The sequence below is a fragment of the Streptomyces sp. GESEQ-35 genome, assembly GCF_017948485.1.
Lineage (GTDB): Bacteria > Actinomycetota > Actinomycetes > Streptomycetales > Streptomycetaceae > Streptomyces.
The window spans coordinates 115,344-173,014 of the sequence record NZ_JAFFSX010000017.1 but is presented as its reverse complement, the minus strand read 5'-3'; the positions used below and the strand labels follow the sequence as shown (position 1 = coordinate 173,014).

30 protein-coding genes and 1 pseudogene (2 of these 31 cut by a window edge) are annotated in these 57,671 nt (G+C 72.8%); 19 read left to right on the top strand and 12 right to left on the bottom strand.

The genetic code is table 11. The features are described 5' to 3' along the window. From KCH87_RS29315 to ahcY, 12 genes are all read left to right on the top strand, one after another. A protein-coding gene (locus KCH87_RS29315; RefSeq protein WP_210589292.1) for a class I adenylate-forming enzyme family protein crosses the window boundary here: on the top strand, window positions 1-214 show its end. 1,376 nt of this gene lie to the left of the window's left edge; the window shows 214 of its 1,590 coding nt (coding positions 1,377-1,590); the start codon falls outside the window, past its left edge; its stop codon occupies window positions 212-214. Window positions 215-275: 61 nt separating this feature from the next. Further along, window positions 276-563: an antibiotic biosynthesis monooxygenase gene (locus KCH87_RS29310; RefSeq protein WP_210589291.1), complete on the top strand. Its 288-nt coding sequence runs from the start codon at window positions 276-278 to the stop codon at window positions 561-563. Beyond that, window positions 563-2,284: an FAD-dependent oxidoreductase gene (locus tag KCH87_RS29305; protein WP_210589290.1), complete on the top strand. Its 1,722-nt coding sequence runs from the start codon at window positions 563-565 to the stop codon at window positions 2,282-2,284. Before KCH87_RS29310 ends, KCH87_RS29305 begins: the two co-directional genes overlap by 1 nt. Window positions 2,285-2,286: 2 nt before the next feature. Next, complete coding sequence (locus tag KCH87_RS29300) at window positions 2,287-3,243, top strand: aromatase/cyclase (RefSeq protein WP_210589289.1); 957 nt, start codon at window positions 2,287-2,289, stop codon at window positions 3,241-3,243. A gap of 24 nt (window positions 3,244-3,267) precedes the next feature. Further along, on the top strand, window positions 3,268-3,519 hold the full coding sequence (locus KCH87_RS29295) for an acyl carrier protein (protein WP_210589288.1): 252 nt from the start codon (window positions 3,268-3,270) through the stop codon (window positions 3,517-3,519). 312 nt (window positions 3,520-3,831) lie between these two features. Further along, entirely contained in the window at window positions 3,832-5,592 is a 1,761-nt protein-coding gene (locus tag KCH87_RS29290; RefSeq protein ID WP_210589287.1) for an acyl-CoA dehydrogenase, read from the top strand. Window positions 5,593-5,676: 84 nt separating this feature from the next. Further along, window positions 5,677-6,576, top strand: a complete 900-nt coding sequence (locus KCH87_RS29285; RefSeq protein ID WP_210589286.1) for a 4'-phosphopantetheinyl transferase superfamily protein — start codon at window positions 5,677-5,679, stop codon at window positions 6,574-6,576. Window positions 6,577-6,865: 289 nt separating this feature from the next. Then, complete coding sequence (locus KCH87_RS29280) at window positions 6,866-9,445, top strand: condensation domain-containing protein (protein WP_210589285.1); 2,580 nt, start codon at window positions 6,866-6,868, stop codon at window positions 9,443-9,445. A gap of 65 nt (window positions 9,446-9,510) precedes the next feature. Continuing rightward, on the top strand, window positions 9,511-10,719 hold the full coding sequence (gene metK, locus KCH87_RS29275; protein WP_210589284.1) for a methionine adenosyltransferase: 1,209 nt from the start codon (window positions 9,511-9,513) through the stop codon (window positions 10,717-10,719). A 30-nt stretch (window positions 10,720-10,749) separates the two neighbouring features. Next, window positions 10,750-11,736 (top strand): carbohydrate kinase family protein, encoded by a 987-nt coding sequence (locus tag KCH87_RS29270; protein ID WP_210589283.1) that lies wholly within the window; start codon window positions 10,750-10,752, stop codon window positions 11,734-11,736. 55 nt (window positions 11,737-11,791) lie between these two features. Next, a complete protein-coding gene (gene metF / locus KCH87_RS29265; protein ID WP_210589282.1) occupies window positions 11,792-12,649 on the top strand; it encodes a methylenetetrahydrofolate reductase [NAD(P)H] in 858 nt (285 codons plus the stop codon). Continuing rightward, complete coding sequence (gene ahcY, locus KCH87_RS29260; RefSeq protein WP_210589281.1) at window positions 12,639-14,036, top strand: adenosylhomocysteinase; 1,398 nt, start codon at window positions 12,639-12,641, stop codon at window positions 14,034-14,036. The genes metF and ahcY overlap by 11 nt, the downstream gene beginning before the upstream one ends. Window positions 14,037-14,055: 19 nt before the next feature. Here ahcY and KCH87_RS29255 read toward each other — a convergent pair whose 3' ends face one another. Further along, on the bottom strand, window positions 14,056-15,450 hold the full coding sequence (locus KCH87_RS29255; protein ID WP_210589280.1) for an MFS transporter: 1,395 nt from the start codon (window positions 15,448-15,450) through the stop codon (window positions 14,056-14,058). A 261-nt stretch (window positions 15,451-15,711) separates the two neighbouring features. Between KCH87_RS29255 and KCH87_RS29250 the strand changes: the two genes are divergently transcribed. Further along, complete coding sequence (locus KCH87_RS29250) at window positions 15,712-16,596, top strand: hypothetical protein (protein ID WP_210589279.1); 885 nt, start codon at window positions 15,712-15,714, stop codon at window positions 16,594-16,596. 73 nt (window positions 16,597-16,669) lie between these two features. On the opposite strand, the gene KCH87_RS29245 is transcribed toward KCH87_RS29250, so the two are convergent. Continuing rightward, window positions 16,670-17,212 (bottom strand): class I SAM-dependent methyltransferase, encoded by a 543-nt coding sequence (locus tag KCH87_RS29245; protein ID WP_210589278.1) that lies wholly within the window; start codon window positions 17,210-17,212, stop codon window positions 16,670-16,672. A 235-nt stretch (window positions 17,213-17,447) separates the two neighbouring features. Between KCH87_RS29245 and KCH87_RS29240 the strand changes: the two genes are divergently transcribed. Both KCH87_RS29240 and abc-f read left to right on the top strand, forming a co-directional pair. After that, window positions 17,448-18,482, top strand: a complete 1,035-nt coding sequence (locus KCH87_RS29240) for a 3-oxoacyl-ACP synthase III family protein (RefSeq protein WP_210589277.1) — start codon at window positions 17,448-17,450, stop codon at window positions 18,480-18,482. A gap of 115 nt (window positions 18,483-18,597) precedes the next feature. Continuing rightward, a complete protein-coding gene (gene abc-f / locus KCH87_RS29235; RefSeq protein ID WP_210589276.1) occupies window positions 18,598-20,256 on the top strand; it encodes a ribosomal protection-like ABC-F family protein in 1,659 nt (552 codons plus the stop codon). On the opposite strand, the gene KCH87_RS29230 is transcribed toward abc-f, so the two are convergent. From KCH87_RS29230 to KCH87_RS29185, 10 genes are all read right to left on the bottom strand, one after another. Then, window positions 20,246-21,235, bottom strand: a complete 990-nt coding sequence (locus KCH87_RS29230; RefSeq protein WP_210589275.1) for a Gfo/Idh/MocA family protein — start codon at window positions 21,233-21,235, stop codon at window positions 20,246-20,248. The genes abc-f and KCH87_RS29230 overlap by 11 nt on opposite strands. 4 nt (window positions 21,236-21,239) lie before the next feature. Beyond that, window positions 21,240-22,664: an NDP-hexose 2,3-dehydratase family protein gene (locus KCH87_RS29225; RefSeq protein WP_210589274.1), complete on the bottom strand. Its 1,425-nt coding sequence runs from the start codon at window positions 22,662-22,664 to the stop codon at window positions 21,240-21,242. Between the two features lies 1 nt (window position 22,665). Continuing rightward, complete coding sequence (locus KCH87_RS29220) at window positions 22,666-23,442, bottom strand: alpha/beta fold hydrolase (RefSeq protein ID WP_308298941.1); 777 nt, start codon at window positions 23,440-23,442, stop codon at window positions 22,666-22,668. After that, window positions 23,439-24,389, bottom strand: coding sequence for a dTDP-4-dehydrorhamnose 3,5-epimerase family protein (locus KCH87_RS29215; protein WP_210589273.1), 951 nt, complete (start codon window positions 24,387-24,389; stop codon window positions 23,439-23,441). Before KCH87_RS29215 ends, KCH87_RS29220 begins: the two co-directional genes overlap by 4 nt. Continuing rightward, window positions 24,376-25,386: a dTDP-glucose 4,6-dehydratase gene (rfbB, locus tag KCH87_RS29210; RefSeq protein ID WP_210589345.1), complete on the bottom strand. Its 1,011-nt coding sequence runs from the start codon at window positions 25,384-25,386 to the stop codon at window positions 24,376-24,378. The genes KCH87_RS29215 and rfbB overlap by 14 nt, the downstream gene beginning before the upstream one ends. Before the next feature lie 43 nt (window positions 25,387-25,429). After that, window positions 25,430-26,311 (bottom strand): glucose-1-phosphate thymidylyltransferase RfbA, encoded by an 882-nt coding sequence (rfbA, locus tag KCH87_RS29205; protein ID WP_210589344.1) that lies wholly within the window; start codon window positions 26,309-26,311, stop codon window positions 25,430-25,432. A gap of 17 nt (window positions 26,312-26,328) precedes the next feature. After that, window positions 26,329-27,501, bottom strand: a complete 1,173-nt coding sequence (locus KCH87_RS29200) for a DegT/DnrJ/EryC1/StrS family aminotransferase (protein WP_308298940.1) — start codon at window positions 27,499-27,501, stop codon at window positions 26,329-26,331. After that, window positions 27,498-27,944 carry an FdtA/QdtA family cupin domain-containing protein gene (locus KCH87_RS29195; protein WP_210589272.1) on the bottom strand — a complete coding sequence of 149 codons (447 nt, stop codon included), beginning with the start codon at window positions 27,942-27,944 and terminating at the stop codon, window positions 27,498-27,500. The genes KCH87_RS29200 and KCH87_RS29195 overlap by 4 nt, the downstream gene beginning before the upstream one ends. A gap of 47 nt (window positions 27,945-27,991) precedes the next feature. Next, window positions 27,992-29,251, bottom strand: a complete 1,260-nt coding sequence (locus tag KCH87_RS29190; protein ID WP_210589271.1) for a cytochrome P450 — start codon at window positions 29,249-29,251, stop codon at window positions 27,992-27,994. A gap of 173 nt (window positions 29,252-29,424) precedes the next feature. After that, window positions 29,425-30,651, bottom strand: coding sequence for a macrolide family glycosyltransferase (locus KCH87_RS29185; protein ID WP_210589270.1), 1,227 nt, complete (start codon window positions 30,649-30,651; stop codon window positions 29,425-29,427). Between the two features lie 227 nt (window positions 30,652-30,878). On the opposite strand from KCH87_RS29185, the gene KCH87_RS29180 reads away from it, so the two are divergent. The 4 genes and pseudogenes from KCH87_RS29180 to KCH87_RS29145 all read left to right on the top strand — a co-directional run. Then, window positions 30,879-32,090 carry a cytochrome P450 gene (locus KCH87_RS29180; RefSeq protein ID WP_210589269.1) on the top strand — a complete coding sequence of 404 codons (1,212 nt, stop codon included), beginning with the start codon at window positions 30,879-30,881 and terminating at the stop codon, window positions 32,088-32,090. Window positions 32,091-32,145: 55 nt separating this feature from the next. Continuing rightward, entirely contained in the window at window positions 32,146-45,234 is a 13,089-nt protein-coding gene (locus tag KCH87_RS49375) for an SDR family NAD(P)-dependent oxidoreductase (RefSeq protein WP_247196994.1), read from the top strand. A 92-nt stretch (window positions 45,235-45,326) separates the two neighbouring features. Beyond that, window positions 45,327-51,098: pseudogene (locus tag KCH87_RS50500) on the top strand (SDR family NAD(P)-dependent oxidoreductase); the annotation flags it as partial. Window positions 51,099-51,129: 31 nt separating this feature from the next. Next, a protein-coding gene (locus KCH87_RS29145; RefSeq protein WP_308298939.1) for an SDR family NAD(P)-dependent oxidoreductase crosses the window boundary here: on the top strand, window positions 51,130-57,671 show its 5' portion. Its footprint extends 5,101 nt past the window's final position; the window shows 6,542 of its 11,643 coding nt (coding positions 1-6,542); its start codon is at window positions 51,130-51,132; its stop codon lies beyond the right edge, outside the window.

The following is a 57,671-nucleotide window of genomic DNA, read 5'->3' as shown; positions in this document are numbered from 1 at the left end:
GGGCGTCGTCCTGCGCGCGGACCACGACACCTCCGGTCGCCCCCACCGGATCCTCGACGTCCTCGACTCGGTCACGGCACGGGCCAACGAACAGCTCGCCCACTTCGAGCGGATCCGCCTCACCGAAGCCCTGGACGCCGTGGATCGCACCCCCACCGGCAAGCCGGCCCGGCGCCTGATCCGGCAGCGGCTCATACAGAGAGCCGCGTCCTGACCCCGGCGCCCGCACCCGCACACCCGCACATCCGAATCCCCCAGGTTCTCAGGAGAAGACCATGGTGACCTTCGTCAACAAGCTGACCGTCCACGGCGACCTCGACACCTTCCTCGCCGTCAAGGGCAGGCTCACCTCCTACATGGCCGCCCAGCCCGGCTACGTCAGCCACCAGACCCTCCGTCACGCGGGCGCGCCCAACGTCTTCCTCGAGCTGGCCGTGTGGCAGGACGCCGTCGCCCACCAGCAGGCCGTACGCAGCGAGGAGTTCCAGTCGCTGGTCAAGGGCCTGGGCCCGCTGGCCACGCCCGACCCGGGGCTGTACGAGACGGTCGAGGAGAGCGCGTGATGCACGACCTCGACCGGCCGCGGGCCGTCGTCGTCGGCGCGGGTCCCGTCGGTCTGACCGCCGCCCACGAACTCGCCCGCAGGGGAGTGCGGGTGCGGCTGGTCGACGCCGCCCCCGGGCCCGCGCGCACCAGCCGGGCCGTGGCCGTGCACCCCCGCACCCTGGAGACGTTCGCGCAGCTGGGCGTCGTCGACGCGCTGCTCGAACGGGGCCGGCGCAACCGCGCCTTCACCATGTACTCCGGCGGACACCGGCTGGTGCGTCTGGAGGCCGACTACTCGACGATGCCGACCTCGTACCCCTACACGCTCATCGTCTCGCAGACCGACACCGAGGCCGTGCTGCGCGAGGCCGTGGCCCGGCTCGGCGTCGAGATCGAGTGGGGTGTACGGCTGACCGGGTTCGAGCAGGACACGGACGGTGTGCGCATCCGCCTGCGCGACGCCGACGGCGCCGAGGAGAGCGCCCGGACCTCATGGCTGGTCGGCTGCGACGGCGGGCACAGCACCGTGCGCAAGCTGCTCGGTCTGGAACTGACCGGCGAGACCAGCGAGACCTGGATGCTCGCCGACGCGCCCGTCGACACCGACCTGCCGCCCGACACCATCTACTGGACCCACACCGGCGGACACGCCCTGATGATGGTGCCCTACGCCCGCGACGGGCACTGGCGGCTCCTCGACACCGCGCCCGCACCCGACGGCGGCGCCGCCCGGCTGGGGGCCCGGCTGTCCAAGGGGCTCGGCCGTGAGGTCAGGGTCGGCGAGCCCGAGTGGACGTCCGTGTTCACCTTCCAGCAGCGGATGGTGCAACGCATGCACGACGGCCGTGTCTTCGTGGCCGGCGACGCCGCGCACGTGCACAGCCCCGCCTCCGGACAGGGCATGAACACCGGCGTCCAGGAGGCGTACAACCTCGCCTGGAAAATCGCCCAGGTCGACCAGGGCAACGCGGGACCCGCCCTGCTCGACACCTACAGCGAGGAACGCGTACCGATCGGCGAGGCACTCCTCGGCTCCACCCGCACCGCCACCTTCCTCGTCCAGCTGAAGAACCTCCTCGCCTCGGCCGCGCTGCCCGTCGTCTTCGCCGTCGTGCGCACCGTCCCGGCCCTGCGCCGCGCCATCCAGCGCAAGGTCCTCGGCGGCATGTCCGGCCTGCGCATCGAGTACGGCGAATCCTCTCTGAACAGTGTCGAGTCCTACGTGCATGTCGTCGGTGTCGGCCCCGTGGTGCTGTCCGGGACCGTACCGACCCCCACCCCCTGGCCCGGCCGGCGGATCACCGAGGCCCAGGTGCACGATCCCGAGTCCCCCGGCTGCCGTGCCCTGCACGACGAACTGCGCGACCCGCGCTGGACGTTGCTGCTCGCCGAGGGCGGCACCGGCCCCGGGGACACGCCCGTCGGCGTCGCCGTCACCGCCGCCGTCCAGTACGGCGAGTGGCTTTCCGTGCGGACCGTCGGCGGCAAGGACGCCGACGGACCCGCCCCGCTCGCCGACCCCGACGCCCGGCTGCGCACCGCGCTCGGCCTCGCCCCGGGCTGCTGGGTGCTGGTCCGCCCGGACGGCTATGTCGCCGCGCGCGGCAGCCAGTTGACGCGCTCCGTCCTGGACGGGGCGTTCGCCCCGCTGGGACTTTCGGACCCGCTCGCCCGGGAGGCCCGGCGCGAACCGGCGCCCGACCTGCCCACCCCTGTCCCTCGCCCGAAGGAGCACTGATCATGACCGGTGAGCGTGTGCACCGTACCTCGCACTCGGCCGAGGTGGACGCCCCGGCCGGGGTCGTGTACGGGCTGATCACGGACGTGGTGCGGTGGCCGTTGTTCTTCCCGGAGAACGTGCATGTGGAGCGGCTGGAGTTCGACGGCACGAACGAGCGGCTGCGGATGTGGGCGACGGCGGGCCGCCGGGTCAGGTCGTGGATCTCGGAGCGGATCCAGGACCCCAGGACGCGGTGCGTCGAGTTCCACCAGACGCATCCGCAGCTGCCGGTGACGAAGATGCACGGCACGTGGATCGTCGAGGAGCGGCCCGACGGGACCAGTGTGCTGACACTGCTGCACGACTTTTCGGTGCTCGGGGACAGCGCGGGTGAACTGTCCTGGGTGGAGCAGGTCCTGGAGCTCAACTCCCGGGCCGAGCTGGCGAGTCTGAAGTCGCTCGCGGAGCGCTGGCGACGGTTCGACGAGCTGGTGCTGTCCTTCGAGGACACGGTCCGTATCGATGCGCCCGCCGAGCCGGTGTACGAGTTCCTCTACCGGGTCGGTGACTGGCCCGAGCTCATTCCGCATGTGGAGCGGCTGGAGCTGACGGAGGACATTCCCGGGGTGCAGATCATGTCGATGGACACGCTCACCGCGGACGGGGCGACGCACACCACCGAGTCCGTGCGGATCTGTTTTCCGCACGCGGGGCGGATCGTCTACAAGCAGACCGTCACGCCCGCGCTGATGGAGGCGCACACCGGGGAGTGGAACGTCGTCTCCGACGAGCACGGGGTGAGCGCGGTCGCGCAGCACAGTGTGGTGCTGCGGGAGGAGGCGGTGGAGCGGGTGCTGGGGCCGGGGGCGGACCTCGGCCGGGCCCGGCGCCATGTGCGGGAGGCTCTCGGGCGCAATTCCACGGCCACCCTTGAGCTGGCCCGGCGGTATGCGGAGTCCGTGACCCGGGCGGCCTGAGCCGACGACAGGACGGAGGCAGAGATGAGCACGGACAGCAGGACCAGGATCGCGGGCTACCTCTCCCGGTTCTTCCCGGTGCAGGATCTGGGGGACGACGACATCTTCGAACTCGGCTTCGTCAGCTCGGTGTTCGCGATGCAGCTGGTGTCCTTCGTCGAGCACGAGTTCGGCATCACCGTCGAAGAGGACGACCTGGAGCTGGAGTACTTCCGGTCCATCGGCGCCCTCGACGCCCTCGTCACCCGTAAGTTGTCCGCCCCGGTTCCCCACTAGGGCCGTGGCCGGCCGAGCTGAGGCTGCCGCACATCCCGGACGGGATCGCGGCAGCCCTTTTTCATGTCCTTTTCTCGGGAGACGGTCGTGGAACTCCTGTGTTCCGCTTGAGGGTTGCTCGGGTGGCGATCGAGAAAGAAACCGTCCATGCGGTCTGTTCTGCGGTTTCCCGCCACCGGCTCCCGGCCCGACCCCGGATTTGTGGACGGAATGTCGAGCGCTGCTCCAGCGCGCTGCGAGGAGCGGCCGTCAGTGTCGGGCGTAGATGTGCGACAGGTACGTAGAGGTACGAAGGAGCTGACCAACGCCGCCATGACCACCACAGCCGAGACCGTACGTACGGCGGGCGCCGGGCGCGGCCGCTGGGAGGCACTCGCACTTGCGCGCGCCGCGCGGCTCGAGGCCCTGCTCGGCGATCCGTACGACCCCGCCAACCCGCACGGGCTGCGCGCCCTGTTCGCCGCCGACCACCGGCGCACCCCGCCCGCCGCGACCGAGGCACTGCTCGACGGGGCCGGCCTGGCCGCGGAGTTCGTACCCGTCGAGTACGGCGGGCGCCTCACCCGCGCCGATCTGCTCGCGCGCACCCTGCGCCCCGTCTTCCGGCGCGACGTCGCGCTCGGCTTCGGGTACGGCATCACCTCGCTGTTCGCCACCGGCGCCGTCTGGGCGGCCGGCACCCCCGACCAGCGCCGCGACCTCGCCGAACTGCTGCTCGGCGGCGGACGCGCCACGATCCTGCACCACGAACTCGCCCACGCCAACGCCATCCTGAGGGACGAGTTCACCGCCCGTCCGGCCGGGCGGAGCGGGCTGGGGCTCTACGGCCGCAAGGACCTGATCATCAACGCGGCGCGCGCCGACGCACAGATCGTCTACGCCCGTACCGACGCCGCGCGCGGACCGCGCAGCCACTCCGTGTTCCTCCTCGACCCCGCGCGGGCCGAGCCCGGCGCCATGCGGCACCTCCCGCGGATCGAGACCTCGGGGATGCGCGGAACGCTCTTCTCCGGCCTGGAGTTCGACGGCCGCACGCTGCCCGAGGACGCCCTCGTCGGCCGCAGCGGCGAAGGCGTCGCGCTCGCCCTGCGCACCTTCCAGGTCAACCGCAGTGTCATCTGCGGGGTCGTCACCGCGGCCGCCGACACCGTCCTGCACTCCGCGGTCCGGGCCGCGACCACCGGGCGCAGCGGGCCCGTCGCCCGCCGCTGGCACAAGCCGCTCACCGGGGTCTTCGCCGATCTGCTGGCCTGCGACGCCATGGCCACCGTCGCCCTGCGCGCGCTGGGCCTGCTGCCCGACCGGGCCCATGTGCTCGCCGCCGCCGTCAAGTACGTCGTGCCCGACCTGCTGCGGGAGAACCTGGAGGAGCTCTCCACCGTGCTGGGCTCCCGCGGCTACCGGCACGGCAGCCCCGAGTACGGCGCGCTCGACAAGCTCGTACGGGACCTTCCGGTCGCCGGGCTCGGCCACGCCGGCACCGCCGCCTGCCAGGCCGTGATCGTGCCGCAGCTGCGCACCCTCGCCGAGAGTGCCTGGTTCGCCGAGGACGAGCCGCCGCCCGAGCTGTTCCGCAAGGGTGCCGAACTGCCGCCGCTGGACTACCGGTTGCTGGGCATCGCCGGCGGCGGCGACTTCATGGCCGCCTCCCTCGTCGGCTCGGCCGACCGGCTCGCCCCGTCCCGCGGAGTCGGCGGCCAGATCACCGCACTCGCCGAACTCGCCGAGGCGTTCGTCGCCGAGCTGCGCGCGCTGCGCGAGACCTGCCGTCGGCTGCCGCCGAACGGGTCCTCCGCACTGGGCGATCCCGCGGTGTGCGTGCTCAGTGACCGCTACAGCCTGATCGCCGCCGCGGCCGCGGTACTCGGCGTCTGGGAGGGCCAGGACGGCACGGACCCGTTCCTCGCCGACGCCGCGTGGGCCGTGCTCGCGCTGTCCCGGATCGGCGAGCGGCTCGGCATCCCGGTGCCCGAACTGCCCGACGGCTGCGCGGCGTACGTACTGGACGAACTGGTCCGGCGCTACCGGGCCGGACTCAGCTGCGATCTGGACGCGACACCGCTCGCACAGTGACCGTGCGGCGTCCGGCCGACGGCTCGGCGGGCGGCGCGAGAACGCGACACAGGGAAACACAGGGAAGAGGGAAGGGGGACAGGCATGACCGGAGTGACAGTGGCGGACCCGGCCCCGTGGGCCGAACCGGTCGCGGTGCCCGCGTCGGCCTTCGACGCCGCCCGCATCAGCGAACCGGTGCACGTCAGCGGACCCGACGGCCCGTGGCACCAGGTGCGCGAGGACATGCGGCTGCGGGGCAACGCCGTCGTGTACACCACCTGGGGGCAGTGGCTCGCCACCGCCGTCACCGACCCCGCGTTGCGGTCGCTGCTCGGGCGGGACTGGACGCGGTACCGGCGCACCGCCGACCCGGTCGTGCGCTTCCGGTTCGTGGCGTCGCGGCTGGCCACCAAGTTCACCGCCGCGGCCGCGCTGGACACCCGGGCGGCCGACCTCGACCTCGCGTACAAGATCGGCGGGCGGCCCTATCTGCGCGGGCTCGACCAGATCGACGTGAGCCTCACGCACACCGACGACCTCATCGCGGTCGGGGTCAGCCGCAACGGGCGGATCGGCGTCGACGCGGAGCCCGCCGGGCGGACGATGTCGTTCGACCTGATGCAGGAGCATGTGTGCACGCCCGCCGAGCGCGTGGGGCTGGAGCGGCTGCCCGAGGCCGAGCGGTCGGCCGGGCTGCTGCGGCTGTGGACGCTGAAGGAGGCGTACACCAAGGCCCTCGGGCAGGGACTGCGGCTCGGCTTCTCCGAGTTCGGCTTCGGTATCGGAAGCGGCGGGCTGCTTGCGCCGGACGGTACGCCCGCCGCGCGCGGCGAGTGGGCCTTCAGTACGCACAAGGCCCTCGGCCGCTACCTCATCAGCGTCGCCTGCCACGACACGGGCCTCGACACCTCCCGGGACACGGCGCCCCGCACGATGCTCGACGAGGGTTTCATGAGCGCGGTGGCGGACCTGCTCGGCGCCTCGGCGGACGACGGGGTGTGATCGCCGGGGGCACACTCGGGCCGGGGTCGAGGCCGCGTCCAGGACCGGTCGAGGATCCGCATACGGGGCCCCGGGCCCCGAAGGGGCGCGGGGAACTGCGCGACCAGCCACGACGGCGCCGCAGCCGACCGACGGCACATCGCGGCACGTTCCTCGCCGGCACCCCCGGCGGAGCGCCTAGCACGGTGTCAGCGCCGCATCAGGACCGTGTGGGTGGCCCTGCGCATACTCGTTCAGCGCTCGCAGAGAGGGGAGGGAGGGGGTACTTCCGCAGCCGTTCACGGAGGTCGTGCACAGTCGTACGCGTCGAGAGCACGCCGTACGCGCGGCCACCGAACGGGCGTGCCCCGCATATCCGATGACCGCCGATCATGCCTCACCCCAGCCGCCCGAGCAGACGACGACCGTCTTCGTCGACCTGGGCCGGCCCCCCTACGACGCGCCCGCCCTGGAGCTGCGCGGCCCCCTCGACCCGGCCCGGCTCAAGGCTGCCCTCGACCATCTCGCCGTCCACGACCCGGACGCCCGGGCCTGGCGGCACCGCGTCGACGAACTCGGCCCCGGCCACCACGCCCTCCGCCTCGCCACCGACGACACGGGTATCCCGGCCGACGTCTTCCCCTACGGCCGGCTCGCCGACCTGCTCACCCACCCGCTGCCCGGCGCCCAGCCCGCCCGCAGCCTCGCGGCGACCCCGCTCCAGCGTGAACTGCTCGCCGACTCCGACGCCCACCCCGGCCGCCACGTCCAGCAGCTCACCGTGGTCTGGCACGGCCCCCTCGACCCCGAACGCCTGCGCGCCGCCTGGCAGTCCGTCACCGACAGCGAGAGCGTGCTGCGCGCCGCCTTCGACGACGGGCCCGAACCTCTGATCGTCCTGCACGAGCACATCGACGCCACCGTGCTGTGGCTGCCGTACGCCGCCGTCCGCTGGCCCGACCTCGTCGCACACGACCGCGCGCGCGGCATCGACCCGCGCCTGCCCGGTCCGCTGCGCGTCACCGTGTTCGGCGGCGGCGCGGAACGCGAGCAGCCCGTGCCCACGCGGATGCTGCTCACCTACCACCACGCGCTGCTCGACGACTGGAGCGCACGTCTGCTGCTGCGCGAGTTCTACCGCGCCTATCTGGCCGGCGGCCGGCTGCCCGGCGGCGAACGCCGCCCCGACATCCGCGACTACGCCCGCTGGCTCAGCCGCCAGAACACCGCCCCCGCCCGCGACCTCTGGTCCCGCTCCCTACCCTCCCCCACCGACACCACCTGGCCCGTCCCACCCACCACCGAAGCGTCCCGCCCGACTACGGGGGACGGCCCGGCGTCTGGCGTGGACCGCCCCGCGACTGGCGCGGACTGTCCCGCTTCTGGCGTGGATCGCCCGGCTACCGGCGTGGGTGGTCCGGCGTCCGGCGTGGATCGCCCGGCTACCAGCGTGGGTGGTCCGGCGTCCGGCGTGGACCGCCCCACTACCGGCGTGGACCGTCCCGCTTCTGGCGCGGATCGCCCGGCGTCTGGCGTGGGTGGTCCGGTGTCCGGCGTGGATCGCCCCACGACTGGCGTGGATCGCCCCGCGACTGGCGCGGACCGCCCCGTCTCCGGCGCGGATAGCTCGCCCTCCGGCGCGGATAGCTCGGCGTCCGGCGTGGATCGCCCCGCCTCCGTGCCACCGTCCGGTGCCGTCGCGCGTACCCGGCTGCGTCTCACCGTTGCGCAGACTGAGCGGCTCGGTGCCTGGGCTGCGCACTGGGGCAGTACGGAGAGCAGTGTGCTTCAGGCGGTCTGGGCCGTGCTGTTGTATCGGGCCTGTGGGGCCGGGGCCGCGGCTCGGGTCCGGTTCGGGGTCAGTGCCTCCGGGCGTGGTATCTCGTTCGAGGGGGCGGAACGCATGCCGGCCGCGTTGCGTACCGCGCTGCCGCTGTCCGTCGAGGTCGATCCCCGCTCCACCATGGCGTCCCTGCTCGCCGAACTCCGCGACCGGGCCCTGGACATGTCGTCCTACGAATGGATCTCCCCGGGCCAGGTCCGCACCTGGGCCACCCCGGAGACGGAGACGGGGACGGAGCCGGTCCTCGACTCCGAGGAGGACGGCACGCTCCTTGTCTTTGAGAGCCGGCCGCGCGACCCCGACGACCTCGTGGACGCGCTCGCCGCCCAGGGCATCCGCGTCGAGGAGCCCGACACCCTGGGCGCCCGCACCGCCTTCCCGCTCACGCTCGTCGCCCACCACGACGGCGACGGCCGGCTCGCGCTGACCGCCTGGTACGACCGGGCCCGTCTCGTCGACGCCGTCGGCGTGCTGACCCACAGCGCCCTGCTGCTGGGCGAACTGCCGTACGTGGCGGGCGACTCCACGACCGTGGCCGACATCCTGGATCTGCTGTCCGCCGTCGTCGACGCCGCCGAGTCCGTCTCGCCGTCCCGCGACCGGGACACCGCCCCGGCCCGCGAACCCGTGGGCAGCCCGCCGGACGCGGAGTCGGAGCCCCTGCTCGTCCCGCTGCGCGCCGCCGCGGCCGCCGGCGCCGGCACCGTCTGCCTCCTACAGACCCACGGCACCCCGCGCTCCCACTACTACCGCCTCGCCCGGGCCTACCGGGGCCCCGAGTCGATCGTCCTGCTGCGTTCCGTGCCCGGCGGGGCGCACGCCCGCTACACGGCGCTGCGGCCCCTGGCCGACGCGGAGGAACTCCTCGTCCTGGGCGGGTTCTCCGGCGGCGGAAGCGTCGCCTACGAGATCGCCCGGCGCATCGCGGCGAACGGCGGACGCCCTCCGCTCGTGGTGCTCACCTCCGCCGCGGCCGACGCCGACGGCCACGCCCGCATGCTCGAAACCGCCGCCGAACGGGCCGGACACCCCGGACGCACCGGGTGACCGGCCGGACGACGGCGGCGTGATCGACGGCCCGCCGCGGGCCGCCCGACAAGTTACGGAGAGACATGTCCCGTCGTCTGTTCACCTCGGAGTCAGTGACCGAGGGCCATCCCGACAAGATCGCCGACCAGATCAGCGACGCCGTCCTGGACGCGCTGCTGCGCGAGGACCCGAACTCCCGGGTCGCCGTCGAGACGCTGATCACCACCGGCCAGGTCCACATCGCCGGCGAGGTCACCACCACGGCGTACGCACCGATAGCCCAGATCGTCCGCGACACGGTCCTGTCCATCGGCTACGACTCCTCCGCCAAGGGCTTCGACGGCGCGTCCTGCGGAGTGTCGGTGTCCATCGGCGCCCAGTCGCCGGACATCGCGCAGGGCGTCGACACGGCGTACGAGTCGCGGATCGACGGCGCCGACGACGAACTGGACCGCCAGGGCGCCGGCGACCAGGGCCTGATGTTCGGCTACGCCACCGACGAGACGCCGTCCCTGATGCCCCTGCCCATCGACCTCGCCCACCGGCTGTCCCGCCGCCTGACCGAGGTCCGCAAGAACGGCACCGTCCCCTACCTGCGCCCGGACGGCAAGACCCAGGTCACCATCGAGTACCAGGGCAACCGCCCGGTCCGCCTCGACACGGTCGTCGTCTCCTCCCAGCACGCGAGCGGCATCGACCTGGACTCCCTCCTCGCTCCCGACATCCGCCGCCATGTCGTCGGACACGTGCTGGCCGGACTGGACGACGAGGGCATCAAGCTGGACACCGCGGACTTCCGCCTGCTGGTCAACCCGACCGGCCGTTTCGAGATCGGCGGCCCGATGGGCGACGCCGGCCTCACCGGCCGCAAGATCATCATCGACACGTACGGCGGCATGGCCCGCCACGGCGGCGGCGCCTTCTCCGGCAAGGACCCGTCCAAGGTGGACCGTTCGGCCGCGTACGCGATGCGCTGGGTCGCCAAGAACGTCGTCGCCGCCGGGCTCGCCGAGCGCTGCGAGGTCCAGGTCGCCTACGCCATCGGCAAGGCCGAACCGGTCAGCGTGTTCGTGGAGACCTTCGGCACCGGCCGGGTCCCGCAGAACCGCATCGAGGACGCCGTCGCCCAGGTCTTCGACCTGCGCCCGGCCGCCATCATCCGCGACCTCGACCTGCTCCGCCCGATCTACGCCCAGACCGCGGCGTACGGCCACTTCGGCCGCGAGCTGCCCGACTTCACCTGGGAGCGGACCGACCGCGCCCAGCGGCTCAAGGACGCCGCCGGCCACTGAACGGCCCGCGCCTTTCGAGGAGAACCCGACGTGCGCATCGCTGTCACCGGTTCCATCGCCACCGACCACCTGATGGTCTTCCCCGGCCGGTTCGCGGATCAGCTGATCCCCGACCAGCTCGCCCATGTGTCGCTCTCCTTCCTCGTCGACGCCCTTGAGGTGCGCCGGGGCGGAGTCGCGGCCAACATCGCCTACGGCCTCGGCGGTCTCGGCCTCGCGCCGCTGCTCGTCGGCGCCGTGGGCAGCGACTTCGCCGAGTACGAGACCTGGCTGAAGGAGCACGGGGTCGACACCGGGGCGGTCCTGGTCTCCGGCGAGCGGCAGACCGCCCGCTTCCTGTGCATCACCGACCAGGACGCCAACCAGATCGCGGCCTTCTACGCGGGCGCCATGCAGGACGCCCGGGACATCGACCTGTGGCAGCTGGACACTCTTCAGGCCCCCCGCCCCGACCTGGTCCTCGTCTGCCCCAACGACCCGGCGGCGATGCTCCGCCACACCGCCGAGTGCCGTGAACTGGGCCTGGCCTTCGCCGCCGACCCCTCCCAGCAGCTCGCCCGGCTGGAGTCGGACGAGGTGCGGGACCTGGTCGACGGCGCGCGCTGGCTGTTCACCAACGAGTACGAGGCCGCGCTGCTGCGCGAACGCACCGGCTGGGAGCCCACCGAGATCCTCACCCGCGTCGGCGCCTGGGTCACCACGCTCGGCGGCGCCGGTGTACGCATCGACCGCGAGGGCGAGCCGACGCTGACCGTACCGGCCGTCCCCGACGTCCCCGTGGCCGACCCGACCGGCGTCGGCGACGCCTTCCGGGCCGGCTTCCTGGCCGGCCTCGGCCGCGGACTCGCCCTCGAAGCCGCCGCCCGTCTCGGCTGCGTGGTCGCCGCACAGGCGCTCGCGACGGTCGGCTCACAGACGTACCGCATCGACCCGCAGCGCCTGCTGCATACGGCGGAACAGGCGTACGGCGCCGAGACGGCCGGGCAACTCGCCCCCGTGCTCATGGAGTTGGCGTGACCGGCGGACCCGGGCGGACGCCCTGCGGGGACGACGTCCAGCAGGGACGTCCAGCATGACGACCTTCTCCTTCGAGTTCTTCCCCCCGAAGACCGAGAAGGGCGAGCGTGCCCTGTGGGACACGATCCGCCGGGTGGAGTCGCTGCGCCCCGACTTCGTGTCCGTCACCTACGGCGCGGGCGGCTCCTCCCGCGACCGGACCATCGCCGTCACCCGCCGCATCGCCGCCGAGACCACGCTGCGGCCCGTCGCCCATCTCACCGCCGTCGGCCACTCGGCGGCCGAACTGCGCCACATCGTCGGCCAGTACGCGGACGCGGGCATCCGGGACGTCCTGGCCCTGCGGGGCGATCCGCCCGGCGACCCGGGCGGCCCCTGGACACCCCACCCGGACGGCTTCACACACGCCCGCGAGCTGGTCGAACTGGTGCGGTCCCTGGGCGACTTCACCATCGCGGTGGCCGCCTTCCCCGAGCGGCACCCGCGCTCACCGGACTGGGACAGCGACATCCGGCACTTCGTCGCCAAGTGCCGGGCGGGCGCCGACTACGCCATCACCCAGATGTTCTTCCACGTGGAGGACTATCTGCGGCTGCGTGACCGGGTGGCCGCGGCGGGCTGCGACACACCGATCATCCCGGAGATCATGCCCGCCACCGACGTACGCCAGATCCGCCGCTTCGCCGAACTGTCCCGCGCGGCCTTCCCCGAAGACCTCGCCCACCGCCTGGAGATGGCTCGCGACGATCCCGCCGCCGGGCACCGGATCGGTGTCGACCACGCCACCGCCATGGCCGGCCGGCTGCTCGCCGAAGGGGCGCCCGGGCTGCACTACATCACGCTCAACAGATCCACCGCCGCGCTCGACATCCATCGCAACCTCCAGACCTCCAGGAGCCTCCATGTCGCTTGAGTTCACGGACTACAAGGTCGCGGACCTGTCCCTGGCCGGGTTCGGCCGCAAGGAGATCACCCTGGCCGAGCACGAGATGCCCGGCCTGATGGCGATCCGTGCGGAGTACGCCGAGGCGCAGCCGCTGGCCGGGGCCCGGATCACCGGCTCCCTGCACATGACCGTGCAGACGGCCGTTCTCATCGAGACCCTCGTCGCGCTGGGCGCCGAGGTCCGCTGGGTGTCCTGCAACATCTTCTCCACCCAGGACCACGCGGCCGCCGCGATCGCCGCCGCCGGCATCCCCGTCTTCGCGTGGAAGGGCGAGACGCTCAAGGAGTACTGGTGGTGCACCGAGCAGGCCCTGACCTGGCCGGGCCATGCGGGCCCGAACATGATCCTGGACGACGGCGGTGACGCCACCGTCCTCGTCCACCAGGGCGTCGAGTACCTCAAGTCCGGCGAGCTCCCGCCCGCCGGCAACGAGGAACTCGCCGTCGTGCAGGACCTGTTGAGGTCGAGCGGCATCGACTGGACCGCCCTCGCCGACGGGATCCGCGGGGTGACCGAGGAGACCACGACCGGCGTCCACCGGCTGTACGAGATGCAGCGTGCGGGCACACTGCTGTTCCCCGCGGTCAATGTGAACGACGCGGTGACCAAGTCGAAGTTCGACAACAAGTACGGCTGCCGGCACTCCCTGATCGACGGCATCAACCGCGCCACCGATGTCCTGATCGGCGGCAAGACCGCGGTCGTGTTCGGCTACGGCGACGTGGGCAAGGGCTGCGCGGAGTCCCTGCGCGGACAGGGCGCCCGCGTGATCGTCACCGAGATCGACCCGATCTGCGCGCTCCAGGCGGCGATGGACGGCTACCAGGTCACCACGCTGGACGAGGTCGTCGAGACGGCCGACATCTTCGTCACCACGACCGGCAACAAGGACATCATCATGGCCGGCGACATGGCCAGGATGAAGCACCAGGCGATCATCGGGAACATCGGTCACTTCGACAACGAGATCGACATGGCGGGCCTGGCGGCCGTGCCGGGGATCGTGAAGGACGAGGTCAAGCCGCAGGTTCACACCTGGACGTTCCCCGACGGCAAGGTGCTCATCGTCCTCTCCGAGGGCCGTCTGATGAACCTGGGCAACGCCACCGGCCACCCGTCCTTCGTGATGTCCAACTCCTTCGCGGACCAGACCCTGGCCCAGATCGAGCTGTTCACCAAGCCCGACGCGTACCCGGTCGGTGTCCACACCCTGCCCAAGCACCTGGACGAGAAGGTCGCCCGGCTCCACCTGAACGCACTCGGCGTGAAGCTGACGACGCTGCGCCCCGAGCAGGCGTCCTACATCGGCGTCGAGGTCGGGGGGCCGTACAAGCCGGACCACTACCGCTACTGAGGGCGCGCAGGCCCGGCCGTCACTCCGAGCGGTGTCGCAGGAAGAGTGCCGCCAGTAGCGCGCAGCCCGCGAAGGCCGCCCCGGTGGCGAAACCGCCCGTCATTCCGCCGCTGTGCGAGGAGACGGTGACGAGAGCGGCCAGGCCGATCGAACCGCCCACCGACTGAAGGGAGTTGAGCATGCTGGCGGCCGCGCCCGCCTCGTCGCCGCGCAGTCCCGACGTGGCCAGCACGGTCGGCGGCAGCACACAGAAGGCCATGCCCCCGCCGAGCAGCACCAGCGCCGGCAACACCGTGCCCGCATAGCCGTCGCCCGCCGAGAGCGTCGACAGCCACAGATTGCCCGTCACCAGCAGGGCGGCACCGGCGGCCCACAACCGGCGGGCGCCGATGCGCCGTTCGAGCCGCACCGCGGCCACCGCCATGACGGCCATGGTGACCGGCAGCGGCAGCAGGGCCCAGGCCGTGCTGAGCGCCGACCAGCCGTGCTGGTTCTGGAAGTACTGGTTGAGGAAGAAGTACGTGCCGATCAGCGCGCCGGGCACCGCGAGCGTGCCCAGGTAGGCGAGCAGCCGGTCACGGTCGGCGAACAGCCGCGGCACCACGATCGGCTGCTGCGCGCGCCGCTCGACGGCCGCGAACACCGCGAGCAGTACGACCCCGCCGAGCACACAGCCGACGACCACCGGGTCGCTCAACGGGCGCTCGGCGGCCTGCGCCAGCCCGTACACGAGGCAGGCGGCGCCCAGCGCGGACAGCAGCGCGCCGGTCAGGTCGAAGCGGCCGCGGTGGCGGGCGGTCTCGTCGAGGACGAACGGCGCGAGCAGCACGATGGCCAGGCCGAGTGGTACGTCGAGGTACAGGACCCAGCGCCAGGAGCTGAGCGAGGTGAGCGCCCCCGCGAGCAGCAGCCCGCTCGCGGTGCTGACGGCGCCGACCGTGGTGCACAGGGCGATCGCCCGCTTGCGGGAGGCCCCTTCCGCGAACGTGCTCAGCAGCAGGGCGAGCCCGCTGGGTGCCGCGAGCGCCGCGCCGGCGCCCTGCACCGCTCGTACGGCCACCAGGAACTCGCCGGACTGCGCGGCTCCGCGCAGGGCCGCGGCCGCCGTGAACAGGGCGACACCCGTCATGAACACCTTGCGGCGGCCCAGGATGTCCCCGGCCCGGCCGCCGAGCAGCAGCAGGCCGCCGAACGTGAGCAGATAGGCGTTGATCACCCACGACGCGCCCACGGCGGACAGCCCGAGTCCCTCGCGCATGCCGGGCAGCGCGATGTTCACGATCGGGTCGTCGAGCTGGATCATCGCGTTGCACCCGGCGATCACCGCGAGCGCGGCGGCGCCGCGCGCCCGGCTGCGGACACGAGGCCGGGGCGCGGCTCGTACCGGCGACTGCTCCGACACCTGCGCGGTCATGGACGGCCTCCTGACGACGGACGGACGAGGGGCGACTGCCGGTCACCGTCCCAAGCGCCACCGGAGAACCGGTGAAGCATCACTCGAGGAACGCCACAGCGGCGTCGAAGTGCTTCTCCCCGCGGTGGGATCGGCAGCCGCGGTCTCGGCCGGCCCGCCCTGCGTGCCGCTCCCCCCGGAAATCCAGACCGGCCACAGAGCCGCTGGAGTCGCGCCACAGAGACATGACCGGGCCCCGCGCAGGCGGGTTCACTGGCGACCATGCCCCGTCACGTGCTCACCCCGCCGTGCCCGACGGATCCGTTCGAGTCCCGGCTGCGGACCGCGCTGAGGCTCCTGCTGACCGGACATCCGCAGCGGACGGCCGAGCGCTGCGCCCGGCTGCGGACCCGGGCCGCCGCCACCGGGGCCCGCCGCTGGCAGGCCGCGTTCGGCGCGCTGCGTGCGGAGGCACTGCTGTGCCTGGGCGATCTGGCCGCGGCGGAACGGGAGGCCGCGACCGCCGTACAGGCCGCCGACCGCGACACCCCCCTGAGGCTGTGGCCCGTGGCGGCCCTGGTGGAGGCGCTGACGGAGCTGGGCCATCACGACGAGGCGGACCGCCGGCTGCGGCGCGCCGTCCCCGGGCCGCTCCCGCTCACCGAGGACGTCCTGCCGTACCTGAGAGCCCGCAGCCGTCACTTCCTGGCCGTACGGTGCCCGCAGGAGGCCCTCGCCGACGCCCTGCATGTCGGGGAGCTGGCAGCGCTTCAGAAGGGCGGTCTCTTCACGGAGATGCCCTGGCGGACCGACGCGGCCCAGGCACTGCTGCACCTCGGCCGGCCCGACCGGGCCGCGGAACTGATCGACGCACAGCTCACCGAGGCCACCCTCGGCCCCCGCCCCCGCGGCATCGCCCTGCGCCTGCGCGCCGCCGTCGAGGCCCCCGCCGGACGGCCCGCCACACTCGCCCTGGCCGCCGCGGAACTACGCGCCGCCGGGGACCGCCCCGAACACGCCCGGGCCCTGGCCGACATGGCGGACGCACTCCGGGCCCTGGGCGACGACTCCACCTCCGAGGCGGTACTGCACCGGGCGTGGGGCCTGGCGGCAGACTGCGGCGCGGTCCCCCTGTGCGAACGGCTCCTCCCGACAACCGTCGCCTGACCCGAGGGGCAAGCACCCTCACCGCCTCACCCCCACGCGCTTGCGCCTGGTCGGCCGGCCCTCGGCGAGAGGATCAGGGCTTGACGGCGCCGATCCCATGGCTGAACGGCAGGCCCGCCAGCCGGTCGAGCAGCTGCCAGCGGTCCACCTTCAGACCGGCCGCGCCGTACCTGCGGGTCAACTCCTCGCGGGTGTGCCCCCGGTCGCTGTTGCCGGGCACCGCGAAGAACGGACGCAGCCAGCCGGCCGCATAGTGCTCGGCGATACAGAAGCGGCCCCCCGGCCTGAGCACCCGCCCGATCTCGGCGAGGCCCTTGTCGGGGCTGCGCCGGTGGTGGCAGCAGACCGTCGAGACGACCAGGTCGAACGTCTCGTCCTCGAACGGCAGCCGCTCGGCGGGCCCGTGCGGGGAGACGTCCACGCCGGTCAGCCCGGCGTCCGGGAAGCGGAGACCGACGCGCCGCAGCAGCGTCCCGGTGCCACCGCCGACGTCGAGAACGGCCTGCGGCCGAATTCCCTGTGCGCCGACCCAGTCGACCAGCGACTGCTCGACCCGGTCCCGAATACGCTGAACTCCGCTGTCCTCACGGCATTCTCCGACGGACTGCCCGATCACCTTGTCCCCTTTCCCACCCCCGAGTCATAACCGGTTTTCCACGCTATGGAGGGGCCCTTCGGCCACCAACCCCTAAAAGAAATTCTGGGGGCACCGAGAAGCCGGGCAGGGGGGATCCAGGGGCCGTCGGGAGTTGAATTCGGGCGAGGGCCGGTGGCTCAATTCTTATTGTGCCGATCGGGAAATCGGCGGGCCTGCCCGCTGCACGTCCTCCGTCCGATCGAGGAGAGAAGAGATGACTCACCGAGACGACTGCCGGTGCGGATGCGCCCTCGCCTCCTGGGCCGACGGCGGCCCCACGGCCGTCGCGGACGGAATCCTGGGCTGCGGCGCATACGTGCCGGACCGGGTGGTCGACAACACGGAGGCCGCCGCCGCGGCCGGGGTGACCCCGGAGTGGATCGAGTCCAGGACCGGGATCCTCGCCCGGCGGTACGCGCACCCGGACCAGGCCGCCTCCGACCTCGCGGAACGGGCCGCCCGCGCCGCGCTGCGCGACGCCGGCCTGGCCGCCGACCAGCTCTCCCTGATAGTCGTGGCCACCTCCACCCCGGACTTCCCGCAGCCGCCGACGGCCTGTCTGCTTCAGGACCGGATCGGGGCGCGGCACGCGGCGGCCTTCGACCTCAACGCGGTGTGCAGCGGCTTCGTCTACGCGCTGGAGGCCGCCCGCCGCATGGTGCCGCGGGGCGGACACGCCCTGGTGGTGGGCGTGGACATCTACTCCCGGATCATCGACCCGACCGACCGGCGCACCGTCTCCCTGTTCGGCGACGGCGCCGGAGCGGTCGTCGTCGGCCCGGTCACCGGGGACCGGGGCGTGCTCGCCACCCGGCTGGCCAGTCACGGCGAGCACCAGGACCTGATCAAGGTCCCGGCGGGCGGCAGCCGTATGCCCGCCTCCAAGGAGACCCTCCTGGACGGGCTGCACTACTTCACCATGGACGGCCACGGGGTGAAGACCTTCGTCCGGGACCAACTGCCGGGCGCGGTGCAGCGGTTCCTGACCGACGCCGGCGTCGCCTCCACGGAGATCCGCCACTTCGTCCCCCACCAGGCCAACGGCCGTATGATCGACGCCCTGCTGCCGGAGCTGAACCTGCCGCACGCCACCGTCCACCGCACCCTGGACCGCTACGGCAACACCGGCGCCGCCTCCGTCCCCATCACCCTCGCCGCGGCCCGCGACCGCCTCGAAACGGGCGACCTGGTCCTCCTCGCGGGCTTCGGCGGCGGCATGACCACGGGTCTGACGCTGCTGCGCTGGTGACGAGAGGTCAGGTACGTCTCGACCGGTTCTCCAGCGAGTCTTGAGCGGGTCCGGCCTATGGTCGTCAGCAGGACTGTCCGCCGCGGGTCCCGCACGCTCGACCAGAGGGATGTCTATGCGAATTGCCTCACCCACCGCGTCCAGGGCGCACTCCCAGCTCACGCTGGAGGAGGTCACCAAGCGCTACGACGACCATGTCGTCCTGGACCGGGTGTCCCTCACCGTCGGGCCGGGCGAGAAGGCCGGCGTCATCGGGGACAACGGATCGGGCAAGTCCACCCTGCTGCGGATCATCGCCGGCGCCGAGAAGGCCGACAACGGCGATGTGACCGTCACCGCCCCGGGCGGCATCGGCCACCTCCCGCAACGCCTCGAACTGCCCGCCGACGCCACCGTACGGGACGTACTGGACGGGGCGTTCGCCGATCTGCGGGACCTGGAGCGGCGGCTGCACGCCGCCGAGGACGCCCTCGTCGACGACAACCCGCAGCTCCTGGACGCATACGGCGACCTGCTCGCGGAGTTCGAGCATCGCGACGGCTACGAGGCCGACGCCCGCGCCGACGCCGCCCTGCACGGGCTCGGACTGCCCGGACTCGACCGTGAGCGGCCCGTCGACACCCTCTCCGGCGGCGAACGCCGCAGGCTCGCCCTGGCCGCGACCCTCGCCGCCGCCCCCGAGCTGCTGCTGCTCGACGAGCCCACCAACGACCTCGACGACCAGGCCGTCGACTGGCTGGAGAAGCGGCTGCGCGAGCACCGCGGCACCGTGGTGGTCATCACCCACGACCGGGCCTTCCTGGAGGCCGTGACCTCCGCGATCCTCGAAGTCGACCCGGACCGGCGGACCGTCAACCGCTACGGCGACGGCTACCAGGGCTATCTGACCGCCAAGGCGGCCGCCCGGGCCCGCTGGGAGCGGGAGTACCAGGACCATCTCGCCGAGATCGCCCGCCAGGAGACCCTCGCCGCCAACGCCGGCCGCATGCTGGCGATGATCGCCAAGAAGGGACCGTGGGCCTTCAGCGGCTCCGAGCACCACCGGGCCCGCTCCTCCTCGACCGCCACCTCGGGCAAGGCCCGCAACGCCAACGAACGGCTGCGCAGGCTCCAGGAGAACCCGGTGCCCAGGCCCCCCGACCCGCTGCGGTTCACCGTCTCCCTCACCCAGGCGGACGGCGCCGACGGCCAGGAAGAGGCGCTCGCCGAGGTACGGGGCCTGGAGGTGACCGGCCGGCTGCGTCTGGACCGGCTGGCCGTCGCCCCCGGCGAACGGCTGCTGATCACCGGGCCGAACGGCGCGGGCAAGTCCACCCTGCTGCGCGTGCTCGCCGGCGACCTCGAACCCGACGCCGGCACCGTACGGCGGGCCGCCCACACCGGCTGGCTGCGCCAGGACGAGATGCCCAAGCAGCCCCGGCGCTCGGTGCTGGCCGAGTTCGCCGAGGGCCGGCTCGGCCACCCCGACGAGTACACCGACGAGCTGCTGTCCCTCGGCCTGTTCCGCGAGGCGGAGCTGAACCTGCCCGTCGGCTCCCTGTCGGTGGGCCAGCGCCGCCGTATCGACCTGGCCCGGCTGGTGACCCGGCCGGTGGACCTGCTGCTGCTCGACGAGCCCACCAACCACCTCTCCCCGCTGCTGGTCGAGGAACTCGAAGCGGCCCTCGCCGACTACCCGGGCGCGGTCGTCGTGGTCACGCACGACCGCCGTATGCGCCGCGCCTTCCACGGCTCCCATCTCGAACTGAACGAGGGCGCCGCCGTCACCGGCTGACGAGCCGGATCGCGTCCAGCAGCCCAGCCTGCTGTCGTGACTCCTCGTCCAGGAGCCGCAGTCGGGGTTCCACCCGGTCACGGTCGCGCACGGCGGTGGCGAAGAACCGCAGGACGGCCTCGAAGTGGTCCTCGGCGGGGACGGGGATCTCGGTGTGGTCCATGCCGACGGTGAGCCTCAGGACGGGGGAGACGTCGGGCGCCGTCGTGTAGACGTGGTCGACGGCGAGGGTGCCGGCGCTGCCCTGGACCTCGTACCAGGAGCGGTAGTGGTGCTCCATCCCGAACCGCACCTGCGCGGTGGCCCCGTCGGGCCCGGCGAGCAGGACCGCACCGCCGATGTCGACGCCGTACCGCTCGCTGTGCCGCAGGACGGCTCCGGCGACCGTGAGGTTGCCGCCGAGCAGCCGCAGGGCCGCCCGCAGTGGGTAGACGCCGTTGTCGAGGAGCGCACCGCCGCCCAGGGCCGGGTCGTGGCGGGTGTCGCCCTCGGGCCGGGGCGGGATGGTGAACGCGGCCGAGACCGCGCGGAGTTCGCCGAGGGTGCCCGCCGCCAGCAGCTCGCTCACCCTCTGCTGGGTGCCGTGGTGCAGGAACATGAAGTTCTCCAGCAGCACCAGGCCGCGCTCGGCGGCCAGCGCGAACAGTTTCTCCGCGTCCGGGCCGCAGGTCGCCAGCGGTTTCTCCACCAGCACGTGCTTGCCCGCCCGCAGGGCCCGTTCGGCCCACTCGGCGTGCAGCATCGTCGGCAGACACAGATAGACGGCCTCGGTCTCGTCACCGGCCAGCAGTTCCTCGTACGACGACAGCGCCACGCCTCCGAACCGGTCGGCGAACGACGCGGCCCGCCGCGAATCCCGGGCGGCCACCGCGGCCAGTTCGAGGCCGGGAGTGCGGTGCAGCGCCGGCAGCGTGCGGCGGGCGGCGATGTCGCCGCAGCCGAGCAGGCCCAGGCGCAGGGGAGCGGGGGTCACGGACATGGCTTCAGTACAGGGTGTGCGCGCACACCACGAGCGTGCGCAGCTCGACATTGAGGTAGTGGCTGTGCGCCAGCAACTCGGTGAGCTGGGCGAACGTCAGCCACGCGTAGTCCTCGGGCACGTCCTCGTCGAAGCCGTCGGGGGCCTCGACGATCGTGTACCGGTTCACCGCGTGGTAGAAGCGGCCGCCCTCCTCCGACTGTACGGCGTCGTAGTGGATCAAGCCGTCGGGCGTTCCCAGCACATCGGCGAGGAACGGTGGATAGGGCTCGGTGCCCGGGCCCGTGTGGTCGGCGGGACGGCAGTGCACGGTCGGCGCCAGCTCGGCCACGTTGAGGTGGCCCACGTCGACCCGTGCCTGGACCAGGGCGTGCAGGGTGCCGTTGATGCGCTTGACGAGCAGCGCCATCAGCCCCGGCACCTGCGGCTGGATCAGCGGCTGGCTCCAGGCGGCGACCTCACGGTTGCTCGCCGAGATGTCGGCGCCGATGACCTTGAAGCGGCGGCCGCTGTCGTGCCCGATCTCCCGGTCGCCGAACACCCAGCCGTCCTCGGCGACTTCCCCCAGCGGCACCCGGCACTGGACCAGCTCGCGCAGCGCCCGGACCCCGGTCAGCCAGCTGTGGATCTCCGCCATGGTGCCGAGGGCCGGTGCCGCCGGGTCGTGGAAGGAACGCAGCACCGGGTCCCCGGGATCGCCGGCCACGGCGCCCGCCGTCGGCAGACAGGCGAGGATGGAGCGGGCGTCCATGTTGACCACGTTGTCCAGCCGCAGCAGCCGCAGGATCTGACCGAAGGTCAGCCAGCAGAAGTCCGGGCCGGGCCGAAGGTCCTCGTCGATCTCCACGATCATGTTGCGGTTGCGCTTGGCGAGGAACCAGTCGGCCTGCTCGGACTGGAGCACGTCCACCAGCACCCTGGCCCGGCCGCGCTCCATGAACAGGTCGAGGAACGGGATTCCGCGGCCGTTGTGCACACCCGTGAAGTTGCTGCGGGTGGCCTGCACCGTCGGGGAGAGCTGGAGCATGTTGATGTTGCCCGGCTCCATCTTGGCCTGCATCAGGAAGTGGAGGACCCCGTCGATCTCCCGGGCGACGATGCCCAGCAGGCCCACCTCCGGCTGCACGATGATCGGCTGCTTCCAGCCGCGGGCCGGGAGCCCGTCGGCGAGCACGTGCAGGCCCTCCACCGCGAAGAACCGGCCCGAATCGTGCCGCAGATTGCCGTTGCCCTGGTCGAAGTACCAGCCCCGCAGCCCCTCGAAGGGGATGGGGGTGACCTCGAACCGCCCACGGCGGGCGTGTTCGGCCAGCCAGCCCGGCACCCGGTCCACCGGCATGTCCGGACCGTCCGTCACCCGTGCCGAGGCCAGCAGGCGCCGCGCGGTCTGAGCACGGTCCGCGGTCCGCGCCGGGGTGTCAACGAGCATGTCAACGAGCATGATCCAGCGCCTCCGCGATGATGTGGCCGACGGAATCCGTGCGGTCATTGAGGTAGAAATGGCCGCCGGGCAGCACCTGTAGGGCGAACGGGCCGCCGGCCACCTCCGACCAGCGCCGCGCGTGCTCGACGGACACGTTCGGATCGCTGTCGCCGGTCAGCACGGTCACCGGGACCCGCAGCACAGGGACCGGGAGATGGCGATAGGCGCTCGCCATCGCGTAGTCGTTGCGGATCGCGGGCAGCACCATGCGCAGCAGTTCCTCGTCCTGGAACACGACCGGGTCGGTGCCCTGGAGCCGGGTGATCCGTTCGATCAGCGTCCGGTCGTCCAGCAGGGGAGGGGTGTCGTGCCGGGGCACGCCCGGGGCCCGGCGCCCGGAGAGGAACACATGGAGCGGATCGTGCCCCGAGGCGGCCAGCCGGCGGGCGGTCTCGTAGGCGAGCGTGGCGCCCAGGCTGTGGCCGAACAGGGCGAAGGGCTCGCCGGTCCACCGCTCCAGCTCCGGCAGCAGCGCCTCGACCAGCTCCTCGACGGTGTGGATGAACGGCTCGAGCCGCCGGTCCTGGCGGCCCGGATACTGCACGGACAGCACCTCGATCCCGGCGGGAGCGAGCGTGTCGGCGAGCGGGTGGAAGGCGCTGGCCGAGCCGCCGGCGTGCGGAAAGCACACCAGCCGTACGGTCGCGGCCTCGGCGGGCCGGTAGCGGCGCAGCCACACACCGGACGTGGCGGCCGGTGCCTGGGTCGGGGTCGGCGGGGTCACGACGATTCAGCTCCTCGGGACGGCGGGTAGCGGAGCAGCCGGCCGGAGGCCGTGACCTCGGCGAGCGTGGGGGCGGCGGCGTCCTTGGCCGAGTGCATGGGCGGGCCGTCCAGGGTTCGCGGCAGATCCAGCGCCGTGGGCGGTGTGTAGTGGGGGAGTCGGCCGGTGGCCATGGCCTCGGCGAGTGTGGGGGCGGCGGCGTCCTTGGCCGGGCGCATGGGCGGGCCGTTCGGGGGCCGCGGCAGATCCAGCGCCGTGGGCGGTGTGTAGTGGGGGAGTCGGCCGGTGGCCATGGCCTCGGCGAGTGTGGGGGCGGCGGCGTCCTTGGCCGGGCGCACGGGCGGGCCGTCCGGGGGCCGTGGCAGATCCAGCGCGGTGGGCGGTGTGTAGTGGGGGAGTCGGCCGGAGGCCATGGCCTCGGCGAGTGTGGGGGCGGCGGCGTCCTTGGCCGAGCGCACCGGCGGGCCGTCCAGGGCCCACGGCAGATCCAGCGCCGGGTCGAGCGCGTCGAGGTCGACCATCGCCCCGGGCACGTACTCGGTGGAGAGCAGGTAGTTCACGCAGGTGCCCTCCTCCAGGGCGAGGAAGGCGTGGCCGATGCTGCCGGGCATGTACAGGGCGACCCCGTCACCGGCCTGAAGCCGGGTCGCCTCATGGGCGCCGAAGGTCGGCGAGCCCACCCGCAGGTCGACCATCACATCGAGGATCGCGCCGCGTACGCAGGTGACCAGCTTGCTCGCGTCGCCGGGCACGTCGTTGCAGTGCACGCCCCGCAGGACACCGCGCCGCGAGACGGAGTTGTTGACCTGGCGGACCGTGAACGGCAACCCGGTCGCACCGGTCAGCTCGCTGTACTTCGCGGCCTCGTAGAAGTGGCCGCGCTCGTCGGAGATCTTCTCGGGGACGAGCCGGTAGGTGCCGGGTATCCCGGTCTCATCGACGCGCACGGTCACCCGCCGCCTGCCGTGCGGTGCGCTCCTTGAGCGGCTCCCACCAGGGCCGGTTCTGGCGGTACCAGGCCACCGTCTCGGCCAGCCCACGCTCGAAGGGGATCCGCGGCGCGTACCCCAGTTCGGTGGAGATCTTCGTGATGTCCACCGAGTAGCGGCGGTCGTGCGCGGCCCGGTCCGCGACCCGGCGCACCGCCGACCGGTCCCGGCCGCACAAGTCCAGGAGCCGGTCGGTGAGTTCGAGGTTGGTCAGCTCGGTGCCGCCGCCGATGTTGTAGATCTCGCCGGCCCGGCCCTTGGCGGCGACCAGGGCGATGCCCCGGCAGTGGTCGTCCACGTGCAGCCAGTCCCGGCTGTTGAGGCCGTCCCCGTACAGCGGTACGTCGAGCCCGTCCACGAGGTTCGTGGTGAACAGCGGGATCGCCTTCTCCGGGAACTGGTACGGCCCGTAGTTGTTGGAGCACCGGGTCACACACACCTCCAGGCCGTGCGTGCGGTGGAAGGCCAGCGCCATCAGGTCGGACGCCGCCTTGGAGGCGGCGTAGGGGGAGTTGGGCAGCAGGGGGTGGTCCTCGGGCCACGAACCGTGCTCGATCGACCCGTACACCTCGTCCGTCGACACATGCACGAAGCGCCCGGTGCCCGCCAGGGCCGCCGCCTGGAGCAGGGTCTGCGTGCCCAGCACGTTCGTGCGTACGAACGCCGAGGCGTCGGCGATCGAGCGGTCCACGTGCGACTCGGCCGCGAAGTGCACCACCAGGTCGGTGCCGGCCATCACCTGTCCGGTCAGCAGCGGATCGCAGATGTCCCCGTGCACGAACCGAAGCCGCCCGTGGTCGCGGACCGGATCCAGATTGGCGCGGTTCCCGGCGTAGGTGAGGGCGTCCAGCACCACCACCTGGGCCCCGTCGAGGTCCGGATAGGCGCCGGACAGCAGCTCTCTGACGAAGTGCGAGCCGATGAAGCCCGCACCGCCGGTCACGAGGACACGCATCTCCAAGAGGCCTTTCCTGAGGGAGGGACGAGGGGTTACGGGGTCAGGCTGCCGGTACGGCGCGACCGGCGAGCTCGCGCACGTAGTCGCCGTAGCCCGAACTGCCCAGCTCGCTGCCGAGCGCGAGGCACTGCTGGTGCGTGATGAACCCCATCCGCAGGGCGATCTCCTCCAGGCAGGCGATCCGTTCGCCCTGGCGCTGCTCCAGCAGCTGCACGTACTGGCTCGCCTGGAGCAGCGAGTCGTGCGTGCCCATGTCCAGCCAGGCGAACCCGCGGCCCAGCTCGCTCAGCCGGGCCCGGCCCTGCGCCAGATAGGCGAGGTTGACGTCGGTGATCTCCAGCTCGCCGCGCGTGGACGGCGTCAGCCGGCGGGCGATGTCGACCACGTCGTTGTCGTAGAGGTACAGGCCGGTGACGGCCAGGTTGGAGCGCGGCATGGCCGGCTTCTCCACCAGGGAGACCAGCCGGCCGGCGGCGTCCACCTCGCCGACCCCGTACCGCTGGGGGTCCTTGACCGGATAGCCGAACAGCTCGCAGCCGTCCAGACGGGCGACGCAGCTTGCGATCAGGGAGGAGAAGCCCGGACCGTGGAAGACGTTGTCGCCCAGGATCAGTGCCACCGGGCTGTCCCCGATGTGCTCCTCGCCGATGAGGAAGGCCTCCGCGATACCGCGCGGCTCGTCCTGGGCGGCGTAGTCCAGCCGGAGCCCGAACTGCGAGCCGTCGCCGAGCAGCGCCCGGAACATGTCCAGATGGGTCTTCGTCGAGATGATCTGGATGTCCCGGATGCCGGCCAGCATCAGCACCGACAGCGGGTAGTAGATCATCGGCTTGTCGTAGACCGGCAGCAGCTGCTTGGACACGACCCCGGTCAGCGGGCGCAGCCGGGTGCCGCTGCCGCCGGCCAGGATGATGCCCTTCATCGGCCGTGCATCCTCACTCATGACTGATCTCCCGGCTCTTCTCCTGGTTTCCGCTCCTGGCTTGTCCGTACGGCGTCATGGACCGCCGCGACGACCGACTCCACGTCCTGTGCGCTCAGTTGGGGCCCCATGGGCAGACTCAGCACCTCGGCGGCCAGCCGCTCGCTCAGCGGCAGCGCACCGACGGGCTCGTCCGCGTAGGCGGGGGACCGGTGCACGGCGACCGGGTAGTGGACCAGGGTCTCCACCCCGGCCGCGGCGAGCGCGTCACCCAGCCGCTCACGGTGCGCCGTGCGCAGCACGTACTGGTGCCACACCGGCTCGGCCCAGGACCGCACCGGCGGCGCAGTGACCCCCGGCAGCCCCGTCAGGGCCTCGGTGTAGCGGGCCGCGACCTCGTCGCGGCGGGCGTTCCAGGCGTCCAGATACGGCAGCTTCACCCGTAGCGCGGCCGCCTGGAGCTCGTCCAGACGGGAGTTGGTGCCGCGCTCCTCGTGCCGGTACTTCACCCGCGAGCCGTAGTTGCGCAGCAGCCGTATCCGCTCCGCCAGCCGGGCGTCGGAGGTGACGACGGCGCCGCCGTCGCCCAACGCCCCCAGGTTCTTGCCCGGGTAGAAGCTGAACGCCGCCACATACCCGGAACCGATGCGCCGGCCCCGGTAGCGGGCCCCGTGCGCCTGCGCCGCGTCCTCCACCACCGGGATGCCCCGGGCCGCGGCCACGGCCTCGACGGCGTCGAGGTCCACCGGATGCCCGTAGGGGTGCACGGGCATGATCGCCCTGGTCCGCGGGGTGAGGGCGGCCTCGACCCGTGCAGGATCGATCAGGTACGAGTCCGCCTCCGGTTCCACCGGCACCGGACGGGCCCCGGTCGCGGACACCGCGAGCCAGGTCGCCACGAAGGTGTGCCCGGGGACGATCACCTCGTCGCCCGCGCCCACCCCGAGTGCCCGCAGCGTCAGCTCCAGGGCGGCCAGACCGCTGCCCACCCCCACGCAGTGCTCGTTCTCGCAGTACCGGGCGAACTCCGCCTCGAAGGCGGCCAGTTCGGGCCCGAGCAGATAGCGCCCGGAGCGCGCCACCCGCAGCACCGCGGCGTCGATCTGCGCCTGCACACCGTCCAGGGCGTGCAGGTCGCGCAGGTCGTGGAAGGGGACCCGCCGCACGGGCGCGAGGACGGGCGCCGTCACAGCTGCCTCCGCGCGTCCCGCAGGAACTCGTCGTACTCGCGGTAGTAGTCCGCCTCGTCGTAGTGCAGCGACGCCAGGACCAGAGAGACCGCGCCCTCCGAGAAGTCGCTGAGGTTCCGCCACACCATCGGGCCGATGTACAGACCCTGGCCGGCCCCGTCGAGCCGGTACTCGGCCCGGCCGAACCCGTCGTCCACGGTGATCGTGAAACTGCCGTGGACGGCGATCATGAGCTGTTCCAGCGCCCGGTGCGCATGCCCGCCCCGGGACGAGCCGGTGTCCAGGTCGTGCAGGTAGTACACCCGCCGGATCGGGAAACCGGCCGTCCACTCGGACTCGACGACGGACAGGCTGCCCCGCTCGTCGTTGTGCTGCTCCAGGTCGATGAGGGCACAGGGCTTGACCCTGCCCACCTTCGCTTCTGTGATGGTGCCCACTGTCATGCGATCGCGCTCCCTGGTTGCCCGGCCGGTGCCGTGTCAGGCGCCGCTCAGCCGCGCACGACGGAGGCGGGAAGGTGACGGGCGGTCAGCTGGTCCGCCTCGTAGAACTCCGCCCGGTCGTGATGGACCGTGAAGGAGGCGAACTCGTCGAAGGCGAGGTCGAGGAAGACCTTCGCCTCCATTCGGGCCAGGAAGGAGCCGAGGCAGTGGTGGATGCCATGGCCGAACGCCATGTGCCTGTTCGCCGTACGGCGGACGTCGAACGTGTCCGGGTCCGGGAACTGCGCGGCGTCACGGTTGGCCGACTGGCTCCACGCCACCACCATCTGACCGGCCTTCATCGGCACACCGAGGATGTCGGTGTCCTCCTTCAGCAGCCGGAAGATGTTGTTGAACGGGCTGCGGTAGCGCAGCGTCTCCTCGATCGCGCCCGGGATCAGCGAACGGTCCGCGCGCAGCGCGGCCTGCGCCTCGGGGTGCTCGTCCAGCACGATGAACAGATTGCTCAGCAGGGTCGCGCTGGAGATGTGACCCGCCGTCAGCAGCAGCGCCACGATGTTGACGATCTCCTCGTCGGTCAGCCGCCGGCCGTCGACCTCGGACTCGATCAGCCCGCTCATCAGGTCCTCGGACGGCTCCGCCCGCTTCTCGGCGATCTTCGCGTACAGGTACGCGGCCCACTCCTTGATGGCCGGGCCCATCGTCTCGGCGAAGTCGTCCGGCAGGTTCGGGTACTCCATCCCCTCGTTGTTGAGGATGACGTCGACCCACTCGCGGAACTTGTCCTGGTCGCTCGCGGGCACCCCGAGCAGCTCGGCGATCACCGTCACCGGCAGCGGGTACGCCAGTTCCGAGACCACGTCGATCTCGGTCCGCCCGCCCAGGCCGGCCAGCAGCTCACGGGTGACCTCCGCGATCCGCGGCTCCAGCGCGGCCATCCGGCGCGGGGTGAAGGCCTGGCTGACCAGCTTGCGCAGCGGGCCGTGCTTGGGCGGGTCGATCCCGCCGAACGTGCCCGGACCCATCAGCAGCTTCAGCTCCTCGGGCACCGGGAAGACGGGCGAGAAGTCCGAGGAGAAGATCTGCGGGTTGGTGGAGACGGTGTTGTAGTCGTCGTAACGGAAGACCTGCCAGGCGAAACGCGTCGCGTCCCAGAACACCGGCGCCTCGGCGCGGGCCCGGGCGAACCACTCCAGCAGCTGCCGGGCGCCCGCACCCTCGGGCTGCGCCAGCGGGTGCGGAGCCTCGGCCGGCTCAGTCTCGTCCGGGGCCACGGCGTCCGTGACCTCCGCGGTCTGTGTCGTCATATTCGGCTTCCTCGGCTGAAGTTCGGCAGAAGTCTGGAGAGGGATTGAGGGGGGCCGGGGGTGTCCCGCGGATCGGGAGGTCCGGCGAAGTCGGATGCGGTTCGGCAGCGCCCCGAAGGGGCGCGGGGAACTGCGCGACCAGCCACGACGGACCCGCGGTCGACGCACCGGACCTACAGCGGAGCGCTTAGCAGCGCCTCGATCGCGTCGGCCGCGGCCGGGGGACCGCCCGCGGACTCGATCTCCCCGCGCAGCCGGGCCACGGCGGCACGGACGTCCTCGTCGTCCGCGAGCGCCAGCGCGGTGCTGCGGACGAGCTCGGGGGTGACGTCGTCGCGCAGGATCTTGGCGCCCACGCCCAGCTGCTCCACCCGCGTGGCGGTCGCGTGCAGCTCCGCCATCTGCGGCACCGAGATCACCGGCACACCCTCGGAGACGGCCTGGAGCACGGTGCTCGTACCACCGTGGTTGATCATCACGGTCGCGTGCTTGAGCACCGCGCCCTGCGGCGCGAAGTCATGCACCTGGATGTGCGGGGGAACCTCGCCCAGTTCGCCCTCGGCCACCCCGCCCGCATGCGTGATCACGACGTCCCACTCGACGTCCGTGAACGCCTCGACACAGGCGCGGAAGAACGCCGGCTGCTTGCTGTAGAGCGTGCCGAGACTGATCAGGATCAGCGGCCGGCCGGTCCCGGGAGCCTCCCACTCGCCGTGGAAGGAGTTCGCGCTCGTGCACGGACCGACGAAGCTGACCTCCTCGCCGAAGGTCTCGCCCGCGTACTGGAAGGCACGCGGCAGATAGACCAGCGCCGGCCCCGAGTGCACCTCGTCGGCGAACTCACCGATGCCCTTGTCCACGTCGTGCTCGGCCAGCAACCCGGCGACCGCACCGAACAGTTCGGCCGTCTGCGGATCCTCCTGCTGCTCCTCCGCCGTGTCGACCGGCGGGTGCAGCGACCAGTGCTCGTTCGCCACGTACGTGGGCGTACTGCGGATCACCGGGATGCCCCACTTGGCCGCCAGGATGTGCCCGCTCCAGAACGACGACGGATCACACACGAACACATCGGGACGGTCGGCGGGATCGTCGCCGAAATGCTTCTCGAAATCCGGAAGCGTCTGCCGGGTCAGCTCCAGCATCCACTTCATCATGTTGACGAACTCCTGCTGGTCCGTGTACTCGGCCGAGTCCTGCTGCGGCACCATCGTGGCCAGGAAGCGGTCCTGGTCCATCGGGTACGGCACGAACTCCGCGCCGGTCGCCAGGACCCGCTCGCCATAGTTCTCGGACAGGGCGTAGCTGACCCGGTGACCACGTGCGACGAGCTCCCGCGCCACGGACAGCGTCGGATTCACATGACCGGCCGCGGGAAGGATGAAGAAGGCGATATGCGCCATCGAGTCAGCCTTTCGAAAGCAAAATGGAAACGGCTGGATACGGTGCAGGAAAACCCTCCCCGGACAGGCTCAACCGGCCGTGGAATGCAGCTCGCATTCCGCTCTATTGCGACTCGAATCCCCTCCGAAATTCCCTGCGACTTGACACAATCAAAAACCGAGGTGCGGTGACACGGCCGCGCCGCTGATTTGGTGTCAGGGGTCCGCGTACAGAGGAGATTTCAGTCATGACCTGCCCTCATGCCGTCGCCGGATCCGTCCGCACGTACCCCTTCGGCGACCGCGTCGACCTCGGACTCGATCCGGCCTACGCCGAACTCCGCGCCACCGAGCCGGTGGTGCGCGTGGCGATGCCCTACGGCGGTGAGGCCTGGCTGCTGACCAGGCACGCGGACATCAAGAAGGCCACCACCGACCCCCGGCTCAGCATGCACGCCGCCGCCGACCGGGACGTCCCCCGCGCCGCCGCCCGCGCCCTCGACTCCGTCGGCCTCATGGGCATGCCCGCCGCCGACCACGCCCGGCTGCGCCGCCTCGTGTCCCGCGCCTTCACCGCCCGTCGCGTCGCCGCGCTGCGCCCCCGCATCGCCGAGATCACCCACTCACTCGTCGACGACCTGGTCGCCGGCGGCGGCCCCGCCGACCTGGTCGAGAAGCTCGCCCTGCCGCTGCCCACCGCCGTCATCTGCGAGATGCTCGGCATCCCGCACGCCGACCGGCACATCTTCCGGACCTTCACCGAGGCCCTGATGTCCGCCAGCCGGTACACCGAGGAACAGGTCGGCAAGGCCGCCGAGGAGTACGCCGACTACCTGCGCGGATACGTCGCCCAGCGGCGTGCCAGGCCCGAGGACGACCTCCTCAGCGCCCTCATCGAGGCCCACGACGAGGGCGAGCAGCTCAGCGAGAACGAACTCCTCATGCTCACCGGCGGCATGCTCATCGGCGGCCACGAGACCACCGCCGGCCAACTCGCCTCCCACGTCCTGGTCCTGCTGGAGGACCGGACCCGCTACGAACGGCTCTGCGCCCACCCCGAGCTCGTGCCCCGCGCCGTCGAGGAACTCCTGCGGGTCGTCCCGCTCTGGTCCAGCGTCGGCCCCAGCCGGGTCGCCACCGAGGACGTGAAGATCGGCGGCGTCACCGTCCGGGCCGGCGAGGCCGTCGTCTACTCCCTCGCCTCCGCCAACCGCGACGAGGACGTCTTCACCGACGCCACCGACGTGCTCCTCGACCGCGAGACCAATCCGCACATCGCCTTCGGCCAGGGCCCGCACTACTGCCCCGGCGCCCCGCTGGCCCGCGCCGAACTCCAGACCGCCCTCGAAGCCCTGACCGGCCGGCTGCCCGGCCTGCGCCTCGCCGTGCCCGCCGACGAACTCACCTGGCACCGCGAGATGCTCGTCCGCTCCCTGGTCACCCTGCCCGTCACCTGGTGAACCGCCCACGGAACTCCCGTACATCTGGCTCGCTATCTCTGGCTATGGAGAATCAATGACCCCCAAGAACGCCGGGCAGTACGTGGGTGACAACGACATAGCCGTCGTCGGGATGGCGTGCCGGCTCCCCGGAGCCGCCACCGTCGAGGAATTCCTGCGGCTGCTGCGCACCGGCGGCCACACCGTCACCCGGCAGCCCGACGGCACCTGGCGGGCCGCACTGGAGAACCACGCGGAATTCGACGCGGAGTTCTTCGGCATGAGCGCGGCCCAGGCCGCCGCCACCGACCCCCAGCAGCGCCTCGTGCTCGAACTCGGCTGGGAGGCCCTGGAACACGCGGGCATCGTCCCCGCCCGCCTGCACGGCACCCGCACCGGCGTCTACGTCGGCATCGCCTCCGACGACTACGCCACCCTGGCCCGCCGCACCGCCACCGCCGGCGGGCACAGCGCGGCCGGACAGCACCGGGCGATGACCGCCAACCGCCTCTCCTACCTCCTCGGCCTGCGCGGCCCGAGCATGGCCGTCGACACCGCCCAGTCCTCCGCGCTGGTCGCCGTCCACCTCGCCTGCGAGAGCCTGCGCCGCGGCGAGACCGACCTTGCCCTCGTCGGCGGCGTCAACCTCGTCCTCACCGAGGACAGCACCACCGCCATGGAACTGATGGGCGCCCTGTCCCCGGACGGCCGCTGCCACACCTTCGACGCCCGCGCCAACGGCTACGTACGCGGCGAGGGCGGCGCGGCCGTCGTCCTCAAGCCACTCGGCCGCGCCCTCGCCGACGGCGACCGGGTGCACTGCGTCATCAAGGGCGGCGCCGTCAACAACGACGGCGGCGGCCCCAGCCTCACCACCCCCGACCGCACGGCCCAACAGGTCCTGCTCCGCGAGGCGTACGAGCGGGCCCAGGTCCCCGCCGACCGCGTCCGCTACGTCGAACTCCACGGCACCGGCACCCGCGCCGGGGACCCCGTCGAGGCGGCCGCCCTCGGCGCCGTACTCGGCGCGGCCCGCGCCCCCGGCACCGGCCCGCTCGCCGTCGGATCCGCCAAGACCAACGTCGGCCACCTCGAAGGCGCCGCCGGCATCGTCGGCCTGCTCAAGGCCGCCCTCGCCGTCCGCGAGGGCGAACTGCCGCCCAGCCTCAACTACGAGACCCCCAACCCGGACATCCCGCTCGACGCCCTCAACCTGCGCGTCCAGACCGAACTCGAGCCCTGGCACGAACCGTCCGGACAGCGCCGCCTCGCCGGCGTCTCCTCCTTCGGCATGGGCGGCACCAACGCCCACCTCGTGCTGGAACAGGCACCGCAGACCGAACCGGCCCCCGCCGCCCACCGACTCCCCGTGCTGCCGGTGGTCGTCTCCGGCCGCACCGCCGAAGCCCTCCGCGACCAGGCCGCACAGCTCAGCGCCCACGTCGAACACGCCCCGGAACCGGACCTCCTGGACATCGCCTGGACCCTCGCCGCCTCCCGCACGGTCTTCGGCCACCGGGCCGTCGTCCTGGCCGCCGACCGCGAGGAACTCCTGACCCGCCTGGAACGATCCGCCGTGCACGGCATCGCGTCCGCGTCCGGTCGGCGGGTGTTGGTGTTTCCGGGTCAGGGGACGCAGTGGGTCGGTATGGGGGCCGGGTTGCTGGAGTCGTCGCCGGTGTTCGCGGCGCGGCTTCGGGAGTGCGCTGACGCCCTGGCTCCGTTCGTGGACTTCGATGTGGTCGAAGTCGTGCGTGAGGGGCGGGAGTTGGACCGGGTGGATGTGGTCCAGCCGGTCACCTGGGCGGTGATGGTTTCCCTGGCTGAGCTGTGGCGTTCGGTGGGGGTTCTTCCGGATGCGGTGGTGGGTCACTCGCAAGGTGAGATCGCCGCGGCGGCTGTGTCCGGCGCTCTGTCGCTGGAGGATGCCGCCCGGGTGGTGGCTTTGCGGGCTGCCTTGATCGGGCGTGAGTTGGCCGGTCTGGGCGGCATGGCCTCCATCTCGCTGCCGTTGGCCGAGGTGGAGGAGCGTCTCGCAGCGATCTCCGGTCTGGGTGTTGCGGCCGTCAACGGCCCCTCGGCCACAGTCGTATCCGGTGACGCGGACGCGATCGTCGAGTTCGTCGCGGCTGCCCGTGAGGAGGGCGTCCGGGCCCGCCAAGTACCGGTGGACTACGCCTCGCACTCCGCACACGTGGAACGCATCGAGGCCGAACTCCTGGATGTGCTGGGCCCGATCACGCCGCTCCGCCCCCAGATCCCCTTCCACTCCACGGTCACCGGCGAGCTCGCCGACACTCTGGACGCCGCCTACTGGTATCGCAACCTGCGCAACCCCGTCCGCTTCGAGGAGACCGTGCGCGGTCTCATCGAGGACGGCTTCGGTACGTTCGTCGAGTCCAGCGCCCACCCCGTGCTGACCATGGGCATCGAGGAGACCGCCGACAGCGCCGGCGCCGACGCGCTGGTCACCGGCTCGCTGCGGCGTGACGACGGAGGCCTGGAGCGGTTCCTGACCTCGGCCGCCGAACTCTTCGTGCGCGGCACCGACATCGACTGGGCGGCCCTCTTCGACGGCACCGGCGCGAAGAACGTCGACCTGCCCACCTACGCCTTCCAGCGCCGCCCCTACTGGCTGTCCGCCATGGACGCCGACGAGCAGACCGTGACCTCCGTGGCCTCCGTGGCCTCCGCGCCCTCCGCGCCCGACACCGAGGAGACCCTGCTCAGCCGCGAACTGCGGGGACGCTCCGCCGACGAGCAACTCGACCACGTACTCGAACTGGTGCGGGTCCACGCCGCCGCCGTGGCCGACCGCCCGTCCGCCGACTCGATCGTCCCCGGGATCACCTTCAAGGACCAGGGCTTCGAGTCCGTCGACGGCATCGAACTGCGCAACCGGCTGCGGTCCGCGACCGGTCTGCGGCTGCCCACCACCCTCGTCTTCGACCACCCGACCCCCCTCGCCGTCGCCCGGCTGATCCGCGACGCCGCCGTCGAGGAGGCCGCCGCCACACCCGTTCCGGCTCCCCCCGAGCAACCCGCCCTCGACCAGGACGACGCCGTTGCGATCGTGGGGATGGCGTGCCGTTTTCCGGGTGGGGTGAGTTCGCCGGAGGGGTTGTGGGATCTGGTTGCTTCGGGTGGGGATGCGGTGTCGCCGTTTCCGGGTGACCGGGGTTGGGATGTGGAGGGGCTGTTCGATCCGGAGCCGGGTGTGGTGGGCCGGTCGTACGTCCGTGAGGGCGGGTTCCTGCACGGGGCAGGGGAGTTCGACGCGGGCTTCTTCGGGATTTCGCCGCGTGAGGCGGTGGCGATGGATCCGCAGCAGCGGCTGCTGCTGGAGACCTCGTGGGAGGCTCTGGAGCGGGCCGGTGTTCCGGCGACCTCGCTGCGCGGTTCCCGCACCGGCGTCTTCGTCGGCGCCATGTCCCAGGAGTACGGACCCCGGCTGCACGAGTCCGGCCAGGGCTACGAGGGCTACCTGCTCACCGGCACCACGGCGAGCGTCATGTCCGGCCGGATCTCGTACGCGCTGGGTCTGGAGGGCCCGGCGGTGACCGTCGACACGGCCTGTTCCTCTTCTCTGGTGGCCCTGCATCTGGCCGCGCAGTCCCTGCGGTCCGGTGAGTGCGACCTCGCCCTGGCCGGCGGTGCCGCCGTGATGGCGAATCCCGGGATGTTCGTGGAGTTCTCGCAGCAGCGAGGGTTGGCTACCGACGGCCGGAGCAAGGCGTTCTCGGACTCGGCCGATGGCACCAGTTGGGCCGAGGGTGTGGGTGTGCTGCTGGTGGAGCGGCTGTCGGACGCGGTGCGGCGGGGGCATCGTGTGCTGGCGGTGGTGCGTGGTTCGGCGGTGAATCAGGACGGTGCGTCGAATGGTCTGACGGCGCCGAACGGGCCTTCGCAGCAGCGGGTGATTCGTGCGGCGCTGGAGAACGCGGGGCTCACGGTCGCGGACGTGGACGCGGTCGAGGCGCATGGCACCGGGACCAGGCTGGGTGATCCGATCGAGGCGCAGGCGCTGCTGGCGACGTATGGGCAGGGTCGTGAGCGGCCGTTGTTGTTGGGGTCGTTGAAGTCGAACATCGGGCATGCGCAGGCGGCGGCGGGTGTGGGCGGTGTCATCAAGATGGTGATGGCGTTGCGGGAGGGTGTGCTGCCGAAGTCGCTCCACATTGGTTCCCCTTCGTCCGAGGTGGACTGGGACGCGGGTGCTGTCGAGTTGCTGACGGAGCAGTGTGAGTGGCCCGAGGTCGGTCGTCCTCGGCGGGCGGGTGTGTCGTCGTTCGGGGTGAGCGGGACGAATGCGCACGTGATCCTGGAGCAGGCGCCCGTCAGTGATGAGGCGGGGCCGGAAACTATCCGGGACCTGCCCGTCGTACCCCTCGTCCTCACCGCCAAGTCGGACACAGCCCTGCGCGAGCAGGGCGAGCGGATACGGGATCACCGTGAACCCCGGTTGTTGGACGTGGGGTTCAGTCTGGCGTCGTCGCGGTCGGTGTTCGAGCACCGGCGGGTGGTGCTGGGCGATCAGGTCGTCGAGGGTGTTGCTTCCCCGTCCGGTCGGCGGGTGTTGGTGTTTCCGGGGCAGGGGACTCAGTGGGTCGGCATGGGTGCCGGGCTGCTGGAGTCGTCGCCGGTGTTCGCTCGGCGGCTGAGGGAGTGCGCGGATGCCCTGGCTCCGTTCGTGGACTTCGATGTGGTGGAAGTCGTCCGTGAGGGGCGGGAGTTGGACCGGGTGGATGTGGTCCAGCCGGTCACCTGGGCGGTGATGGTTTCCCTGGCTGAGCTGTGGCGTTCGCTGGGCGTGATCCCGGATGCGGTGGTGGGTCACTCGCAGGGCGAGATCGCCGCGGCCGCTGTGTCCGGCGCCTTGTCGTTGGAGGATGCCGCCCGGGTGGTGGCGCTGCGGGCCGCGGTCATCGGACGTGAACTGGCCGGTCTCGGTGGCATGGCGTCCATTCCGCTGCCGTTGGCCGAGGTGGAGGAGCGGCTCCAGGCGTGGACCGGGCGTCTCGGGATCGCCGCCGTCAACGGCCCGTCCAGCACGGTCGTCTCCGGTGACGCGGATGCGATCGTCGAGTTCGTGGCCGCCGCCCAGGCGGAGGGCATCCGGGCCCGTCAGGTTCCGGTGGACTACGCCTCGCACTCCGCGCACGTGGAGCGTATCGAGGCCGAACTCCTGGATGTGCTGGGCCCGATCACCCCGCTCCGCCCCCAGATCCCCTTCCACTCCACGGTCACCGGCGAACTCGCCGACACCCTGGACGCCGCGTACTGGTATCGCAACCTGCGCAACCCGGTCCGCTTCGAGCACACCGTACGGAAGCTCGCCGAAAGCGGCTTCGGTACGTTCGTCGAGTCCAGTGCGCACCCCGTGCTGACGATGGGCATCGAGGAGACCGCCGAGAACGCGACCGTCACCGGCACGCTGCGTCGCGACGAAGGCGGCCTGCACCGCTTCCTGACCTCCGCAGCCCACCTCTTCGTGCGCGGCACCGACATCGACTGGGCGGCCCTCTTCGACGGCACCGGAGCCCGTCAAGTCGACCTCCCCACCTACCCCTTCCAACGCGAGCACTACTGGCACGAGCCCGTCACCCCCGCCGCCCTCACCCCCAACGGCACCGACACCTGGCGCTACCGGACCGTATGGAAGGGCCTGTCCGAGACCGGCACCCCGGTCCTCGACGGCCGCTGGCTCCTCGTCGTCCCGGACACGCTCGACGACGGCACCGCCGACGCCTTGGAGGCGGCGCTCACCGGTCACGGCGCCCGCACCGACCGCCTGATCCTCGACCCGGCCGACGCGACCCGCGAAACGCTGGCCGCGTGGCTGGCGTCGTACGAGGACCTCACCGGCATCCTCTCCCTCCTCGCGCTCGACCGTGCCCCGGAGTCCGTCCTCGCGAGCCTCGCTCTTGTCCAGGGCGCTGATGACGCCGAGGTCGCTCCGGCGCTGCTCTGGGCGCTGACCCGGGAGGCGGTATCCGTCGCTCCGGGGGAGGTGCCCGATGACATCGGGGCGCAGATCTGGGCCTTCGGCCGGGTCGCCGCGCTGGAACTGCCGTCCCTGTGGGGCGGGTTGGTCGACCTGCCCGCCGAGCCCGACCGGCGGGTCCTCGACCGTGTCGTCTCCGCCCTGGCCGGGACGGCGGGCGAGGACCAGATCGCCGTACGGGCCTCCGGCGCATACGGCCGTCGGGTCGCGCGGGCGGCCGGCGGTGCCCGTACGTCCGGCTCCCGGTGGAGCGCCCACGGCACCGTCCTGGTCACCGGTGGCACCGGCGCCCTCGGCGCCCAGGTCGCCCGGTGGGCCGTACGGCAGGGTGCCCGGCACCTCGTACTGACCAGCCGGCGCGGCCCGGACGCGCCGGGTGCGGCCGAACTGGCCGCGGAACTGCGGGAGTCGGGGGCCGAGGTGACCGTCGTCGCCTGTGACGTCGCCGACCGGGACGCGCTCGCCGCACTCCTCGACGCGCACCCGCCGACCGCCGTCTTCCACACCGCCGGTGTTCTCGCCGACGGCGTGATCGGTGCGGTCTCCGGCGACGACTTCCGGGCGGTCCGCGCCCCGAAGGCCGACGCCGCGCACCATCTGCACGAACTGACCGGCGGCCTGGACCTGTCCGCCTTCGTGCTCTTCTCCTCCGTCACCGGCACCTGGGGCAACGGCGGCCAGGCCGCCTACGCCGCCGCCAACGCCTCGCTCGACGTGCTCGCCGAACGGCGCCGCGCCGAGGGCCTGCCCGCCACCTCCGTGGCCTGGGGCCTGTGGGGCGGCGCCGGTATGGCCGAAGGCGCCGGCGAGGAGAGCCTCGGCCGCCGCGGCATCCGGGCCATGGACCCCGGCCAGGGCATCGAGGCCCTGCACCGGGCGCTCGACCTCGGTGACACCTGTGTCACCGTCGTCGACGTCGACTGGGCGGACTTCGCGCCGCGCACCGCGGCCCTGCGCCCCGGGCCGCTCTTCGACACGGTGCCCGAGGCCCGCCGCGCCCTGGCGGCCGTACGGCAGCAGGCCGCCGCCGAGTCCGCCGACGGCCTGGCCGGGCGGCTCGCCGGACTGTCCGCCGGTGAACGCACCCGCGTCCTCGTCGAGTTGGTGCGCACAGAGGCCGCCGCGGTGCTGCGGCACGGCGGCACCGACGCCGTGCGGGCCGATCGTGCCTTCAAGGACTCCGGTTTCGACTCGCTCACCGCCCTCGAACTGCGCAACCGCCTCAGTACGGCCACCGGTCTGACCCTGCCCGCCACCGTCGTCTTCGACCGGCCGAACCCGGCCCTGCTCGCCGAGTACCTGCTGGGCAAGCTCCTAGGAGAGAGCGAGACCTCGGCGCTCGCGCCCGTCCCCCGTGCCGCCGCCGACGACTCCGACCCCGTCGTCATCGTCTCCATGGCCTGCCGTTACCCCGGTGAGGCCGACACGCCCGAGGCGTTGTGGGAGCTCGTCATGGCAGGGCGCGACGTCATCGGTGCCGCGCCCGTCGACCGCGGCTGGAACCTGGACGAGGTGTACGACCCGGATCCGGAGAACGGCCGACGCGGGACGACGTACGTTCGCGAGGGCGGGTTCCTGCACGAGGCGGCGGAGTTCGACGCCGAGTTCTTCGGGATCAGCCCGCGCGAGGCCCTCGCCATGGACCCGCAGCAGCGGCTCCTCCTGGAGACCGCCTGGGAGACCCTGGAGCGCGCGGGCATCGACCCGCTCTCCGCCCGCGGCAGCCGCACCGGCGTGTACGCGGGCCTCACGCACCAGGAGTACGCCTCCCGGCTGCACGAGGCCGACGAGGAGCACGAGGGCTATCTGCTCACCGGCAAGTCCGCGAGCGTCGTGTCCGGGCGCATCTCCTATGTGCTGGGCCTGGAAGGCCCCTCGGTCTCGATCGACACGGCCTGCTCGTCCTCGCTGGTCGCCCTGCATCTGGCCGCCCAGGCGGTGCGGACGGGGGAGTGCGACCTGGCCCTGGCCGGCGGTGTCACCGTCATGGCCGCACCCGGGCTCTTCGTGGAGTTCTCCCGGCAGCGCGGGCTGGCCGCCGACGGCCGCAGCAAGGCTTTCTCCGACGCCGCCGACGGCACCAGCTGGGGCGAGGGCGCGGGCATGGTCCTGGTCGAGCGGCTCTCCGACGCCGTCCGCCGGGGACACCCCGTGCTCGCCGTCCTCCGGGGCCACGCCGTGAACCAGGACGGCGCCAGCAACGGCCTCGCCGCCCCCAACGGCCCCTCGCAGGAACGGGTCATCGCACAGGCGCTCGCGGGCGCCGGGCTCGGTGCGTCGGATGTCGACGTGGTCGAGGCGCACGGAACCGGTACGCGGCTGGGTGACCCGATCGAGGCACAGGCCCTGCTGGCGACGTACGGCCGACGGCCCGCCGGCGCGGAGCCGTTGTGGCTCGGTTCGCTGAAGTCCAACATCGGGCATCCGCAGGCCGCGGCCGGCGTCGGCGGTGTCATCAAGATGGTGATGGCCCTGCGGGCGGGCGTCCTGCCGAAGACCCTGCACGCCGACGTGCCGTCCTCGCAGGTGGACTGGGAGTCGGGCGCCGTCGAACTGCTCACCGAGGCCAGGCCGTGGCCCGAGACCGGGCGGCCGCGCCGGGCCGGTGTGTCCGCATTCGGCGTGAGCGGCACGAACGCCCACCTGATCCTGGAGCAGGCACCCGCCGTGGAGCCCGCCGAGGAGCCGGTGACCCGCGAACTCCCGGTCGTTCCCCTCGTGGTGTCCGCCAAGACGGCGCCCGGCCTGCGCGAACAGGCCGACCGCCTGCGCGCCCGACTGGAGCGGGACGGCGACCTGCGGACCCTGGACGTCGGCCACACACTCGCCACCGCGCGATCGGTCTTCGAACACCGTCAAGTGACGCTCGGTTCCTCGGTGTTCGCGGGCGTTGCGGCTGCTTCTGGTCGGCGGGTGTTGGTGTTTCCGGGGCAGGGGACGCAGTGGGTCGGTATGGGGGCCGGGTTGCTGGAGTCGTCGCCGGTGTTCGCGGCGAGGCTGCGGGAGTGCGCGGATGCCCTCGCTCCCTTCGTGGACTTCGATGTGGTGGAAGTCGTCCGTGAGGGGCGGGAGTTGGACCGGGTGGATGTGGTCCAGCCGGTCACCTGGGCGGTGATGGTTTCCCTGGCCGAGCTGTGGCGTTCGGTGGGCGTGATTCCGGATGCGGTCGTGGGTCACTCGCAGGGCGAGATCGCCGCGGCGGCTGTGTCCGGTGCTCTGTCGTTGGAGGATGCCGCCCGGGTGGTGGCTTTGCGGGCCGCGGTGATCGGGCGGGAGTTGGCCGGTCTGGGCGGTATGGCCGCCATCCCGCTGCCGTTGGCGGACGTGGAGGAGCGTCTCGCGGCGTTCTCCGGTCTGGGTGTTGCGGCCGTCAACGGCCCGTCGGCCACCGTGGTGGCCGGTGACGCGGACGCGATCGTGGCGTTCGTGGAGGCGGCGCGGCAGGACGGCATCCGGGCCCGCCAGGTACCGGTCGACTACGCCTCGCACTCCGCGCACGTGGAACGTATCGAGGCCGAACTCCTGGACGTGCTGGCCCCGGTCACCCCGCGCCGCGCCGACGTCCCGTTCTACTCCACGGTCGAGGGCAGGCTGCTCACGGACACCACCGTCCTGGACGCCGCCTACTGGTACCGCAACCTGCGCAACCCGGTCCGCTTCGAGCACACCGTACGCGGCCTCGTCGAGGACGGCTTCGGTACGTTCGTCGAGTGCAGCGCCCACCCCGTGCTGACGATGGGCATCGAGGAAACCGTCGAGAACGCGACCGTCACCGGCACGCTGCGCCGCGACCACGGCGGCCTGGACCGTTTCCTGACCTCGGCCGCCGAACTCTTCGTGCGCGGCACCGACATCGACTGGGCGGTCCTCTTCCACGGCACCGGCGCGAAGACCGTCGACCTGCCCACCTACCCCTTCCAGCGCAGGCGTTACTGGGCGCCGACCTCGCCGGCCGGAGTGGGGGACGCGGCCGCCGCGCGCTTCGGCATGGCCTGGGAGACGCACCCCCTGCTGGGCGGCACGCTGCCGCTCGCCTCCACCGGCGAGGTGGTGTGCGCGGGCCGGATCTCGCTCACCGACCACCCGTGGATCGCCGACCACGCCGTCTTCGGCCGGACCCTGCTGCCCGGCACCGCCTTCGTCGAACTCGCCCTGCACGCCGCCGCCGTGACCGGCTGCGCCGGCCTGGAGGAGCTGGGCCTGGAGGCGCCCCTCGTCCTCGACGGGTGCGCGGCGCAGATCCAGGTGCGGGTCGAGGCGGCCGACGACAGCGGCCGCCGCCGCGTGAGCGTGCACTCCCGTACCGAGGACGACGACACCACCACCGGGTGGACCAGGCACGGAACCGGAGTGCTCAGCCCGGCCGCCGCGCCTGCGCCGGCCGCCGAGTGGGCCGTACGGGCCTGGCCGCCGGCCGGTACCGAGCGGATCGAGGCGGCGGACGTGTACGGCCGGTTCGCCGACCTGGGCTACGAGTACGGGGAGATCTTCTCCGGCATCGACGCCGTATGGCGCGGGGACGGCGAGGTGTACGCCGAGATCCTGCTGCCCGGCGACGCCCGGGCCGACGCGACCGCGTACGGGTTGCACCCGGCCCTGCTGGACGCGGCCCTACAGCCGTGGCTGGCCGGCGGGCTGCTCGACGTGCCGGACGGGTCCGTGCTGCTGCCCTTCGCCTGGCAGGGCATCACCCTGCACGCCACCGGCGCCGACGCCCTGCGCGTACGGATCACCCGGTCCGGCGACGGCGCGGTCCGGCTGGAGGCCGTCGACCTCTTCGGCTCACCCGTCCTCACGCTCGACGCGCTGGTCATGCGGGCCGTCGAACGCGAGCGGCTGGAGGCGCTGCTCGGGGCCGCCGGAACCGAACCGCCGCTGTACCGGGTCGCCTGGCAGCCCGGCACCGGCGCGACGGAACCGCTGCGCCACCTGGCCGTGATCGGCCCCGACGCCGCCCGGATCGCCGGATCGGAGCACATCCACACCGACCTGGCCGCGCTGCGGGCCGCCGTCGAGGTCGGCGCGCCCGTGCCGGACGCCGTGGTCGTGGCCTTCCCCGCCGACCCGGCCTTCCCGGCGGACACCGGCCCGGACGCCGTACGCCGAATCACCGGCGACGGCCTGGCCCTCGTCCAGGAATGGCTCGCCCAGGACGGACCCCTCGCCGGAACCCGGCTGGCCGTGCTGACCGAGCGGGCCGTCGCCACCCGCCCCGGGGAGAGCCTGCCCGGACTCGCGGGCGCCGGCCTGTGGGGGCTGCTGCGTTCCGCCCAGACCGAACACCCCGGCCGGTTCACCCTCGTCGACACCGACGGCACGGACGCCTCTACGTCCGCGCTGGCCACCGCACTCGGCACCGGATCCCCTCAACTGGCCCTGCGCGACGGCGAGATACGCACGCCGACGCTGGCCCGCCGCGAGGAGCCCACCGAGGAGCCCACCGAGGAGCCCACCGAGGAAGCCACCGGGATCCGGTCCGACCCGGACGGCACGGGCGGGACGCACCCGTCTGCGTTCCACCGTGGTGAGGCGGCCTCGGGGTCGGTGACGGTGTTCGGTCCGGACGGCGTGGGCGGGACGCACCCGTCTGCGTCCAACCGTGGTGAGGCGGCCTCGGAGCCGGTGACGGTGTCCGACCCGGACGGCACGGGCGGGACACACCCGTCTGCGTTCCACCGTGGTGAGGCGGCCTCGGGGTCGGTGACGGTGTTCGGTCCGGATGGCGTGGGCGGGACACGTACGTCCGTGCTCACCCGCAGCGCGGAGACCACCGGGCCGGGGGCGCCGTTCGATCCTGAGGGCACCGTCCTTGTCACCGGGGCGACGGGCACCCTCGGTGGGCTGCTCGCCCGGCACCTCGTCACCGTGCACGGTGTACGGCACCTGCTGCTGGTGAGCCGCAGTGGGCCGGCCGCCGCCGGGGCCACGGAGCTGGAGCGGGAGTTGTCCGGGCTCGGCGTCCGGGTGGAGATCGCCGCCTGCGACACGGGCGACCGTGCCGCGCTGGCGGCGCTCCTCGCGGGCATCCCGGCCGCGCACCCGCTGACCGCCGTGATCCATGCGGCCGGCGTCCTCGACGACGGCGCCGTCACCGCCCTCGACGCGCGGCGGCTGGACACCGTACTGCGGCCGAAGGCGGAAGCCGCCCTGCACCTGCACGAACTGACCGCCCATCTGCCGCTGTCCGCGTTCGTCCTGTTCTCCGGCGCCGCCGGCCTCCTCGGCCGTCCCGGCCAGGCCAATTACGCCGCCGCGAACACCTTCCTGGACGCCCTGGCCGCACACCGCAGGGCCACCGGACTGCCCGCGACCTCCCTGGCCTGGGGCCTGTGGGGCGAGGCCAGCGGCATGACCGGGCATCTCTCCGACGCCGACCTGCGCCGGATGCGGCGCTCCGGCATCGCACCGATGAGCAACGAGCAGGGCCTCGCGCTCTTCGACCGCGCCCTGACCGCGCCGGGCGACGAGGCCCTGCTCGTTCCCCTGCGCCTGGACGTCCCGGCCCTGCGCCGGGAGCAGGCCGCGCACGGCACCGAGGCCGTGCCCGCGCTGCTGCGCACCCTGGTCCCCACCGCCCCCGCACCCCGGACCGCATCGGCAGGCCGCACCGGCGGCGGCGTCCCGTCCGAGGGCGCAGCCGAGGCACTGGACCGGCGTCTGGAGGGCCTGGACGACGCCGCCCGCCGCCGGGCACTGCTGGCCCTCGTCCGCACCGAGGTCGCCGCCGTCCTCGGCTTCACCGGACCCGACGCCGTCGAACCCGCCCGCGCCTTCCGCGACATCGGCTTCGACTCACTCACCGCCGTGGAACTGCGCAACCGCCTCACCGCCGCGACCGCACTGCGGCTGGCCGCCGCCGTCGTCTTCGACCACCCGACCGCCGAGGCGCTCGCCGAACACGTCGACGAGGAACTGCGCGTCGCCCGGGGCGGCGGCCGGGACGCGGGCGAGGCCGCGCTCGCCGGCCTGGACGCGCTCGAAGCCGCCCTCGCGGCCCTGGCCGAGGACGACATCCGCCGCGAGACCGTCCACCGCCGGCTGGCCGCACTGGTGGCCGCGGCCGGCATCGAACCGGCCCCCGCGGACCGCCTGGTGGCCGAGCCCCGGCTCGAATCGGCCGACGACGACGAACTTTTCGCCTTCATCGAGGAGCAGTTGTGACGGCAAGCCCCGCACCCGAGAACGCCGACCAGAACGCGGGGGCGGCGGACGACGGAGCCAACACCGACCGGATCCGCGACTACCTCAAGCGGGTCACGGCCGAACTCGTCGCCACCCGGGCCCGGTTGCGTACCGCCGAGGAGGCCGCCGAGGCCGCCCGCGAGCCCATCGCGATCGTCTCGATGAGCTGCCGGCTCCCCGGGGGCGCCGACACCCCCGAGGCACTCTGGCGGCTCCTGGAATCCGGCACCGACGCCGTCTCCGGCCTGCCCGCCGACCGCGGCTGGGACCTCGACGCGCTCTACGACCCCGACCCCGACGCGCACGGCACCAGCTACGCCCGCGAGGGCGGGTTCCTGTACGACTGCGCCGACTTCGACCCGGAGTTCTTCGGCATCTCGCCCCGCGAGGCCCTCGCCATGGACCCGCAGCAGCGGCTCCTGCTGGAGACGTCCTGGGAAGCCTTCGAGCGGGCCGGCCTCGACCGGGACACCGTGCGCGACAGCCGTACCGGCGTGTACGCGGGAGTCATGTACGACGACTACGGTGCGCGGGTCCCGCACGTTCCCGGCGGCCGCATTCCCGAGGGCCTGGAGGGCTTCCTCGTCAACGGCAGCGCGGGCAGCGTCGCTTCGGGGCGCGTCTCCTACACGTTCGGTCTGCGCGGGCCTGCCGTCACCGTCGACACGGCCTGCTCCTCCTCGCTGGTCGCCGTCCATCTCGCGGCGCAGGCGCTGCGGGGCGGCGAGTGCGACCTGGCCCTGGCGGGCGGTGCGACCGTCCTGGCCACGCCCACCATGTTCATCGACTTCTCCCGGCAGCGCGGTCTGGCCGCCGACGGCCGCTGCAAGGCGTTCGCCGAGGCGGCCGACGGCACCGGATTCGGCGAGGGCGCCGGCATGCTGCTGCTCCAGCGGCTCTCCGACGCCCGCCGCGAGGGACGTACCGTCCTCGCCGTCCTGCGCGGCTCCGCCGTCAACCAGGACGGCGCCGGCAACGGCCTCACCGCACCCAACGGGCCCGCCCAGCAGCGGGTGATCCGCGCCGCCCTGCACAACGCCCGGCTCACCGCCGACCAGGTCGACGCCGTCGAGGCGCACGGCACCGGCACCCGGCTCGGCGACCCCATCGAGGCGGAGGCCCTGCTCGCCACGTACGGCAGCGCCCACCGCGCCGAACGCCCGCTGCTCCTGGGCTCGTTGAAGTCCAACATCGGACACGCCCAGGCCGCCGCCGGAGTGGCGGGCGTCATCAAGACGGTGCTGGCCCTGCGGCACGGCGTCCTCCCCAGGACCCTGCACGCCGGGACCCCCTCCACCCGCATCGACTGGTCCGCGGGCGCCGTGTCCCTCCTCACCGAGAACACCCCCTGGCCCGACCGCCCCGACGACCCCCGCCGCGCCGCGATCTCCGCCTTCGGCGCAAGCGGCACCAACGCCCACGTGATCCTGGAATCGGCGCCCGTCGGTGAGCAGCCAGAACCCGCCCAGGATCCGCAGGCCGCCCCCGTCCTCGCCGGGCGCACCGCCTGGGCCCTGTCCGGGCGGAACGAGTCCGCGCTGCGTCAGCAGGCGCGGCGGCTCGTCGAGCACCTCGACCGAGGGGGCGCCGAGGACCCCACCCTCCTCGCCGGGGTCCTCGCCCACCACCGCACCGCGTTCGCCGAACGGGCCGTCGTCCTGGGCGACGACCGTGACAGCCTGAGTCGTGGGCTCACCGCGCTCGCCACCGGCGAGAAGACCTCGGGCCTCGTCACCGGACGGGCCGCCCCCGGGCGCCGTACCGCATTCCTCTTCACCGGGCAGGGCAGCCAACGGCCCGGCACAGGACGGGAGTTGTACGACGTCCAGCCGGAGTTCGCCCGTGCGCTCGACGAGGTCTGCGCGGCCTTCGCACCGCACCTGCCGCGTCCGTTGCGCGAGGTGATGTTCGCCGAGGCGGGCTCGGCCGACGCCGCGCTGCTCGACCGTACCGAGTACACCCAGCCCGCCCTGTTCGCCCTGGGCACCGCACTGTTCGCCCTCGTCACCTCCCGCGGCCTGCGTCCCGACGCGGTGGCCGGACACTCCGTGGGCGAGATCACCGCCGCCCATGTCGCCGGAGTCCTGTCGCTCGCCGACGCCGCCCGTCTCGTCGCCGCCCGCGGCCGGCTAATGGGCGAGCTGCCCGAGGGCGGTGCGATGGCCGCCCTGGAAGCCTCCGCGGACGAGGTGCTGCCTCAACTGGCGGGCCGTGAGGCCGAGATCGACCTTGCCGCCGTCAACGGACCGTCCGCTGTCGTCGTCGCCGGCGACGAGAGTGCCGTGACGGAACTGGTCGAGCACTGGAAGAGCCGCGGTCGGGCCGCGAAGCGGCTGAAGGTCAGTCATGCCTTCCACTCGCCGCACATGGACGGCATGTTGACACAGTTCGAATCGATCGCTCGCGGTGTCGAACACCGGGCGCCGAGGATTCCTCTCATGTCGAACCTGACCGGAGCGTTCGCCACAGGCGACACGCCGTGCGGCGCGGACCACTGGGTCCGGCACGCACGCCGGCCGGTGCGGTTCCTCGACGGGCTGCGCGCACTGCGCGCCGACGGCATCGACACCTTCGTCGAACTCGGCCCCGACGCCGTGCTCACCGCCATGACCCGCACCATCCTCGACACCGACGCGCCGGCCGGCGACGCCGCCGCGCTCACCCTGCCCGTGCTGCGCCGCGGACGGCCCGAGGCCGCCGCGTTCGACCGGGCCGTCGCCACTGCCCACGTCCACGGCCTGCCCGCACTGCTCGCCCCCGTGCCCGAACCGGGCCCCGGCACCGCCCTGGCCGCCGCACTCCCCACATACGCCTTCCAGCGCACCCGGCACTGGCTGGACGCACCGGCCCCCGAGGCCCCGCTCGCCGCCGCCGGGGTCGACGGCGCCGGACACCCGCTGCTCGCCGCCGCCGTCGAACTCCCCGACGCGCAGGGCACGGTGTGGACCGGCACGCTGTCCACCCGCACCCACCCCTGGCTGGCCGAGCACACGCTCGCCGGACGGCCCGTCGTCCCCGGCACGGCCCTGCTGGAACTCGCCCGCACCGCGGCCGGCGACGCCGAGATCGCCGAACTGACCCTGGAAAACCCCCTGGTGCTGCCCGAGGACGCACCCGTGCGACTGCGCGTCCGCCTCGGCGCCACCGAGCCCGACGGCACCCGCCCGCTCACCGTCCACTCCGCCCCGACCACCGACGACACCCCCACCTGGACCCCGCACGCCACGGGCCACACCGGCTCCGCCCGCGGGGCCGCCGACGGCACGGCTGACCGGACCGCGCAGGTCACGGGCCGTGTCGGGTCCGACCCCGTAGCTGTCGATGGCACCGCTGACCGGGCCCCGCACGCCACGGGCCACACCGAGCCCGACCGTGCAGTCAACGACGGCACCACCGACCGGACCCCGCACGCCACCGGCCGTACCGAGCCGGACCCCGTAACCGCCGACGGCACCAGTGACCAGCCTCCGCACGCCCCCGGCGACTTCGCCGACCTCGCCGGTGTCTGGCCGCCGCCCGGTGCCGAAGTCGTCCCGCTGGACGGGGAGGACGAGCGCTTCGCCGCCGCCGGAGTCGGTTACGGTCCTGTCTTCCAGGGACTCGAGTCCGTCTGGCGGCTGGGTGTCGATGTCTATGCCTACGCTGCCCTTCCGGCGCCGGAGGCGGCCGAGGCGATGGCGTACGGGCTGCACCCTGCTCTCCTCGATGCCGCCCTGCACGCCGTCACCGCCACCCGCGAGGACGCCCACGGACTGGTGCCGTTCTCCTGGAGCGGCGTGACCCTGTACGGCCGGGGTGCCGACGCGCTGCGCCTGCGGATCTCGCCGGCCGGAGCCGACGCCGTCACACTCACCGCCACCGACGACACCGGCCGGCCGGTCCTCGCCGCGCGCTCCCTCGCCCTGCGCCGGATCGCCGGCGACCGCATCACCACCGCACCCGCGCCGCTGCTCCGGCCCACCTGGACCCCGCTCGCCCCGGACTCCACCGCCTCGGAGCAGGCCGCCTGGTACCTCCTGGGCGACCACGAAATCGGGCTCACCGAGGCCCTGACGGCCACCGGCGCGACCGTACACACCGCCCCCGATCCGGCCGACATACCTGCTGCTGACGGCGTACACGTCCACGCCCTCGCCGACCTGCGCGGCGCCGACGACCCGCACCAGGCCGGTCACCGCGTCCTCGCACTCGCCCAGGCCTGGCTGGCCTCGGGCCCGCCGTCCCCGGCCCGCCTCACCGTGCTCACCCACGGGGCCGTCGACGCCGCCGGACCCGTCACCGACCCGGCCGCCGCCGTGGCCTGGGGGCTGCTGCGGACCGCGCAGACCGAACACCCGGGCCGTTTCGCCCTGGTGGACACGGACGACGACCCGGCCTCCCACGTCGCCCTGCCCGAGGTGCTCACCCGCCGTGACGGGGCGGACCAGCTCGCCGTCCGCGCCGGAGTCCCGTACGCCCCCGCCGTCGTCCGCGCCGAAGGCGCCGCGGGCGACTTCACCTGGAATCCCGACGGCACCGTGCTCGTCACCGGCGGCACCGGCGGCCTCGGCGCCGCCGTCGCCCGCCACCTGGTCACCACGCACGGCGTACGGCACCTGCTGCTCACCGGCCGACGCGGCCCCGACGCCCCCGGAGCGGACCGGCTCAGGACCGAACTCGAAGGCCTCGGCGCCGAAGTGACGATCGCCGCCTGCGACGCCGCCGACCGCGACACCGTCGCCGCACTCCTCGACCTGCACCGGATCAACGCCGTCATCCACACCGCCGGTGTCCTCGACGACGGTCTGCTCACCGCCCAGGACCCCGCCCGCCTGGACGCCGTACTGCGGCCCAAGGCCGACGCGGTCCACGTGCTGCACGAGCTGACCCGGGAGCTGGACCTCGACGCGTTCGTCCTGTTCTCCTCCGCCGCGGGCCTCCTCGGCAGCGCCGGACAGGCCACCTACGCCGCCGCCAACGCGCACCTGGACGCCTTCGCCTCCTGGCGACGCGCCCAGGGCCTGCCCGCCGTGTCCCTCGCCTGGGGCCCCTGGGCCGGCGACGGCATGGCCGGCGCACTCACCGGTGCCGACGCCGCCCGGCTGCACCGCAGCGGCCTCGTCGCCCTCCCTCCGCAGGAAGCACTCGCGCTCTTCGACGCCGCCTGCGCCCGCCCCGAACCGGTCCTCCTGCCCCTGCGCTTCGACCCCGCCGCCGCCCGGGACGCGGACCGCGAACTGCCCCCGCTGCTGCGCCGGCCGACACAGCCGCACAACCGCCGCCCGGCAGCACCGGCGGCACCCGACAGGCCCGGACCCGCCCACGCCACACTCGCCGACCGGGTCGCCGGCCTGCCCCGTGCCGAACGCTCCGCGCTCCTCCTCGACCTCGTCCGCACCGAGGTCGCGTCCGTGCTCGGCCACCCGGACCCGGCCGAGATCCCGCCCGACGGCAGCTTCAAGGAGCAGGGCTTCGACTCGCTCACCGCCGTGGAACTGCGCAACCGGCTCACCGCCGCGACCGGCCTGCGGCTGACCGCGACCCTCGTCTTCGACCACCCGACGCCACAGATCCTCGCCGACCACCTCGACGAGGAACTGCCGGGCGCCGAAGCCGCCGTACTCACCCTGCTCGGACAGCTCGCCGAGGCCACCGCCCGGGCCGACCTCGACGAGCACGCCCGGCAGACCGTCACCGGACGGCTGAAGGACCTGATCGACGGACTCGGCAGTACCGCCAGGACCCCGCAGACCGGCGCACCGCAACCAGGCGCGCCCGATCCCGACAACGTCACCGAACTACTCCATTCCGCCTCCGACGACGAACTGTTCCAGCTGCTCGACAGCGGCTTCCGCACCGCCTGAAGCCCGGCACCGACACCTCCAGGGGAGAGCTGTGTCCGCTAACGACGCCCACAAGGACGCCACCGGCAACGAAGTCCGGCTTCGCGACTACCTGCGCCGCGCCATGGCCGAACTGCACGAGACCCGAGAAAAGCTGCGCGCGGTCGAGGAACGCGGCACCGAGCCCGTTGCGATCGTGGGGATGGCGTGCCGTTTTCCGGGTGGGGTGAGTTCGCCGGAGGGTTTGTGGGATCTGGTGGCTTCGGGCGGGGATGCGGTGTCGCCGTTTCCGGGTGACCGGGGTTGGGATGTGGAGGGGCTGTTCGATCCGGAGCCGGGTGTGGTGGGCCGGTCGTATGTGCGTGAGGGCGGGTTCCTGCATGAGGCGGGGGAGTTCGATGCGGGCTTCTTCGGCATCTCGCCGCGTGAGGCCGTCGTCATGGACCCGCAGCAACGGCTGCTCCTCGAAACCTCCTGGGAGGCTCTGGAGCGGGCCGGGGTCCCGGCGACCTCGCTGCGCGGTTCCCGCACCGGCGTCTTCGTCGGCGCCATGTACCACGACTACGGCACCGATCGCGCCGCCTCCACCGACGACACGGGCGGCTACGGCGCCACCGGCACATCCGGAAGCGTGGTCTCCGGCCGGATCTCCTTCGCCCTGGGCCTGGAGGGCCCGGCGGTGACCGTCGACACGGCCTGCTCGTCCTCGCTGGTCGCCCTGCATCTGGCCGCGCAGTCCCTGCGGTCGGGCGAGTGCGACCTCGCCCTGGCAGGCGGCGTCACCGTCATGGCCACCCCCAGCACCTTCGTGGAGTTCTCGCAGCAGCGGGGGCTTGCTCCGGACGGGCGTTGCAAGGCGTTCTCGGACGGGGCCGATGGCACGGGCTGGGCTGAGGGTGTGGGTGTGCTGTTGGTGGAGCGGCTGTCGGATGCGGTGCGGCGGGGGCATCGTGTGCTGGCGGTGGTGCGTGGTTCGGCGGTGAATCAGGACGGTGCGTCGAATGGTCTGACGGCTCCGAATGGGCCTTCGCAGCAGCGGGTGATTCGTGCGGCGCTGGAGAACGCGGGACTCACGGTCGCGGATGTGGATGCGGTGGAGGCGCATGGCACCGGGACCAGGCTCGGCGATCCGATCGAGGCGCAGGCGCTGCTGGCGACGTATGGGCAGGATCGTGAACGGCCGTTGTTGCTGGGGTCGTTGAAGTCGAACATCGGGCATGCGCAGGCGGCGGCGGGTGTGGGCGGTGTCATCAAGATGGTGATGGCGCTGCGGGAGGGTGTGCTGCCGAAGTCGTTGCACGTTGATGCGCCGTCGTCGGAGGTGGACTGGGACGCGGGTTCCGTCGAGTTGCTGACGGAGCAGTGTGAGTGGCCCGAGGTCGGTCGTCCTCGGCGGGCGGGTGTGTCGTCGTTCGGGGTGAGCGGGACGAATGCGCACGTGATCTTGGAGCAGGCGCCCGTCAGCGATGAGGCGGAGCCGGAAACGACCCGGGACCTGCCCGTCGTACCCCTCGTCCTCACCGCCAAGTCCGAGACCGCACTGCTCGGCCAGCGCGCCCGGCTCACCGCGCTCCTGGACCGGGACGCCGAACTCCGGCCGCTGGACGTCGCCTTCAGCCTCGCCACCGGCCGCTCGATGCTGGAGCACCGCTCCGTGTCACTCGGCCAGGTGCAGGTGGAGGGTGTTGCGTCCGCTTCTGGTCGGCGGGTGTTGGTGTTTCCGGGTCAGGGGACGCAGTGGGTCGGTATGGGGGCCGGGTTGCTGGAGTCGTCGCCGGTGTTCGCGGCGAGGCTGCGGGAATGCGCTGACGCCCTCGCTCCCTTCGTCGACTTCGATGCGGTCGAAGTCATCCGTGAGGGCAGGGAGTTGGACCGCGTGGATGTGGTCCAGCCGGTCACCTGGGCGGTTATGGTCTCCCTCGCCGAGCTGTGGCGCTCGGTGGGCGTGATCCCGGATGCGGTGGTGGGTCACTCGCAGGGCGAGATCGCCGCGGCCGCCGTGTCCGGCGCCTTGTCGCTGGAGGACGCCGCCAGGGTGGTGGCTTTGCGGGCCGCGGTGATCGGGCGGGAGCTGGCCGGTCTCGGTGGCATGGCGTCGATTCCTCTTCCTCTGGCCGAGGTGGAGGAGCGGCTCCAGGCATGGACCGGGCGTCTCGGGATCGCCGCAATCAACGGCCCGTCAGCCACCGTGGTGGCCGGTGACGCGGACGCGATCGTCGACTTCGTGGCCGCCGCCCAGGCGGAGGGCATACGAGCCCGCCAAGTACCGGTCGACTACGCCTCCCACTCCGCACACGTGGAACGCATCGAGGCCGAACTCCTGGAGATCTTGGCCCCGATCACCCCGCTGAGCCCCCAGATCCCCTTCCACTCCACGGTCACCGGCGAACTCGCCGACACTCTGGACGCCGCCTACTGGTACCGCAACCTGCGCAACCCCGTCCGCTTCGAAGAGACGATCCGGTCGCTGCTGGGCAAGGGCTTCGGTACGTTCGTCGAGTCCAGCGCGCACCCCGTGCTGACCATGGGCATCCAGGAGACCGCCGAGAACGCGACCGTCACCGGCACGCTGCGCCGCGACGAAGGCGGTCTGCACCGCTTTCTGACGTCGGCCGCCCATCTCTTCGTCCACGGCACCGACATCGACTGGACGGCCCTCTTCGACGGCACCGGAGCCCGTCAAGTCGACCTCCCCACCTACCCCTTCCAACGCGAGCACTACTGGCACGAGCCCGTCACCCCGGCCGCCACCACCGCCGTATCCGGCCCGGCCGAGTCCCTGTCCTACCGCATCACCTGGAAGAACCTCCGCGGCGACGACTCGGCCCGCCTCTTGGGCCGTTGGCTGCTGGTCGTCCCCGAGCCGCTGAACGGCTCGGAGAAGGCAGGCCTCGCCCGTCAGGCCCTCGCCGACCGTGGTGCCACCGTCGAGACGCTCGTGGTGAACCCGGCCGACGCCGACCGGTCCCTGCTGCGGGCCCGGCTCGCCGAGGCGGCCGGCCGGGCCGACGCGGGGCCGCTCAACGGCGTGCTGTCGCTGCTCGCCCTCGCCGAGGGAGCGCACCCGGACCATCCGGCCGTCCCGCTCGGCCTCACCGCCACCTTCACCCTCACCCAGGCCGCCGCGGACTCGGGCGTCGAGGCGCGCCTGTGGGCGGTCACCGCCGGAGCCGTCGCCGTGTCCGGGGCCGAGTCGCCGTCCGCCGAACAGGCCCAGATCTGGGGCTTCGGCCGGGTCGCCGCCATCGAACTGCCCTCCCTGTGGGGCGGGTTGGCCGACCTGCCGGAATCGGCCGACTCCCGCGCCTTCCAGCTGCTGGCCGGCGCCCTCGCCGCACCCGGCGCCGACGACCAGGTCGCCGTACGCGGCTCCGGCACCTACGGCCGCCGCCTCGCCCAGGCCGCCGCCGTGGCCCGGGGGCCGGTGCGCACCGCGCAGAGCGAACACCCGGGCCGTTTCGCCGTGGTGGACACGGACGGCGACCCGGCTTCCGACGCTGCCCTGCCCGCGGTGCTCACCCGCGGTGACGGGGCGGACGAGCTCGCCGTCGGCGCCGGGGTCCCGTACGTCCCGGCCACCGGGGTCCGCGCGCGCGGGACCGTGCAGAGCGAACACCCGGGCCGTTTCGCCGTGGTGGACACGGACGGCGACCCGGCTTCCGACGCTGCCCTGCCCGTGGTGCTCACCCGCGGTGACGGGGCGGACGAGCTCGCCGTCGGTGCCGGAGTTCCGTATGTCCCGGCCACCGGGGTCCGCGCGCGCGGGACCGTGCAGAGCGAACACCCGGGCCGTTTCGCCGTGGTGGACACGGACGGCGACCCGGCTTCCGACGCGGCCCTGCCCGCGGTGCTCACCCGCGGTGACGGGGCGGACGAGCTCGCCGTCGGTGCCGGAGTTCCGTATGTCCCGGCCACCGGGGTCCGCGCGCGCGGGACCGCGCAGAGCGAACACCCGGGCCGTTTCGCCGTGGTGGACACGGGCGACGACCCGGCTTCCCACGTCGCCCTGCCCGAGGTGCTCACCCGCCGCGACGGGGCGGACCAGCTCGCCGTCCGCGCCGGAGCTCCGTACGTCCCGGCCACCGGGGTCCGCCCGCGCGGCACCGTGCTCGTCATCGGGGACATCGCGGCCGTCGCGGGACCGCTCGCCCGCCGGCTGCTGGCCGGCGGGGCCGAACGGATCGTTCTCGCCGGGCTGACCGGTGGCGTTCGCGACGAACTCGCGGGCGTCACGGACCGCACCACCGTCGTGCCCTGCGACCTCACCGACGACGACGCGCTGCGCGACCTCCTCGCCCGGCACACTCCGACGGCCGTCTACGTCGCCCCGCCCACGGCACCTTTCACCACACTCACCGAGACGACGCTGGAGGGCTTCGCCGCCGCCGTCACCGCCAAGACCGACCTGGCCACCCGTCTCGACACGCTGCTCGACGGCACGGCACCGGACGCGTTCGTCGTGTTCTCCTCCGTCGCCGGTGTGTGGGGCGGCGCGGGCCAGGGCGGCTACGCGGCCGGTACGGCCCGACTGGACGCGCTCGCCGAGCGCCGCCGCGCCCGCGGCCTGCCCGCGACCTCCGTCGCCTGGACGCCCTGGGAGGGCGCCGTCGCCGGCCCCGCGGCCGAACAACTGCGCCGTGTCGGCCTGGCCTTCCTCGACCCCGAGCGCGCCCTCGACATCCTCGACGGGATCGTCGGACGCGGCGCGACCGGGATCGCCGTCGCCGACGTCGACTGGACCCGGTTCGCCCCCGCCTACACGGCCGTCCGCCCCTCGGCGCTGCTCGACGACCTGCCCGCCGTACAGCAGTTGTGGGCCGCCGAACGGGCCGCGGCGCTGGAGCGGGAGACCGCGACCGGGCTTACCGCCGTGCTGCGCGGCAAGTCCGACCGGGAACGGCAGCGCGAACTGGTGCGGCTGGTCCGCTCGCACGTCGCCGCCGTCCTCGGCCACACACCCGACGGCATCGCCCCCGACCGGGCGTTCAGGGAGCTGGGCCTCAACTCGGTGACCGCCGTCGAACTGCGGGACCGGCTGCGCGAAGCCACCGGGCTCGACCTGGCCGCCTCCCTGGTCTTCGACCACCCCACCACCACCGCCGTCGCCCGTCACCTGGGCGAGCTCGCGGGCGGCGCCGAGGAGACCGCGCCCGCCGCCGACGCGTTCGCCACCGCCCCGGCCGGCGGCGACGCCGAGCCCCTCGCGATCGTCGGCATGGGCTGCCGTTTCCCCGGCGGCATCACCACCCCCGACGAACTGTGGCAGCTGGTGACCCGGGGCGGCGACGCCATCACCACCTTCCCCACCAACCGCGGCTGGGACGTGGCGGGCCTCTACGACCCGGACCCCGACGCCAAGGGACGTACGTACGTCCGCGAAGGCGGATTCCTGCACGAGGCACCCGACTTCGACCCCGAGTTCTTCGGCATCTCGCCCCGCGAGGCCCTCGCCATGGACCCGCAGCAGCGCCTCCTGCTGGAGACCGCGTGGGAGGCGTGCGAGCGGGCCGGATTCGACCCGAACATCCTGCGCGGCAGCCGCACCGGCGTGTTCGTCGGCACCAACGGCCAGCACTACATGCCGCTGCTCCAGAACGGCGAGGAGGACTTCGACGGCTACCTCGGCACCGGCAACTCCGCCAGCGTCATGTCCGGCCGCCTCTCCTACGTCTTCGGACTCGAAGGCCCCGCCGTCACCGTCGACACCGCCTGCTCGGCCTCCCTGGTCGCCCTGCACCTCGCCGTCCAGTCGCTGCGCCGCGGCGAATGCGGCCTCGCCCTGGTCGGCGGCGCGACCGTCATGTCCACCCCCGAGATGCTCGTCGAGTTCTCCCGCCAGCGCGTCATGTCGCCCAGCGGCCGCTCCCGCGCCTTCGCCGCCTCCGCCGACGGCGTCGCCCTCGGCGAGGGCGCCGGCATGCTGCTCCTCGAGCGGCTCTCCGACGCCCGGCGCAACGGACACCCCGTCCTCGCCGTCATCCGCGGCTCCGCCGTCAACCAGGACGGCGCCAGCAACGGCCTCACCGCCCCCAACGGCCCGTCCCAGCAGCGCGTCATCCGGCAGGCCCTGGCCGACGCGGGCCTGACGCCCACCGACGTGGACGCGGTGGAGGCGCACGGCACCGGCACCGAACTCGGCGACCCGATCGAGGCCCAGGCCGTCCTCGCCACCTACGGCACGGACCGCGAACTGCCCCTGTGGCTCGGCTCGGTGAAGTCCAACATCGGCCACACCCAGGCCGCCGCCGGCGTGGCCGGCGTCATCAAGATGGTCCTCGCGCTGCGCGGCAACACCCTGCCCCGCACCCTGCACGTCGACGAACCCACCCACCGCGTCGACTGGTCCGCGGGCGCCGTGTCCCTGCTCACCGAGGATGTCGCCTGGCCCGAACGCGACACCCCGCGCCGCGCCGCCGTCTCCGCCTTCGGCATCAGCGGCACCAACGCGCACGTCATCCTCGAAGAGGCCCCCCGAGCCGAGCAGCAGACCGATACCCCCGCGCCCACGCCGGATCCCGACTGGTGGGAGGAGGTCACCGTCCCGCTGCTGCTGTCCGCCCGCTCCGAGGCCGCGCTGCGCGCCCAGGCGGCCCG

What these genes read in the sequence shown, in the direction of transcription:
- metF (WP_210589282.1), top strand. Translation starts at nt 11,792, where the DNA reads ATGACGACCTTCTCCTTCGAGTTCTTCCCCCCGAAGACCGAGAAGGGC.
- KCH87_RS29185 (WP_210589270.1), bottom strand. Translation starts at nt 30,651, where the DNA reads ATGGCGCATATCGCCTTCTTCATCCTTCCCGCGGCCGGTCATGTGAAT.
- KCH87_RS29180 (WP_210589269.1), top strand. Translation starts at nt 30,879, where the DNA reads ATGACCTGCCCTCATGCCGTCGCCGGATCCGTCCGCACGTACCCCTTC.
- KCH87_RS29190 (WP_210589271.1), bottom strand. Translation starts at nt 29,251, where the DNA reads ATGACGACACAGACCGCGGAGGTCACGGACGCCGTGGCCCCGGACGAG.
- ahcY (WP_210589281.1), top strand. Translation starts at nt 12,639, where the DNA reads ATGTCGCTTGAGTTCACGGACTACAAGGTCGCGGACCTGTCCCTGGCC.
- KCH87_RS29305 (WP_210589290.1), top strand. Translation starts at nt 563, where the DNA reads ATGCACGACCTCGACCGGCCGCGGGCCGTCGTCGTCGGCGCGGGTCCC.
- KCH87_RS29285 (WP_210589286.1), top strand. Translation starts at nt 5,677, where the DNA reads ATGACCGGAGTGACAGTGGCGGACCCGGCCCCGTGGGCCGAACCGGTC.
- rfbA (WP_210589344.1), bottom strand. Translation starts at nt 26,311, where the DNA reads ATGAAGGGCATCATCCTGGCCGGCGGCAGCGGCACCCGGCTGCGCCCG.
- KCH87_RS29240 (WP_210589277.1), top strand. Translation starts at nt 17,448, where the DNA reads ATGACTCACCGAGACGACTGCCGGTGCGGATGCGCCCTCGCCTCCTGG.
- KCH87_RS29310 (WP_210589291.1), top strand. Translation starts at nt 276, where the DNA reads ATGGTGACCTTCGTCAACAAGCTGACCGTCCACGGCGACCTCGACACC.
- KCH87_RS29290 (WP_210589287.1), top strand. Translation starts at nt 3,832, where the DNA reads ATGACCACCACAGCCGAGACCGTACGTACGGCGGGCGCCGGGCGCGGC.
- KCH87_RS49375 (WP_247196994.1), top strand. Translation starts at nt 32,146, where the DNA reads ATGACCCCCAAGAACGCCGGGCAGTACGTGGGTGACAACGACATAGCC.
- KCH87_RS29230 (WP_210589275.1), bottom strand. Translation starts at nt 21,235, where the DNA reads ATGTCCGTGACCCCCGCTCCCCTGCGCCTGGGCCTGCTCGGCTGCGGC.
- rfbB (WP_210589345.1), bottom strand. Translation starts at nt 25,386, where the DNA reads ATGCGTGTCCTCGTGACCGGCGGTGCGGGCTTCATCGGCTCGCACTTC.
- KCH87_RS29195 (WP_210589272.1), bottom strand. Translation starts at nt 27,944, where the DNA reads ATGACAGTGGGCACCATCACAGAAGCGAAGGTGGGCAGGGTCAAGCCC.
- KCH87_RS29300 (WP_210589289.1), top strand. Translation starts at nt 2,287, where the DNA reads ATGACCGGTGAGCGTGTGCACCGTACCTCGCACTCGGCCGAGGTGGAC.
- abc-f (WP_210589276.1), top strand. Translation starts at nt 18,598, where the DNA reads ATGCGAATTGCCTCACCCACCGCGTCCAGGGCGCACTCCCAGCTCACG.
- KCH87_RS29250 (WP_210589279.1), top strand. Translation starts at nt 15,712, where the DNA reads ATGCCCCGTCACGTGCTCACCCCGCCGTGCCCGACGGATCCGTTCGAG.
- KCH87_RS29295 (WP_210589288.1), top strand. Translation starts at nt 3,268, where the DNA reads ATGAGCACGGACAGCAGGACCAGGATCGCGGGCTACCTCTCCCGGTTC.
- KCH87_RS29255 (WP_210589280.1), bottom strand. Translation starts at nt 15,450, where the DNA reads ATGACCGCGCAGGTGTCGGAGCAGTCGCCGGTACGAGCCGCGCCCCGG.
- KCH87_RS29225 (WP_210589274.1), bottom strand. Translation starts at nt 22,664, where the DNA reads ATGCTCGTTGACACCCCGGCGCGGACCGCGGACCGTGCTCAGACCGCG.
- metK (WP_210589284.1), top strand. Translation starts at nt 9,511, where the DNA reads ATGTCCCGTCGTCTGTTCACCTCGGAGTCAGTGACCGAGGGCCATCCC.